Below are 54,890 nucleotides of genomic sequence, written 5' to 3'. Positions count from 1 at the left end.
AGTGAACCCGACATTGCGAAGATCAACGAGACGGCCGGGTTGAAATGGGCGCCGGAAATCGGCCCCAGCACGGTGATCAGCACGACCAGGATTGCGCCGGTCGCGAGTGTATTGCCGAGCAGGGCAAGCCCGACATCCCCGGTGAGCGATGCCGCCATGATGCCCGAACCGACCACGGTTGCGACCAGCATAGCGGTGCCGAGGGTCTCTGCGACCAGTCGGCGCGATAGATCGTAGGAAGCCATCAGCCGGCACCTGCCGGTTTTGCGGTCGTGCCTTCCATCGCGCCGATCTGGCGCAGGTGCTGCTCCAGGGCCAGTTTGTCGATCGAGGATAAAGGCAGGCTTAGGAAGGCCATAATCCTGTTTTTCAGAAAACGGGCGGCCTGTGCGAACGCACGGCCTTTCTCGACCTCGCTGCCCTCGACGGCGGCCGGATCCTCGACGCCCCAGTGGGCGGTCATCGGGTGACCGATCCAGACCGGGCAGGCTTCGCCATGGGCGGTATCGCAGACGGTGAAGATGAAATCCATCTCCGGCGCGTCGGGCTTGGCGAACTCGTCCCAGCTCTTCGAGCGAAAGCCGGTTGCGGGATAACCGAGCGCCTGCAACTCCTTCAGCGCCAAAGGATTGACCTCGCCCTTCGGCTGGCTGCCGGCGGAGTAGGCCTTGAACCGGCCCTTGCCCTCGGTCTCGAGGATCGATTCCGCCAGGATCGAGCGCGAAGAATTGGCGGTGCAGAGAAAGAGAACATTGTAAACGCGGTGCGTGGTCATTGCAGTTCCTCCTTGGTTGCAGGTGCACAGCATGCGGCAACGGCGGCGGCGGGGGCGCAGATCTCGGCATTCCCGCCGCAGCAATCCTCCATCAGGAAACGGATCAGGCCGCCGAGCGCTTCGTAATTAGCCGTGTAGATGATCGAGCGGGATTCTCGCTGCTGAGTGATTAGCCCAGCTCGTTCCAGCTCCTTCAGATGAAAAGAGACGTTAGAAGGGGAAACCTCCGCCTTGTCGGCAATGGAGCCCGCCGCCATTCCGTCAGGACCCGAGACGACAAGCATGCGGATGATGTGAAGGCGCGTTTCCTGCGATAGTGCGCCGAATGCGGCGAGGGCTTGACGTTGATCCATATTTCAATAATCATTGAATCGTTGAAACGAGGATTAGCGCAGATGAATGCGATCGACAACAATAAAATTCAGGCGGAGGAGATCAGCCTCGGCCTGCTGTTTGATGCGCTCTCCGGCGACAAGGACGCGCCGCTGGTTTTCCACTATGACGGCCGGCCGGTGAAGCCGGGCTATCATATCACCGAGGTCAAGGCGGGCCAATTCTCGGCGCTTGATTGCGGGGCCAATCCGGAAGCATGGACGGCGATATTCATCCAGCTCTGGGACATCGAGGAGGGCGAGCGCACGCATATGGCGGCCGGAAAATTCCATGCGATCATCCGCAAGGTGACGGAGCATGTGCAGCTCGACGGTTCGGCCAAACTTACCTTCGAAGTGAGCGACGGCGTGCGGCCGATGCAGCTTTATTGTGCCGCGGCGCCGGTTCTGCGCGCCGGCGCAGTGCATGTCGAGCTGTCGCCACGGCCGGCAAGCTGTAAGCCGCGCGATCGCTGGCTGGCGGAAGAAAGCAAGAAAGCGGCAGCTTGCTGCGGACCGGCGGCGGCAAGGAGCGGTTGCTGCGCGTAGAATGCATGAGGCTACGTGAGTGCGATGTGAAGATCATTGACTGACCGCCGGTCGTGTAGATGGAACATCGCCGAGCTAATGTCGGCGCCGTCCGCTTCACCGTCTGATGCGTGCGGAATTGCTGCACAAGATCGAGGCGCATTTCCGGCGCTCGCTGAGTTTGCCGTCAGTGTCTGATTAATGCCTGCGTATCCCACCATCTGAGCACCCGCATCGCCCGCAGCGTGACGGCAACCAGTTTGGACCACGCTCGTTTAGCGACGCTCGGCGGGCCTAAATCGCCGCCCATCGAATTCAACTAAGACGACGCCACGGAAGGGAAGCCCAGCCACCACCAACTTGGAGGTTAGGCCATTGTCACAAACTGCCAATTTTCGCTGATCATCAAAATCGCAAGACACTTCGGGTTGACCAGGAACTCGGTACCTAAACTTTTCACCCTTGAATGAAATTGTTGCGCCATCATCTGAAAATACCGGCGGCATTCTGGCGCAACCAGAGAGCAGTCCCGCTGCCAAGACTGGCAGCACGCTAAGCAGGCCTCGGGTTCTGACAACAGCATAGGCTATTGATCTGGTTTCCAGCATCGGACGTCTCATGTGGTATTCGTCAACGACGCATAATATGAATGTCTGGAAATTACTCTAGTGCGACAAACGCGGAGAGATCGAATGATCTGGACACCCGCTACCAGGCGTCAACATAGAAGCAGCATGCGCTACGTTCATCCAGGCTGCAATGATCAAGCTCATGACACGAAGGCTGGTCCGCTATCTCGCTTTCTCAATCAGACTCTTAATCATATCTGCAAAGAAATCGCAGGCGCACCATTGCGCCGCGTGTTCATTTCGCAGCGGCAGATGCTGATTAATAATTATTCAAATCAATTGATGTATCGAATTGGCTCGGGGAAAGAATTTACATCAAAGGTTTGCTTATGGCGTTTCTAGGTATTTCGGGGATGCAATATTCCGGGGAAATGTTTGCCGGTGCGCGGATTATTGTCGCGGAAGATTCGAACGTATTCACCTCCATGATCAGCAAACGCCTGAAGGAGCTGTTCGACATCGATGTCGAGATCTGCCGGAGCTTCGAGGATCTGCAGTTTTCCTACGACAAGTCTTCCGATCCGATCACGCTGGCGATCTCGAACATCAACCTGCCCGGCGCCGAAAACGGCGAGGCGCTGGAATATCTGGTCGATCTCTCCATACCGACCATCGTCTTTACCGGCACCTTTCACGAAGGCATGCGCGACAAGCTGATCGCCAAGGACATCGTCGACTATATCCTCAAGGACAATATTTTCGCCGTCGACCTTCTGGCGGAGTCGATCTGCCGGTTCCTGACCAATCATCGCCATCACGTGCTGATCGTCGACGACAGCGCGACGGCGCGCGCGCTGCTGTCGAGCCGGCTGAAGCGCTATAATTTCCGAGTGAGCACCGCCGAAAACGGCGCCAAGGCGCTGGAGACCCTGAAGGTCAATCGCGATATCGGCCTGATGATTACCGATTACAATATGCCCGATATCGACGGATTTGAACTGACGCGGCGCATCCGGGCCCATATCGGCTCGCACGAATTGCGCATCATCGGTGTTTCCTCGTCCTCGAACCGGCTGCTTTCGGCGCGGTTTTTGAAGGCCGGCGGCAACGATTTCATGCTGCGTCCCTTCATCGACGAGGAGTTCTACTGCCGCGTCAACCAGAATCTCGACACGCTGCTGCAGATCCAGTCCATGCGCAAGGAGCGGGCGGTTGCCTGACGGCTCTTCCGGGATCTTGATCGCGAGGAAGCCGGGGGCGATCGGCGCTGCCGGGCGCTGGATTTTTGCAATTACAGGTAATCTGAATATTTGTCCCCTTCACGCGGATGAGCCTCTCGGTTATCGTCCGCCGCGCCGGGGGGAGGGCCGAGTCGAGCCCGTAAGGCGCAGGGGGGGATAGCGGCTGTGGCTTTTCAGGCGGATTTTCAGCGGGATGGGCTCGGGCTGCGTTCCGGCGGGCTCAAGATACTTCTGGTTGAAGATTCCCGAATGTTTTCCGCCGTGCTTTGCCATCGGTTCCAGACGGAACTTGGCCTTGCCGTCAAATCCTGCTCGTCGCTGAAAGCGCTTCGCAGGGAACTTGCCGAAGATGGTCACGGCTACACCATGGCAGTCGTCGATCTCAACCTGCCGGATTCGCCCTATGGCGAGGCGCTCGACTGCACGATCGAGCACGATATTCCAGCAATCGTCTTCACCGCCACGTTCGATCTCAATACGCGCAACAAGATCATGGAGCGCAATGTCATCGATTACGTGCTGAAGGACAATGAGTTCGCGCTCGACAATCTGGTCGCCACCGTCCGCCGTGCGATCTCCAACCGCAAGACGCGGGTGCTCGTCGTCGATGATGTCGTCTCGGTACGCCAGGTTCTCGTCGATCTCCTGAAGGCACAGCAATATCTGGTCGTCGAGGCAAGCTCGGGGCTCGAGGCGCTGGCGGCGCTCGAAGCCTATAGCGATATCGAACTCGTCGTCACCGATCATCACATGCCCGATATGAGCGGCTACGAGCTGACGCGGCGCATCCGCCATCGCTTCGGTTCGGACCGGTTGCGCGTCATCGGCGTCTCCTCCTCCAACGATCGTATGCTGTCCGCGAGTTTCCTCAAAGCCGGCGCCAGCGATTTCGTCTATCGGCCCTTCGTCGCCGAGGAGCTGCAATGCCGCATCGCCAACAATGCGGAAACACTGGCGCAGATGCGCCAGTTGAGGGCCGCTGCAGCCTGCGACTATCTCACCGGCCTCTATAACCGCCGCTATTTCTACGACAATGGCCCGAAGCTGGTGAACGAGTGCTTGCGGTTGAAAGTGCCGAGCTCGGTCGCCATTCTCGATATTGACCACTTCAAGCGGCTGAACGACACATACGGCCACGAGATCGGCGACAAGGTGTTGAAGGCGGTTGCAAACAGGCTGTTCACGATCTTCGAGGGCAGTGACAACCTGCTCTCCCGCCTCGGCGGCGAGGAGTTCGCTATCCTCTTCCCGCAGATGGATTCGGCCGCCGCCACCAAGCTCTGCGACGAGATCCGCTCGGATATTTCGCGGCTGAAGGTAACGGCCGACGACGAGGAACTCGGCGTCACCATCTCGATCGGGATTGCCGAAATCGGCAGTTACGAAACCTTCGAGAATTATCTCAACGCCGCCGACCAGTTCCTCTATATGGCCAAGCACCGCGGCCGTAACCAGGTCTATTCCGACGCCAGGATGACGGAGGAGGTGGCGCAGTAGGGCTGCTTTCAGCCTCTCGCCACCGCCCTCCGGTTTGCGCCAATGGCCGCCCCTCACACCCGCTTAAACGGGGCGAGGGGACATGCCAAATGCAGCGTTGAGGTTGAGGAAGCCGGTGCGGCATATCCCCTTCGCCCCGCAAGCGGGGGTCCGAAGGACGGGTCGAGACCAGTGGCTCGACCCCGGGCGGTGCCGGCAGGCGGATGCAAGGGGGCGGCACCCCCTTAGTATCATTCGGCGACCTTCCGATGCCTCAAGCCGCAACCGCCTGCCTTGCCGTCGCCATGGTCATCTTGCGCTCGGCGCGTTCCTGCTGCGGCGAGCGATGGTAGAGTTCGCGATAACACTTGGAGAAATGCGAGGCCGAGACGAAGCCGCAGGCGACGGCGACCTCGACGACGGGCATCGAGGACTGAACCAGCAGGTGGCGCGCGCGGTCAAGGCGAATTTCCAGATAGTAGCGGGCCGGCGAACGGCCCATCTCCTGGCGGAACAGCCGTTCGATCTGGCGGCGGGAGAGGCCGGCGCCATCGGCGATCTCGATCAGCGACAGCGGCTCGGCGAGATTGCCTTCCATCAGCTCGATGATCGACAGAACCTTGGCGTTCTGCACGCCGAGGCGAGCGCGCAGCGGCAGACGTTGGCGGTCGTGCGGATTGCGCACGCGGTCAGTCAGGTGCTGTTCGCAGATACGGTTGACGAGGCTTTCGCCGAAATCCTCGCCGATCAGGTTCAGCATCATATCGAGTGAGGCGGTGCCGCCAGCGCAGGTATAGAGGTTGCCGTCAACCTCGTAGAGATCGGCATAGACCTCCGCCTGCGGGAAGGCTTCGGAAAAGCCGGGCAGGTTCTCCCAGTGGATGGCGCAGCGCTTGCCGTTCAGAAGACCGGCCTGCGCAAGCACATGCGCGCCCGTACATAGGCTGCCGACGGCGACGCCGCGATTGTAGCATTCACGCAGCCAGGCATTGACGGATTTGTTGTTGAACTCCTCGATATCGATGCCGGAACAGACGAGCACCATGCCGGGACGGTTTTCGCCGCCGAGATGGCGGCGTTCCTCGGCGAGCGAGGAGTTTGCCTCGATGCCGATGCCGCAGGAGGAATAGACCTTCTCTCCGTCGACCGAGGCAAGCCGCCAGGTATAGGCCTGATAGCCGAGCATGCGGTTGGCGATGCGCAAGGTGTCCACCGCTGCCGAAAAGGGCAGCATGGTGAATTGCGGTACCATAAAGAAGACCAGTGAGCGCTTCTTGATCTGCATCCTGTTCATAGCGAAATCCATGCTCGAGGGGCGATGACATATTCGTTGCGCGGAATGCGTCGCGCCGATGTCCTAAAAGCGACAGTGGCATGGAAAAATGCGGCCGAGAAGAGCAAATATGCGACATTGACCGGAATTTGACCGGTCATATCGCCGGTTGGGGCAGAAAACAGGCTTATAGGCGGCTGAAATTCGGGACTGAAGACGGCTGGGAACGGCACGGCGAGCACGAAAAAGGCGGCGTTGCGCGAGGCAGACGCCGCCCTCATCTCAGGAGGAATGTCGCATTCATTACATGGTCCGGTGTTTGCTGTCGTCGGTGCTCGGCCAGCCGATATCCTTGCGGACGTCAAACGGCATGGCTTCAATTTCACGGGCGGTCCGCCAGCGCGTCCAGGCAAGCACGAGCTTTTGGGCGTAGTGGCCCAGATCGAAGCGGCCTTCGCCGGAGGTGAGGGTCTTGCCACCACCCCGATAGGTGAGCGTGGTCATTATCCAGTTCCTTTCCTGGGTCAGGGGCATGGTCGTCGATGGGAGCTCGTCCATGTCCACGCTGTTAATATGGGCGTCGGAAACCCATCATTCAAACGAATAGAGCTGATGGATAGCATCAACAATATTGAACGATCTCAGCGGGTCCCGATAGTGAGCGCTAGTCAAAAGTGGCGAACTGCTGATCGCCCCTGCTGAATGCGAATGCAGCATGGATGTCGCTCTCTACCACGCGTCCGCGTGACAAGTCTGGAAGCTCGTCAGGCGGAAAGAAACCAACGTCAGTTGTTTCCAGGCCCGCCTGCGGAGCCATCTCGTCCTGGCGCTTGCAAAGAAAAAACAGCTTGTCAAAATCCCTTGCATCCGGATCGTACGGTCGCTTCGCCTTGTGTCGGACGCTGTAAAGGCCGGTAGCGGATACCCGGATACCCATGACGGCATCGTAGACCATTGTGCTTGGTATGGCCGACCCACCCTGATCAACCATTCGCCAACACCTGATTGATCTGCAATATTGCAGCGCGATCCGTATCAGTTAGACGCGGCAGCAGAGTTTTCAGGTGAGCAAGGATAAAAGCGCCCATCGGCCTTTTCGGGCCGACGAGGGATGCAAAGTTCGCTGGCCCTGTCGGTGCTTGCCGATGTCGCTGCCAGCCGCTTGTCGGCATACGGCTGATGGCTACCGGGATCATTCCAGTTTTCCAGGTTGCCGTCGTTATCCTGGCGGCAGGGAGATCAAGTCGAATGGGCAAAGGAGAGGATCACAAACTCCTTGCGACTTTCGACGGCGTCCCTCTGGTTCGAAAGTCGGTCCTCAACGCGTTGGCCTGCCAGTGTTCCCACGGTTACGTCGTCACCGGCTACAGGCATGACGACGTGCTTCAGGCGATCGGTGATCTGCCGGTCGAGGTGGTACGCAACGAGGACTACGCATCGGGCATGGCGGCATCCTTGCGGCTCGGAGCGGCGCGGGCGCAAAAGGATAGGCCCGACGGCATCATGATAATGCTTGCCGACATGCCTGCGATAAGCAATCGACATGCTCATCGAAGCTTTTCGTAAGAGCGGCGGCGCTCATGTGGTGCGCGCCGTTGCGAATGGATCGCCGGGCAACCCGGTGATCCTTCCCCGTCTTTTGCTGGATGCCATTCAGGGTCTCGAAGGTGATGTCGGCGCGCGCCGCTTGATTGACGGTCATGACGTACCCCGCGTCGAGGTGGAAATCGGCGAGGCGGCTCTCATCGACGTCGACACCGTCGAGGAGTTGCATGCCGCGGGAGGGGTTCTCCCGATCTGGACCGTCTGCATCTAGAGCGTTTCAGGTTTTCACGGAAGCATATCCGGCATTGGCGAAGTAGTTGCTGCATTCGCTGGGCTCGATGGTTGTGACGAGGTGTCCGATGTGGCGCCAAGTGTCATCGATCGTTCGCTTCTGAGCCAAGCGCATCCAGTGCTTGATTTTGGCGAAGGCCTGTTCGATCGGATTGAGGTCGGGAGAGTATGGCGGTAGGTACCAGAGTCGCGCACCAGCGTTGCGGATCATCTGACGGATGGCGACCGACTTGTGGGAGCCAAGATTATCCATCACGACGATGTCGCCGGGTTCGAGCACCGACAGGAGTTGCTGTTCGACATAGGCTCGGAAGCATTCGCCATTGATGGGTCCATCGAAGACACAAGGTGCGGCAAGCCGATCGTAGCGCAACGCGCCCAGGAAAGTCAGGGTGCGCCAATGGCCATGCGGGGCGAAGCCGCGCAGGCGTTTGCCCTTCGGCCCCCAGCCCCGAAGCGGCGCCATGTTGGTCTTGATCCAGGTTTCGTCGATGAAGACCAGCCGCCTAGGATCGAGACCGGTCTGCCAGGACCGCCAGCGTTGTCGTCGCCGCGCGATGTCGGCACGTCCCTGTTCAAGGGCGAACAGTGTTTTTTTTGAACCGCAGCCCCTCGCGCCGCAGGAATTGCCATACGGTGTCGTGGGATACCTTCACCCCTCGTGCGGCCAATTCTGCCTTCAATCCGTGCAGTGATAGATGCGGCGTCTGGTTAATTCGCTCGGCGATAAACGCCCGGTACGGCTCAAGAACACGCTTGCGGTGACCGCCCATCTTCCCAGGCGCCACAGATCCGCTCGAGCGGTAGCGCTGAGACCACTTCACCGCTGAAGACACCGCAATACCGAACCGCACCGCCACCGACCGGCAGCTCTCGCCCGCTTCGATGGCATCAACAACACGCTTGCGAAGATCATTTGAAAGAGGTCGAGTCATCCGATGCTGGCCTCCATTCCAGCCAGCATCTTGAATCACAAAACAGCCAAAAACGGAATCCCTTCCAATTCAGCTAAAATCGGAAGCGCTCTAATGCGCTGCCGGCGGGTTGATGATGCCGAGGTTGCCGAGCCCAACGACGATCAGTTGGACGGCGACTGCGGTCAGCAGAATACCGAAGACGACCTCTGAGACGATCATGCTGGCCGGCTTCATGTGCTTGGCGAGCTTTTCGGTGTTGGTGAATACCAGATAGTCGAACGCACCGACGATCAGGATCAGAGCGGTGACGAGCATGGCGCTGGCGATCGAGATGACTTCGCCCGAGGCGATGACGATAATCGTGATGCCGACAGGATTGAGCAGGTAAGGGACCGCGAGCGGAAATACGGCGAGTTTGTCCGGGTCGACGGGGGCTGCAACGTCGTCGTGCGGCTTATCCATTGGTCCCGACGCCATCTTGATCGCGATCAGCGCGAGGATGATGCCGCCGGCGACCGCGACGGCTCCGCCCGTAATGTGGAGAAGCCGCATCAGCAAAGCGCCGGTCGCGAACAGGATCAGGGCCGTGACAACGGCGATCAGAACCATCCGGCGGCCGATGCGTACCTTGATCTCGGTGTCGAAGGTGTGGGTCTTTTCCAGGAACGGCACCAGGGCGATCTTCGGCCCCAAACCGATCAGAAGCAGCAGGAGAAGTTTTCCAACAAGTGCGGCGTCGATGACTGTGAAGTCCATGAACCTTCCCTCTAAAATTTATGACGCGAAAGTAGGGTCTCCCCCATGAGGGAGGGCCAGCAGGGAGCAGAAGACTTGCGGGTCCCTTTTTGAGCTCGTTCAGCGGGGACATACGTCCCAGAACCCTGTGGTTTTTGCGGGTGTGGTGTAGTACCAGCATTGTCCGGATTGAGGTGGCGTACCCGCCAATGAAACGGCGGCAGCGCCCGCAACGAAACCGATGGCAGCGCCTGCGGCGACGGCCGCACCAGGACGCCAGTAGCGGCGAGGGGTGATGACCACGACGCCGCGACGCACGGGCGGTCGAACCGCGGGACGATAGGCCGGGCGGGTGCGTCCGACCGCAGCGCATCCGCGCGGACCGCAGGCGGCCGCACCGCAGCCTCTCGGACCGCATGCCGCCACGCCTCGACGAGCTTCGGCAGTCGCCGGAACGAGGAGGGGCGTGCAAACCATCATCAGCACGGCCAGCGTGGAAAGCATGTGTGTCAGGATGACCAGGATCTTCATTTCGTTTCCTCCTATTGGTTCCGTTTGGTTCGCGCCCGTTCAGGCCGGCCCCGCGGCGATCGCCGCATTGTGCGCCGCGATCGTCTGTTGGGCGGCGGCGCCGACGGCGTCGTCGTTTCCACCGGAGACCTGAACGGTCGGCACGGCGAGCTTGATACCGTTCTCGTGGAACGCCTCATGGATCATTCGGAGTGCCCGCCGCTTTAGCGTGAACTGCTGGCCCGGAAGGGTCATGACCTTCATCCGCAGGAGCAGACCGGAGTCACCGAGGCTGTCGATCCCCTGCATTTTCAGCGCCTCGATGGTGGTAGCTTTGAACTCCGGATCCTCGAACAGTTCGAGGCCGATCTTCTTGATGATCTTGCGGGCCTTCTCGATGTCGGAATCGTAGGTGACGGTGATCGTCATCTTCTCGATCACCCAATCGCGGCTCAGGTTCTGAATCGCTCCGAGCTCGCTGAAAGGGACGATGAAGACTGCGCCGCGGTGGTGCCGAAGCTTGACGGATCGCAAGCTGAACGACTCGACAGTGCCCTTGTAGCTGCCGCTCTGGATGTATTCGCCCACCCTGAAGGCATCATCGAGCAGGTAGAACACCCCGCTGATGACGTCCTTGACCACGGTCTGCGCCCCGAATCCGACTGCGACACCGACCACGCCTGCGCCTGCGATCAACGGACCGATTTCAACGCCGAGCGATGACAAGGCCATCATGATCGCGATTGCGACGAAGAGGATCATCAGGAAATTGCGCAGGATCGGCAGAAGGGTCCTGATGCGCATACGCCGCCGTTCCCGATCGCTTCCGGCTTCAAGGACCGCCTCGGTGGCGCCGAGCTTGCGATCGATCAGGACTCTCACGAGGTTCCACGCCAAATCGACGACCATGAGAATGATCCCGGCGCTGAGGAGGCCACGCACGAGTCGCAGAAGCGGGGAATCCTGCATCGTCATCTCAGTCAACCGAACGTCGAGCGCCTGTGCAAGCAGGATGATGGCTGCGACGATCAGTGCGGCCCTGATCCCGCGTTCGACGATCACCGAGACGACGGTGCTTCGCTTGTGACCGTCCTCCTCGGCTGCGGAAGACCGCAGGATATTGTCGACCGAGGCCTTGGTCAGAGCGATGGCGGCAGGCAGGGCGGCACCGACCACGACAATCCAGAACAGCCGCATGGCGCCGACCACCCACAGCAGCCAGACGGCAAAGAAATAGGCTGTCCAGAGCCAGTTGCGCGCCCGCATGCCGATGCGGCTGGTTTGACTGGACGATGATCGGGACGGACGTCTCCACACGGCTTCAATGCCGATCAAGAGAAGTATGAGGCCAAGGCAATAGGCGGCGAGCTGCCGAGCCGGGAGGGAAAAACCCAACGTGCCGAACAGGCGGATGGTGACCCATCCGAAGGCATACCAGCCGACGAGATAACCCAGCCGTTTCGTCCAGTGGCGCGCAGCATCCCCAGCGAGCGGAACGACTCGAAACCCGCCCTCTTCTTCGGCCCGCGGCAGCAGGAAAACATCAAGAAGTGCGTTCCCCAGACGGAAGATGACGATTGCCAGGAGATATCCGACGACGATCTCCCTTATGACGGGCGGCCATTGGAACAGCAGGAAAAAGCCGATGCTGCCCAAGCCGAAGGAAAGAACGTAACATCCCGCCCACAGAAGCCTCGCCGCCAATGCGACAACTCTCCCCGATACCGTCGCATACGATGCGTGCGACATCCATGTGCGCCAGCCGGCGCTGACCCACCAGAACAGCCGTTGTGCGGCCAGCCCGGCGGCAACGAAGGCGGCGATCAGGAAGATCGGCCGCGTCCCGCCGTTTGCTTCGATGTCCGTTTCGACCATGGCCCAGGCCCGGGTCGCCTCCAGGGGGAAGGAATTCACCGCGCCGAGAAGGCCGGAACCGTGGGCGCGGAACCGCATCGCGAATTCGGAGAAAGAGGGGTCGCGGTTCGGCGCTTCCGGCGTCGGTTCCGGCACATGCCTGGCGGCCTGCGACTGCTGCTGCAGGAAGTGCTGGACGTCAGGATCCGAGAACATTCCGATGAAGCGCTGGACGCTTTCAGGCTGCGGGTCCGCAGGCATCGCGCTCTGCGCCATTGCAATCGAGGCGCAGAGTAGCAGAGAAGCCAGAGCGGCCCCTGCGGAAAACGGCACTATCGTGCGGATCCTAGACAGCACAACCATTGTCCATCCCGATTTGGCGAACCGTTTCCAAGCCGTTGGCGGAAGGGATCAGGCTCGCCGCGTCACCTGCCGCCGCCACTTGCCTGTGCCGGTCAGGAGCTTGTTCCCAAAGCCCGTGCAGGTCGCCCCAATGGGCCGCGGCGGTCACCGCGGCCCTTAGGTCAGACTATGCGAAGATGAGATAGCTTTCCCGTATGATCTGGTAGGTTACAGTCCAGGAGACAGTATCAGCGGGGCTGCAGCTCGGAGATGCCGGCGGCGGTCGATGCCAATTTGTCGGGATCGGGGACCGCCAGCCCTGCCTTGCGAAGTCCGCGGATCAGACGGTCCCGGTCTTCAGGCTGGATGTTGCGCATCGCAAGTTCCGTTGCAATGTTCGGCAGGAAGTCAGGCCGCATCCTGACGAAAACCTCTCCCTCCCGCCGCGCTTCCTCCATCATGCCGGCCTCGGCATAGATGATGGCAGCCACGGCATGGAAGAGCGGGAACTTCTGCATGTTCGCCTGTCTGATTTCCAGCACGGCGGTATGGTTGTCGCGGAGCATGTATGCGGCCAGTGCCCGTGTTCCGTGGTAGAAGCCGCCGCCACCGGGATTGAGTGCGATGGCCTCATCGAGCAGGGCTGCTCCGCGCCGCCATTGGCCACCCATTGCCAACCGCGTTCCGAACTCGCCCATCAATTCGGTGTCGTTGGGGTTCGTGGCGAGGGCCCGTTCTCCCACGCGCAATGACTCGGCGAGCTGTCCGTCGAAGAACAGCGTCGTCATCAGCGCCTGAAGGCCTCGCGTATTGCTCGGATCGATCTGTGTCGCGCGCCTGGCAGCATCGAGCGCATGCTCTACGGCTGCCTCCTTGTTTCGCGTCGGATTGAATCTGTACCTGTCCTCGTCGAGGTAGACGATCGACAGCATCGCCCAGGCGGTCGCATAGTTGGGAAATCGAGCTATCGCGCTCTCAAGGCAATTGCGCACGCGCGAATGCGCCTCGGCGCTGAGCTCTGAACGGTAGGCATAGAAGCGCAGCGTGCACTCATACGCACCGATGTCGTCCGGCGGCGGACTGGCGGCGTCGACCTGTGCCATGACCCCATACGGCTGGGCGATGGCGGTCGCGACCTTTCTGGCGACGTCCGTCTGGATCGCAAACAGGTCTCCCGACGCGAGGTCCTTGTCGTAGTTTTCCGACCAGAGGATCTCGCCGTCCGATGTGTCGAGCAACCTGGCCGTTACGCGAAGACGCTGGCCCGAAGTCCGTACACCGCCGGTCAGCAGATAGCGCGCGCCGAATTCCGCCCGGATTTCCGATGCCCGCACATCCGCTGGAAGAGATCGGGAGGTCTCGCGGCCGAAGACTTTGATCTCCTTGAACCGCGGCAGGACGGTCATCAGTTCCTCCGTCAGACCGGCACTGTAGAGCTGCGCCTCGGGCCCTTCGCCGAGATTGGCAAAGGGGGCCACCACCAAGGCTGGACGATCGGGCGACAGGCTTGCAGCCCTTCGGAGCGAATGTGCTGCAGGCAGTGCTGCCAGCCAATAGAGCGAAACAGCAAGCAGGGCGAAGGCAACAGCGCCAGGCAACACAATCCGCCCTGTCCGCCACCAGTGTTCAGGGCGGGCCGGAGGGGGCAGCGCTTCCACAGTCTTTTCGTTGCGCGTGTCAGCCGAGGCTGGGCAGGACCAGGTGAAGGTCGGGATATAGCCTCCTTTGGGAATGTCGATCCGGATCGGATCATCCTGGCCGGCAACCAGATAATAGCGCTCGAGCGATCGTCGCAAGCGTCCTGCCTCGATCCTGACCACCGGATCGTCCTGGGTGAAGCCGGCATCCCGGCCAAATACTTCGACCGCAATGGAATAGGCTTTGATCCGGTTGCCTCGACCGGCGAGGGTCTCGGAGACGACATAGCGGAGAAAAGCTGCGGCGCGGCCAACGCCAGGAAATTCGGGACTGGATATAACGCGTTCCAGTTGTGTCGTGATATCGTGCGCTTGAGGTCCCGACTCCGAAGGAAAGGACGCCGCGGACCCTTCTGGCGGCATAGACGTCAGCATGTCTGTCCCCAATCCCCCGTTGAGTCACATCACTGCCAGACTGTATGTAACAGTAACATACTCCTCGAACCGGTCGCCGTCCATGAAGATCGGGAGCTGGCACACGCTGCAGTGGCGGCGTCAGCTATGCCGTCAGGGAGCAAACCATGGAGGAGGGCGTGACAGCAGTCCGTCGGCATTTTCCGGCCAGAGCCAGGACGATCGATGATCTTGCCGCCCGCAGTGAAGACTTTCGGGAAATCTGCAGGGACTTTGCCGACGCCGGACTGGCGATGGAAAGATGGAGCGTCTCGGCCGATCCGAAGCGTGCCGAACGCGTTGCCGAATACCGGGAACTGATCGCGGAGCTTCTCAAGGAGATAGAGGGCGCGCTCGACAAGGCTTCGGCGCCGCCATCCGCTGACTGATCGATGCGGTCGATACGGGGGCCAGCCACCGCAAGGCGTATGTTACGGTTACTTACTTGCGCTCTACCCTTTCGGCCACGACCATCGCGAGAGACAGCCGGCGCTGAAACTCCGGGCTTCACAACGCTTTCGAGGGTACTGTCGTGGTTTCCGAAAATTTGGACGAACCTGTCATTTCCTCGACACCCCGGAATCCATTGCGCAACATAGCTCTCACGGTCGTCCTGCTGGCGCTGGCTCTGTTCGTCCTCTCCATTTTTATGGAGCGGCGCACGCCGTCGACCTCTCAAGCGCAGGTCCAGGCCTATATTGTCGGCATCGCGCCCGAGGTCACCGGCCGGGTCGTGGAGGTCGGGGTCGCTGACAATTCGCGCGTCGAGGCCGACCAGGTTCTCTTCCGGATCGATCCGGAGCGTTATGAGCTCGCGGTCAATGAGGCCGAAGCCGCGCTTGCAAGCGTCGGCCAGTCGATCGGAGCGTCGACCGCGGCCGTCGATGCGGCACAGGCCAAGCTCGTTCAGATCGAGGCTGACCGGGACAATCTGCGCGATCAGTATGCCCGGGCGACCGAGCTGGTGAAGCGCGGGGTCTTTTCCAGGGCCCGGTTCGACGCGGCCAAGTCCGCCTATGATCAGGCCGAGGCTTCCGTGTCGGGGGCGCGAGCCGACCTCGTCAAGGCCAAGGAGCAATTAGGCCCGTCCGGCAACGACAATCCGCAGCTGCGTGCAGCCCTTGCCGGATTGGAAAAGGCCCGGCTCGATCTGGTGCGGACGACCGTTCTGGCACCGTCAGACGGTGTCGTCACCAATCTTCAACTCACCATCGGCAAGGTCGTTTCGGCCGGCCAGCCGGCGATGACCTTCATCGATGCCGGCACCATCTGGATCAACGCGGCATTCAAGGAAAACAGCCTGGAAAAGGTCGCCGTCGGCAACAGAGCGGACATCCTCTTCGACGCGCTTCCCGGCCGGCTGTTTCCTGCAACGGTCGAGAGCGTCGGGTTCGGCGTATCGCAAGGCAGCACCGACCCGAGTACCGGGTTGCCGACGATCCGCAATGATAGCGGCTGGGTCCAGGAGCCACAGCGGTTTCCTGTCCGGCTGAATATCGAGGAGGGGCAGCGGCCGAAAGGCGGGGTACGCTACGGCTCTCAGGCGACCGTCGTCATCTATACGGGTGACAACCCGGTCACCAATGCCTGGGGATCGCTGTGGATCCGCATCATGTCGGTGCTGACCTATGTCAGCTGACGGGGAGCAGAAACGCAAAGGGTTGCGGGTCGCCTTCGCCGTCTCGATCGGCTTCACCCTGGCAGTCCATGCCGGTGCTGTCCTGCCTTTCCTCGGTCCGCTTGTTGCCGCTCAGTTTCTCCTTGGAAGTTCGCGGCCCATGCCGCCTGGCAAGACCATCGGTGCGGCGATGATCATTGTCTTTGCCGGTATGGCGATGATGGCCTTGACCGACTTGCTCGGCGAACGTCCGGTACCTTTCCTGCTGATCCTTGGGCTCACCTATTTTGCGTGCTTCGCGCTACAGTCGGCGGGACGGGGGCCAGCTGTTTTCCTCGTGCTCGTCGTATCGATCATCGTGCCTCTCCTCGGCATCCTGAACAAGGAACTCGCGAGTTCGATCCTTTCGATCCTGGTTGCGGGGGTTTTGTCGGGCGCGGTTCTGATGTGGCTCGCCTATGCGATCTTTCCCGAACCGGTCTCTCCGGGGAGCGAAGCGGCCGCTGTCGAAGAACGGCCGCCGGCCTTGCTTCGGGCTCTGGCAAATGCCTTCATCCTTCTGACGTCGGTCGTCATCTGTCTGACGAGTGACAATCTGAGCGCTGCGGCAGTCATTCCCATAACCGTGGCGTCGCTGCTCGGGCAGCTCAACGTTGCCGCAAGCGCGCGGGCGGCGATCGGAATGGTGCTCGTCAATTTCCTCGGCGGCGTGCTGGCCTCCGTTGCTTATGCCGCGCTATCGCTGCGCCCAAGCCTTCTCTCGATTTTCCTAATCCTGCTGGTCGTCGCTCTGCTCATCGGAGGGCGCGCTGCCGCTCGCTCGAAGGATGCTCGCGTGTTCGCTGGCATCCTGACGATATTCCTTATTCTGTTCGGTCTCGGGGTATCTCCGCTGCCGGGAAGCGCCGCGGAATCCTTCGCGAGCCGTATTGCCTATGTCGCGGCAGCCTTAATCTATGCGCTGCTCCTGTCGGCGATTCTGTGGCCGCCGGCAGAAGGAAGCCGGCTGCATCAGGCCGCTCTTAAGCCGGATGTCGATGGCCGATAGAGAGCCGTCGTCATGTCCGTGAGCGTGCGGCAAAAAGCTTTGGAACCATGTCCCTCCCACGCCGTTGCCGCTTGGTAACTGCCAATGATGCAAAAGGAGGAAACGATGATTTCCGCAGATCAGATCCGTGAACATATGGAAGTGCGGGCTGCCGACGGCGCTCACGTCGGAACGGTGGATCAGCTTGACGGGCCGACCCGCATCAAGCTGACGAAAACCGACTCGGAGGACGGCAAACATCATCTGATTCCGCTCGATTGGGTCGATCACGTCGACGCCCATGTTCACCTGTCGAAGAGTGCCCGAGATGTCCGCAGCCAGTGGGCCACCATCAATTAAGGAGTGAGAGGCTGCGGCTCAGGCTGCGGCCTCGTCCTGCAAGGGGGCCCCATTCCTCGTCCGGACGAGAGGAGATCGAAATGCCAGCCAAATCCAAAGCCCAGCAGAAGGCGGCAGGTGCCGCACTTTCAGCCAAACGCGGAGAGACGCCCAAGAAGGAACTCAGGGGCGCTTCGAAGCAGATGGAAGAATCCATGAGCGAAAAACAGCTTGAGGAATTCGCGTCGACCAAGACCAAGGGCAAACCCGAGCATGTCTCGAAATGATCGAGCCCACGAGACCTATGTCGAGGTCGAAAGCATGGAAAATCCCGCGACATGATAGGCCTCTGAAAGGGCGTCGAAAATCGCGCGGGCGGAGCCGTCACGGTCTTTAGCCATCCAGCGCAGTTCGAACGTGACACCAGGGCGGCCCTCGCTGGTCTGCCCAAAAGAAACGAACTGGGCAGTGCAACCCAGCGGTCCAAGCACCTCAGACAGTTCCGGCAACTCGGCTTCGGTGCCGTGAATGACGAGTGTTGCCTTCTGTTCGCAACGCAGCCATAGATCCAGCTGCTTCATCGGCGACAAGACGATGAAGGCGACGGCGGTCGCCACCGTCCCCGTCAGGATCTGGCCGCCGCCGAAGCAGAGACCGACGACGGTCATGAACCACATAGTCGCGGCCGTGGTGACGCCGGTCATCGTGTCGCCACGTCTCAGAATCGCGCCGCCGCCGATGAAGCCGACGCCCGTCAGCACGCCGAGGGGAAAGCGCAGCACGTCCATCTGCGTGAAATAACTAAAGGTCTTTCCGTAGGTCGATAGAAGGAGGTTTGCCTGGATCATCGCCAGGCATGCGGCAAGAGCCACCAGGATCGTGGTCCTGAATCCCGCCGGGTGACCGCCGCGCTCGCGGTCGAGGCCGATGAGACCGCCCGCGACCACCGTCAGTACGATCCGTAAGGCGATCTCCCACCAGCTTGGCGTCAGCGGCATCGCATCTGTCAGGAATGAAGGCATGATCTGATCCTGACTGTGTTGCCGCTCTTTCGCTGCCGGCCGGGCATTCGTTCCTCCTGCGCTACAGTGCATCCGGATGAGATAAACGCAATGTCGGCCCGGACGTTCCGGAGCCTCGGGCTGCAGACTTTTGCAACAGGGCAAGATTGGCGGTTTGTCGGCGGTCGGTGTATGTATGGTTTCGGACTGGGACAATCCCCACTGACCATAAGAGCTCGTAGCGTCTAAAACGGAGTCATTGATTGGCCGTTGCCTTCACCAAGGAAGAGAGTTTCGAAACCGCTTCGGAAACCCTGTTGCCGGACCGGCCAATTTCGCCGCATCCCAACCTCGTCACGGAAGCGGGATTGAGGGCTCTCGAACTGCAGTTTCAGCAGGCGCGCGCGGCCTATGATGCGACGAGCACCATCGAAGACGTAAACGAACGGCGGCGCCAGGCTGCCAATCCTTTACGTGATCTCCGATATTTATCGGCCAGACTTCGCACGGCCCAGCTCATGCCTGACCCACCGTCAGCCGACGTGGTTGCCTTTGGTAATACGGTCACTTTCAGCCGCGACGACGGGCGCGTGCAGACTTATCGGCTCGTCGGAGAAGACGAAGCAGATCCCAAGGCGGGATCGATTTCCTACGTCTCTCCGGTGGCGCGGCTGCTGATGGGCAAGGCTGTCGGCGATGTGGTGGAGACAGGCGGCCAGAAGCTGGAGGTTATCGCCATTTCCTAGAGAAGATCGTCAAAATATGCCGAGTTCGGAACGCTGAGATTATTATCATGAAAATGGTACCGGATGGTACTTTATTTATCGGATGTTTACGCCCCTGGGCTAGACGGTGACATTCCGTCATCGAAGGTCATGTTCATGGTCAGCCCAATTTCCAGTTCTGCATCCACCATCTTGAGTTCAGCCGCTTCGACCTCGTCTTCCGGTTCATCTGATCAGCTTGTCTCTCTTGAGGCGCAACTTGCCGAAAAGCAGGCAGCCCTATCGCAGACGCAAGACCAGCAGGAAAAGGCGACGATCGAAAAATCGATCGAGACGCTGGAAGCCAAGATTGCCAAGCTCGAATCTCGCGAGAGCAGCCAAACTCAGTCGTCTGCCGCATCAAAGCCCGTCGGCGAAGCTCCGAAAGAGCTTTCGGGCGAAAGCCAGCGTATCGGCACCAAGAATTTTGACGAGACCAGCGGGTTCGGCAGCCGCACGGCCTATGTGTGATCGCTCCAACCGACTAAATCCGTCTGCCGGGGCGGAGCCTGGAGAAGCGGCATGCCTGACGGCAATTAAAGACGGCGCTTCGCCACGGCGACGACTTCGCGCGTCAACTCCGCTAGGCGCTCGGCGCCGAGGCGGTTTATCTGCCAGTAGAGTGGGACGTCCAGTGGCGTGTCGGCAACAAGTTCGACGAGCCGCCCCGATGCGAGATGAGCGCGGGTAAGCTGGGTCGGGTTCATTCCCCATCCCATGCCGGAAAGAGTGGCTTCGACGAAGCTTTGCGGCGAGGGCAGCCAATGTGTGGGGTAGTCCAGATCTTGGCCAAAGGTTTGCCTTACCCAACTGCTCTGAAGCCTGTCCTTTTGATTGAAGGTCAGGGCCGGAGCGTTGCGGATCGCCTCCGATGTCACGCCGTCCGGGAAGTGGCGGGCGACAAAATCGGGTGTCGCGGTGGCGTTGTAACGGAGAGTTCCAAGGGCGAAGCGCCGGCATCCCCGGATCGGCTTCTCCAGACTGGTGACGGCTGCGATCACCCGTCCGCGCTGCAGCCATTCGGCGGTGTGATCCTGGTCGTCGACGGCGACATTCAACAGATAGGACGAGGTTTTGGAGAAATTCGACATGGCCTCCACGAACCATGTGCCGAGGCTGTCGGCGTTGGTCGCGATCTGTAGCGTGACCCTTTGGCGTGGCTCGTCGGGATTGACGAGAGCCGGAAGCTGCCCGAAAAGCTCGGCCTCCAGCATGCCGACATTCTCGACGTGACGACAGAGCCATTCTCCCTTTTCGGTCGCCGTACAGGGGGTGCCTCTGGTGATCAGGATGACGCCGAGGCGTTCTTCGAGCTGCTTCACCCGTTGCGAGACAGCCGACGGTGTCACGTTCAACACGGTCGCCGCCCTTTCGAAGCTGCCGGTCTGGACGACGGTTGCAACGGCGCGCAGAGCGGGATAATCGAGCATGGATTAGTTTCGCTTAATCAAGATAAGACAGACTAATTAGACTAAGCCAACTTCAGGCGATACCGCAACTGCATCGAAGCTGAGAGCGGTTGCCGAAACGATGAATATTTCGATTTATGTCACGGGCCTGCTGATGGGCCTCAGCCTGATCGTCGCAATCGGCGCGCAGAACGCTTTCATCCTTCGCCAGGGCCTGCGCAATGAACATGTCCTCGCCGTCTGCCTCACCTGCGCCCTGTCTGACGCCGTACTGATTTTGCTCGGCGTGACCAGCCTCCGGCAGATTGCCGGATTGCTGCCTTGGCTCGATCCGGTCATGCGTTACGGGGGAGCCGCGTTTCTGGCCTGGTACGGAGCCAACAGCCTCTATTCCGCCTTACGGTCGTCCGCTGTGCTCACAGCAGCGGAAGCCGAAACGGCAAGCTTTTCCCGGACGCTTGCGACCTGCCTCGCGCTGACTTGGCTTAATCCGCATGTCTATCTCGACACGGTCGTGCTGCTCGGCACGATATCGACGCGCTATCCGGGACAGCAGGCTTCCTTTGCCGCAGGCGCCGTGACAGGCTCCTTCCTGTTCTTCTTTGCGCTCGGATATGGCGCAACATGGCTGCGGCCGATCTTTTCCAGGCCGGCCTCCTGGCGGATGCTCGAGACGCTCGTCGCGGCGACGATGTGGATTATCGCCTTCAAGCTGATAGGCGGGATGTGAGCCGATCGCCGTATGAGGCCATCGGCCCGTGCCGTATCGCCGAGTTCGAGCGGCAATGTCTGCAGAGGGCCCGAGTGTTCTGATCCGAGCCAAAGATCCGCGTTATGCACGCGATTCCACGATCCTCAGACCCCGCTTCGGTCGAGCGGCCGCGTTGAGGAGCGGCAACTCGATTTCACGCTGGCAATCAGCCAGCAGGTGCGACGGAAATCGCTTCAACTCCCGCAGCGCATGTTCGTGGTTCGCATCCCTGCGCCGACGCGATTTGAATGCGGAAAGGGCCTGTAGGATAGTCCAGGTGCTTTTGTGCGCCACGTCGAGTCTCCTTTGCTGTTTCCGATAAGAAGACTATGGGATGCACTTGATGTTCAATCAAATGAAATGAAATGGCATTATAAATCAGAAAAATTGAATGGCGCGGAGAGGAGTGCGGTCAGACATTTTTTATTCCGGCGGATTTCCGATACGGGGACCGGGCATTGTGCAGAGACCGTAGGGCCTTGGGCGGTTTGATTGACATTCAGCCAAATAAAATGATATGCGGTTAAAGATCAGAAAAATTGAAAGATGCGACGATGAGCCTTCCCTTTCGCCGTCCCATTCCTTTGCTTGACAACGATGTGCTGCGCACCTTCGTCGCCATTGCCGAGACGGGCAATTTTTCCACCGCCGCCGAAGCGGTATTCCGCACGCCTTCGGCGGTTTCCATGCAGATCAAGAAGCTCGAGGAGCAGCTCGGCGCAACGCTGTTTTTACGCGATGCCCGCTCGGTGACGCTGACGCGCCATGGCGAAATGCTGCTTTCCTACGCCCGCAACATCCTGGCGCTGTCGAACGAGGCGGTGTCGCGCTTCATCATGCCGGAATTGACCGGTGTCGTCAGGCTCGGCGCACCGGAGGATATCGGCGAGCGGCTGCTGCCGAGAATCCTCAAGAGTTTTGCCGAAAGCTACCCCGGCATCATGGTCGACGTGACGATCGACATGAGCGTCGGGCTGAAGAAGCGCATGGAGGAGCAGCGGCTCGACCTGGCGCTGATCAACTGCGCGACCCGGCCGTTTCCGACCGGTGGCGAAGTGGTGTTCCGCGAGCGGCTGGTCTGGGCCGGCGCAAGGTGCGGCTCGGCGCATCGGCGCGATCCCCTGCCGATTTCGATCTGGGAGGATGGCTGCATCTGGCGGCAGGAGGCACTTGCCCAGCTCGAACGCAACAAACGGCCTTATCGCGTCGCCTATCTCAGCGGCCATACGATGGCGCAACGCGCCGCCGTGCTCTCCGATCTCGCCATCGCGCCGCTGCCGCTCTCCTATGTCAGCGAGGACATGACCATCCTCGGCATGCAGGAAGGACTGCCGGAGCTCGGCTCCTTCGATATCCGCCTGCTGACCGCCTCGCAAATGTCGGGACCGATCGAGACGGTAGCCGACAGCATCCGCAGTGCTTTTGCCGAAAGAGCGAAGGCCGTCGCCGCTTGAGGACGTCTTTCTCCCGCTGAACCTTTTGTTCCCTTGTGCGTTATCGGCGCGGATGGCATGAGTGCCGTTCGGGGTTGATTTCAAACAAGGATATTCGAAATGACGACAACGGCCAAAATTGCCGCAGCCTTCATGGTTCTTCTTGCTCTTTCCTCCTGCGGCAACACAATCCGCGGCATGGGAAAAGACACGGCGAACGCCGTCAACGCCACCCAGGATGCCGGCCGCTCGGTCGACCGGGCTGCGAGGAAGTAATCGGCCGGCCGCTTTGCCGGATTGAACAGGCTATCCGAGGCCGGATCAAGGCACCGCAGGATATGCCTTTTCGAGACCGCCGGATCGGCTCAGACCGGTCCGGAAGGCTTGGTAGGCGGGATGCTGGCTCGATCGGGCGGTTTCCGTCAGCCGTATCTGCAGGCGATGCGGCGCCTGGGTCCCGAGCCACAGTCCGAGATTTTCGAGCTTCAGCGAGTTCAGGAAGCGCGATTCCGCGGCATGATCGAGATGGCGTCGCAGGCCGTCGAGCAGGTTGTCGTCCTGGGCGGCGTTTTCCATGAGCAAGGCCAGATATGACTTGTCCGCTTCCGACAGCGCGGCGAGCTTTTCCGCAACGGTATCGCGGTCGGGGAAGGGAACGTTGCCTGTCATTCGAATCGTCCGGTCATTGGTGTCATCTGCCGTTATAAGCTCGCTTTGACTTTTTCGGCTACATCGGCCGGCACCCATTTCATCCATAGGTTCTCGTAATTGCGCAGAAAATAGATAGCGGCATCCTCGTTGCTTTCGCGATTTTCATCCTGCCAGGCGAGCACCTGGTTGATCGTCTCATTGTCCCATTTTCGGGTCCTGAGATAGGTCGTGACAGGTCCGGCGCGGCTGGCGAAGGACCTGGTCATCAGCGTGAAGGCGCGCGAGACCGGATAGGAATTGAGCTCAGGCCTGATACAGCCGACAACCGCAGTGCAGCGGTCCCATTCGGCCTTGTTGTGACTGACGCCGAAGCTCAGCCGCGTCATGTCGTATTTGCCGAGGATAGCGGTCGGCGCCCAGTAATAACCGAGCCAGCCGATCTTGTTGTCGAAAGCACGGGCGATCGAGGCGTCGAGCCGCTGGGGACTGCCGGTCTCGACGAGTTCGAAGCCTTTTTTGTCGGCGGCGAGGGCCTTGAAGAGGTTGGTGGTCGATACCTGGCAGCTCCAGTCGGCGGGACAGTTGTAAACCGCGCCTTTCGACGGATCATCCTCGGCTGGAAAGAGCTCGGGGTGCTTCAGCGCGTCCTCGACCGAGCGAATATCGGGATTGGCGTCGGCAATGAATTTCGGGATAAACCAACCCTCGACCGCGCCATCGGCGAGTATCTCGGCGCCCTGCACCAGCCGGCCGGTGTTGATGGCCTGATCGAGCAGCGCCCTGACGGAATTGATCCAGTATTCCGAAGCGATATCGGGGGTGCCTTTCTCATTCATCGAGGCGAAGGTCGGAAGGGTGTCACCGTCGACGATGGTGACGGAACAGCCATAGCCCTTTTCTAGGATGATCTTGTCGAAGTTTGCGGCAATGCCGGCCGAGGCCCATTTCATCTCGGCGATCGAAACTTTGCCGCATTCGGCGGCTTCGACCGGCGCGGTCGCGCTAAAAAGAGCCGCGGCAAAGACGGCAGAAATCAAAAGCGTCTTCATCGTCTTCCCCGAATTGTTCTTAGGCAACGTGCTGCCGGGATTCAGCTGGCGGCGATGCCGCAACTGGCTTTTCCCGTTCACGGGCGCCGTCCTACCGGCTCCTGCAACTCGTCGCAGACCAAATTTGGCAATGGCGTATTTTTTTTGAAGCCTACGCGTTCGCTCGCAGAAATCAACCGTCTTCCGCTCGTGGTTGCGGTACTAAATTATTGAATTCGAAGAATATAGTTCGTAGCTGAAATTTCCCCGGATCGAAAATGGACGCTGTTTGCGAACGCCGGCGCAATGGTGGCGGAAATTCCGCCTGGGCAGATCAAAAAAAGTCGAAATTAACATTTGCGTAAGCCTTCAATAACTCTCCGGTAAGAATGTGCCGTTATCTGTTGGGGCGTGGCGGCAACGACCGCTGCTTCTCCGGTTCAGGTAGTGCGTACCGGAGAAAGCGAGCTTCGCCGTGTAGGGGCGAAGACGCCTGAGTTTTCGGCAAACCGCGCAGAGCCAAGGCCATGCGCGGTTTTCGCGCTTTCACAAGAATATCCGAAGTCTTGACCCGGGATCGGCGGCCATTGTAGGCCTCCGGCTAGTGCATCGGCCCGAAAAATCCGAACCGATTTTCGGACGCGCGATGCCTTAGGGAAAGGCGGCCGCCATGGCAAGAGCGATCATGCTGCAGGGAACCGGCTCGGATGTCGGCAAGACGGTGTTGGTGGCTGGTCTCTGCCGGCTGGCGGCCAATGCCGGGCTGACCGTGCGGCCGTTCAAGCCGCAGAATATGTCGAACAACGCGGCGGTCGCCGATGCCGGCGGCGAGATCGGCCGGGCGCAATGGCTGCAGTCGCTCGCCGCCCGAACGCCGTCCTCGGTTCATATGAACCCGGTGCTGCTCAAGCCGCAATCGGAAAGCGGCAGCCAGATCATCGTGCAGGGCAGGGTGTTCGGACAGGCGAAGGGGCGGGATTATCAGCGGCTGAAGCCGCAACTGCTCGGCGCCGTACTCGAAAGCTTCGATAAGGTGTCTGCCGGCGCTGACCTCATCATCGTCGAGGGCGCCGGCTCGCCGGCAGAAATCAATCTCAGGGCCGGCGACATCGCCAATATGGGCTTTGCGACGAAAGCGGGCGTGCCCGTCGTGCTCGTCGGCGATATCGACCGGGGCGGCGTCATCGCCTCGCTGGTCGGCACGAAGGCGATCCTCGACGAGGGCGATCGAGCGATGATCGCGGGCTATCTCATCAACAAATTTCGCGGCGACATCTCGCTGTTCGACGACGGTATCCGCGCCATCGAAGGCTTCACCGGCTGGCCCTGCTTCGGCGTCGTGCCGTGGCTGCAGGCTGCCGCGCGTCTGCCGGCCGAAGATTCGGTCGTGCTCGAGCGGCTGGCGAGGGGCGGTGCCGGGGCGCTGAAGATCGCCGTGCCGGTGCTGCCGCGCATCGCCAATTTCGACGACCTCGATCCGCTGAGGGCGGAGGCGGATGTCGAGCTGGTCTTCGTGCGCTCAGGCGAGCGGCTGCCTGCCGATGCGAGCCTCGTCATTCTTCCAGGGTCGAAATCGACGATAGCGGACCTCGCCGATTTCAGAGTTCAAGGCTGGGACCGCGATCTTGCGGCACATGTCCGGCGCGGCGGGCGGGTGATCGGCATCTGCGGCGGCTATCAAATGCTCGGTCGCATGGTGCATGACCCGCGCGGCATCGAGGGCGGCACGAACGAGACGCCGGGGCTCGGGCTTCTCGACGTCGAAACCGAGATGGCGCCTGAGAAGACCGTGCGCAACAGCCATGCCCGCTCGACCGAATATGACGCGCCGCTTTCCGGCTACCAGATCCATCTCGGCATCACCCGCGGCCCGGATTGTGTCAGGCCTTCCGCGATCGTCGACGGCGCGCCCGATGGAGCGGTTTCGGCGGATGGGCGGATCATGGGCACCTATCTACACGGGCTCTTCGGGAGCGATGCCTATCGCGCCCGGCTGCTGGAAAGCTTCGGGCTTTCCGGCGGACAGGGGAACTACCGTGAGAGCGTGGAGCGGGCGCTTGATGAGGTTGCCGGGGAACTGGAGCGCTGCCTGGATGCGCGGTGGTTGGGTGAATTGCTGGAGGTCGGGAGAATTTACTGAGCGCAAGGGCAGTGAAGAGTGAGCCGTATGGCCCCCTCATCCGACCCTTCGGGCCACCCTTCTCCCCGCCGGGGTCTGCCGGGGCGAAGAGGGGAGCAAGCCGCCGACCATCGTTTTCCTACCGTAATGGTCTCAAATGGGAGCGAGGCGCTGCCCCGAGTCCCTTCTCCCCGGCGGGGAGAAGATGCCGGCAGGCAGATGAGGGGGCCACACGGCGCATACCTATCTGTATTCTCTATCACATAATTCGCGCGGGAGTAGTATCGCAATGCGAAGCAGGCTAATAAGTAGTGTGTGCGGCTAGGCCCTTTCGGCACCTGTCCTGTTGTTCCCGGCACCGGCCTCGATGGTGACGCCCATTCCAGGTTTCCCATCCTCATGCGGAGGTTTCCAAAATTAAAGATCATATCCAGTGGGTTATAGAGCAGGGAATCACCAGCGAGCATATCGGCGATCTCGTCGCCGGCCTGTGTGAACGGCTGATCGCGGACGGGTTTCCGATCTGGCGCGCAAGCATCCGCATGCCGTCCCTACATCCGATGTATCGCGGCATCGCCGCCAATTTCATGCGGGGCGGTGAGACTGTTCTCGAGAATGCGGAGCACGGCAGCGAGACCGAGCGCAACTTTGAGAAGACGCCGATATTCTATCTTCTGAACCGCGGTGAGAAGACGGGGCGGTGGAACCTGGCGAAAGGCGAGGGTCTCCACTATGGCGAGCTCTACGAATTTGCGCTTGCCGGTGGCACGGACCATGTGGTCAATCTTTTCGAGTTCCCGAAGGAAGTCGCGCTGCGCGGGCTCGGTTTCTCTCTAACGAGCGATTCTCCGGGCGGATTTTCAGATGATCAGCTGGCGATCATCGATGAACTGTTCCCAGCGCTGGGGCTTGCCGCTTACCGTGTCGCGGTTTCCAAGACCGCGACCGATATCCTCGCCGTCTATACCGGCGCCAGGACGAGCGCGCGCATCCTTGCCGGTGAAACCCGCAGGGGGATGGGCGGCTCCATCGATGCCGCCATCCTGCTTGCTGACCTCCGCAACTTCACGGCGCTGACCGAGGCCTATCAGCCGGGGGAGATCGTCGGCTTTCTCAACGAGCACTTCGAACTGATCGACCGGCACGTCGAGGAGAATTCCGGCGAGATCCTCAAGTTCATGGGCGATAGCGTGCTGGCAATCTTTCCGACGGACACCGAGGATCCGCAAATGGCTTGCAAAGCCGCATTGGCTTCGGCGCAGAACCTGCTGAGGGCAAACGAGGAGCTCAATCGCGAACGGACGCTGAATGGTGGCCCCGATATCGGGATTGATGTCGTCTTGCATCTCGGCGAGGTTTTTTACGGAAATGTCGGTGCCCAAGGCCGGCTGGACTTCACCGTGATCGGCAGGGCCGTCAACGAGGCTTCGCGGCTTGAAAAGCTGTGCGGAGCGCTTGAGCAGCCGCTGCTGCTGTCGGAGAGCTTCGCAGCGACCTGCGCCGTGCCCTGCGACTATCTCGGGTCTTTCGAGCTGCGTGGCGTTTCCAAGAGAGTCGACGTCTTCAGGCTTGCCGGCGCCGCTTCTTAAGGCTCGCTCAAATCTCGCCCGACACCTCGCGGCGGCGGCGGTCGAGTTCTTCGCTGTAGCGGCGCAGCGTGTGGCTTTCGCTGAGCTGTCCCACCACCTTGCGCTCGATCAGATTGTTGACGACGGCGAGCGCTTCGCTTTCGCTCTTGTCGAAGATCGCCGCCGCCTGCTTGGCATTCATCTGCGGCTGCAGGAAATCATTGCGGTAGCGGACGAAATCGGCAAGCGTCTGGCTCTCGTCCTGGGCGTCGGTCGGGTTGGCGTAGATCTCAGGCACCAGCACGAGACCGGCATATTTGTCGTTCTCCTCAACGAGAATGACGCGTTGGGTTGAGCCGATCGGGAAGGTCTTCTTGAACTCCTCCAACGAGATATCGGCCCTTGCCGTTTTCACGTCGGCGCGCATCAGCTTGTTCACCGTCAGATTGCGGATCCAGCCAACGTCGTGGGCGCTGCGGATGCTTTCGCCGCGCAGGTGGAAGCGCCATGTGGCAAAGGAGTAGCCGAAGGTCGAGCGCACGACGAGCGAGGAGGTGATGACGGCGGCAAGAACCAGTGCCGTGATCGGAAAATCACCGGTGATTTCGAGCGCCAGGAAGGTCATCGTCAGCGGCCCGCCAATGACGGCGACCGACAGGGAACTCATCCCGACCACGGCATAAATGACCGGCGTCAATGTCGCATCGGCGAAATAGGGAGCGCAATAAGCAAAGAGCTTGCCGAGCAGGGCGCCCATGAACAGCGAGGCGAAAAACAGCCCGCCCCTGAAACCGGAGCCGATCGAGATCGCCGAGGCAAGGGATTTCAGGAGGAAGAGACCGATCAGCGCCGGGATCGCCACGTCGCGGGACAGGTTGAGATGCAGCGCGCCGTGGCCGGCCGAAAGAACCTGGGGGGAGATCATGGCGAGAAGCCCGACGATGATGCCGCCGAGCGCCGGGCGAAAGGGCGGGGCGATCGAGCTTTTGCGCGCCACCTCCTCGATGAAGGCTACGCCCTGCATGAGGAGAATGCCAACGCCGGCGCAGAAGACGCCGAGCAGCAGCGCCGGGATATAATCGGCCGGCACGACCGAGCCGAAGCTGCCGATATCGATGGTGAAATCGCCCTCGACAAGCAACCTTGCGATGAGGGTTGAAACGAGGGCGGAGACGACGACCGGGGTCAACGACACGATGGTATAGGTGCCGATGATCAGCTCGAAGGCGTAGAAGGCGCCCGTCAGCGGCGCGTTGAAGGCGGCGGCGATGGCGCCGGCCGCGCCGCAACCGACGAGGATGCGCAGGTCCGAGCGGCGTAGCTGCAGCTTCAGGCCGAATTTGGAGGCGATGCCGGCGGCGAGCTGGGTATAGCCGGCCTCCAGGCCGACGGAGGCGCCGAAGCCGTTGGAGATCAGGTTCTGTACGGCAACGATGATGCTATCGGTCAGGGAGAGGCGGCCGCCATGCAGTGCGTTCGCCTCGATCGGGTCGACCATTGGTTTCTTGCGCCGTTTGGCGAGGACCAGGAGCAGTAGGCCGAGCAGGGCGCCACCGATGACGGGGGCGGTGAGCAGCAGCATCTTGTCCTCGATGGCAGACGCGCTCAGCCTGTCGCTGTCGGCGATGCCGAAAACAAGCTGGTGCAGTTGGTTGGAGACATAGCTCATGCCGGTCACGGCAAGGCCCGAAGCGATGCCGACGATGGCGCCTGTCAGCGACAGGCCAACTTCGCTGCGGCGCGTCAGCGCACGCAGCCGCCCCGGATCGAAGAAAACACGCAGCGTGCGCAGGCGGCGCCGATCCAATTTCATAAGCATGGCTAGACAACTAGGCGAGGAGAGGCCGGGTCAAGGGCGGAGGTGCGGTTGCCTTGCAACGCAATTGCGGCGAAAAGCCGACCGGCGGGTCAAATATTTATGACGTAAGCATCTGATAAAAGACGATATTTCCGGTAGAGTCAGTGGTGTTGGCTGGCCTTTCGCGCAACGTTGCGGGAAGGTGTTTGCGAAGGTCGGTTGACTTCACCCGCCGGCTTGCCTAACCATCCGAGGAATAACGGATGGTTCCGGATCGGCATTTCGCTTTCCGGATGAAAAGGGAATGTGACGGGGCGGACCCACATCGGGCGCCTTCATCACAGCCGACCCCGCGACTGTAGAGCGGTCAGGGTCTTCCATCCGGCATCGAACCCTTTCGGCTGGCGGGCTGCAATCGTGCAGGCGGGTGGGATGGGCGACATGCCGGAAAAGCCACTGGAAATGCATGGTGATCAACCGGGGTCGGACGCCTCTATCTCTACGAATCGTCCACCTTTTCATCGAGGCAGCCGGGAAGGCGAGGCAGATCCGCTGGCACGATCAGGGGCGACCGGGCTTCCGGTTCGCCCCGATCGCCGCCGATAACCGCGAGCCAGGAGACCTGCCTTCCGTGCCGGGCGAAAAGCCCAACCCTGGGCAAGAGACCCGCTGCCAGCACGGAGGTTGTTTTGGCTGAACGAACGAATTCAGTGCCGCCTGCGGTGGTGCGATACAGTGGCGGCGGTGCGGTGATTTCGGCCGCTTATGTCGAGTATGCGGGTGTCACAGCCTCGACGGCTAACGGCCACATCTTCTCTCCGAAGGCCGCTTCAGTATGACCACCACCCTCATCCTCGGCGGCGCGCGCTCCGGCAAATCCCGTTTTGCCGAAAATCTCGTTATGGCAAGCGGCCTCGAGCGCCACTACCTCGCCACCGGCCGTGCCTGGGACGAGGAGATGCGGACGCGTATTGCCCAGCACAAGGCCGATCGCGGCCCCTCCTGGACGACGCATGAGGAGCCCCTCGATCTCGTCGAGAAGCTTACCGCCATCGACGGCGAGAGGCGCATTGTGCTGATCGACTGCCTGACGCTCTGGGTGACCAATCTGATAATGGAGGAGCGAGATATCCCAGCGGAGTTTACGGCGCTCGCCGATTTCCTGCCTAGCGCCAGGGCGCGGATCGTCGTTGTTTCCAACGAGGTTGGCCTTGGCATCGTGCCTGACAATCGAATGGCGCGCGATTTTCGCGACCATGCCGGACGGCTGCACCAAATAATCGCGGCGAAGGCCGACGAAGTCTATTTCATCGCGGCCGGTCTGCCGTTGAAAATGAAGGGTTGAAGTTCCATGAACCAGCAGAAAATCCCCGCAACCGTCATCACCGGCTTCCTCGGCGCCGGCAAGACGACGATGATCCGCAACCTGCTCACCAATGCCGGCGGCAAAAAGATTGCGCTTATCATCAACGAGTTCGGCGATCTCGGTGTCGATGGCGAGGTGCTGAAGGGCTGCGGCGCGGAGAATTGCAGCGAGGACGATATCATCGAACTCACCAATGGCTGCATCTGCTGCACCGTCGCCGACGATTTCATCCCAACGATGACGAAGCTTCTGGAGCGCGAACAGCGGCCCGACCATATCGTCATCGAAACCTCCGGCCTCGCCCTGCCGCAGCCGCTGGTCGCCGCCTTCAACTGGCCTGATATCCGCACCCAGGTGACCGTCGACGGCGTCATTACGGTGGTCGACAGCGCGGCCGTTGCCGCCGGTCGTTTCGCCGACGACCATGATGCGGTCGAGGCGGCGCGTAGCGAAGACGACTCGCTCGATCATGAGAGCCCGATTGAGGAGCTGTTCGAAGACCAGCTCACATGCGCCGATCTCATCGTGCTCAACAAGACCGACCTGATCGATGGCGATGGCCTGGGCCGCGTGAAGAGCGAAGTTGCCTCCCGCGTCGCCCGCAAGCCGGTCATGATCGAGGCCATGAATGGCGAGGTGCCGGCCGGCGTGTTGCTCGGCCTCGGCATCGGCACGGAAGACGATATCGCCAACCGCAAGTCCCATCACGAGCTGGAGCACGAGGAAGGGACGCCGCACGACCACGACGAATTCGACAGCTTCGTTGTCGAACTCGGCGCCGTTTCCGATCCGACAGGCTTTGTCGAGAAGCTGAAGGACATCATCGCTGAGCATGACGTGCTGCGCCTCAAGGGCTTCATCGACGTTTCGAACAAGCCAATGCGCCTGCAGTTGCAGGCCGTCGGCAGCCGCATTGACCAGTATTTCGACCGCGCCTGGGCAGCGGGCGAGGCGCGCCGCACGCGCCTTGTCGTCATCGGCTTGCACGAAATGAACCAGGACGCGGTGCGCAAAGCGATCGAAGCGCTCATTCAGGGATAATCGATGCATCTGCTTCTGGCCCAGCAGGGAACGATCAGCGACGGCGAGGAGGCGATCGACCTCGGCCAGTCGCCGGGCGATATCCTGTTCCTGTCGGCTGCCGACACCGAGCTTGCCGCGATCGCGGCCGCCTATCGCGAGTGTGAGGGGATGTCGCATTCGCTGAGGCTCGCGAACCTGATGAGCCTCAAGCATCCGATGTCGGTCGATACCTATGTCGAGCGAACGGCCCGGCACGCCAAGCTGATCGTTGTGCGGGCGCTGGGTGGGGCGAGCTACTTCCACTATGCGCTGGAGGCGTTGCATGCGGCGGCAACCCGCAACGGTGCGCTGATCGCGGTGTTGCCTGGCGATGCCAAGCCGGATGCCGGGCTGGTTCCTTTCTCCAATGTTGACCTCGACGATCTCAACGCGCTCTGGGCCTATCTGATCGAAGGCGGCGACGCCAATGCGCGGGATTTTCTCACTTATGCATCGGCGATGCTGTCAGGGGCGGAGAAGCCGGCGCCGGCCGCGCCTTTGATGAAGGCTGGCATCTGGTGGCCGGGGCGGGGGCTGGTTGGAACTGAGGAGTGGAAGAGGCTGGTTTCTGGCACTTCTGCGGAAGCACCCCCCTCTGTCCTGCCGGACACCTCCCCCACAGGGGGGGAGATCGGCAAGGAGCGAGACCGTCGCCCTACATCAGTTGTTTGGAGAAGCCCTGTCGGCGACTCGATCTCCCCCCTTGTGGGGGAGATGCCCGGCAGGGCAGAGGGGGGTACCGCACGCGCGGACGAAGATAAGGGCGAACATTCGACGGAAAAGGTGGATACCGAACTTACGATCCGCTCTATCGTCGCCATCGCGTTCTACCGCGCCCTCGTCCAAAGTGGAGAAACCCGACCCATCGAAGCCCTGATCGAGGCGTTGCAAGCGCAGGGCCTGCACCCGCTGCCGGTCTTCGCCTACAGCCTCAAAGACCCCGTCTCCAAAGGAATCCTCGAATCCATCTTCGCCCACCTCAAGCCCCATGTCGTCATCAACACCACAGGCTTTGCCGTCTCCGCCCCTGGTGCCGATCGCGAGCCGACCGTGCTTGAGGTCAATGACGCCATCGTGCTGCAGGCAATCCTGTCGGCCTCGTCGCGGGACGCCTGGGAGGCTTCGTCTCAAGGTCTGTCGGCGCGCGACCTCGGCATGAATGTGGCGCTGCCCGAAGTCGACGGGCGCGTATTGGCGCGGGCGGTGTCCTTCAAGACGGCGGCGCGTTACGACACGGCTGTCGAGGCGAACATCGTCGCCAGCCTGCCCGATGCCGGTCGAGTGCGCTACACGGCGGAGCTCGCCGCCAACTGGGCGCGGCTGCGCGGGACGCCCGCCAATAGGAGGCGCATCGCCCTCGTTATGGCGAATTATCCGAACCGCGACGGCCGGCTCGGCAACGGCGTCGGGCTCGACACGCCGGCCGGCAGCATCGAGGTGCTTCGGTCGATGGCGGGTGCGAATTATCCGGTCGCCGATGTTCCGGCCGACGGCGACGCGCTGATCCGCCATCTGATGGAGGGGCCGACCAATTCCGGGCATGACGACCGGGTCATCCGCGAGGCTCTTTCGCTCAGTCGCTACAAAAACTTCCTGGAATCTCTTCCCAAAAAGATTCAGGATGAGGTGAGGGCGCGCTGGGGTGAGCCGGAGAACGACCCCTATTTTCGCGACGGCGTCTTCGCCCTGCCTTTCGCCCGTTTCGGCGGCGTCTTGGTCGGCATCCAGCCGGCGCGCGGCTACAATATCGATCCGAAGGAGAGCTATCATTCGCCGGATCTCGTGCCGCCGCATGGCTATATTGCCTTTTACGCTTTCCTGCGGCGCGAATTTGGCGCCGACGCCGTTATCCACATGGGCAAGCACGGCAATCTCGAATGGCTGCCGGGCAAGGCGCTGGCGCTGTCGGAGACGTGTTATCCGGAAGCGATCCTCGGGCCGTTGCCGCATCTCTACCCCTTCATCGTCAATGATCCGGGCGAGGGCACGCAGGCCAAGCGCCGCACCGCCGCCGTCATCATCGACCACCTGACGCCACCGTTGACGCGGGCCGAAAGCTACGGGCCGCTCAAGGATCTGGAGGCGCTGGTCGACGAATATTACCAGGCCGCTGGCGGCGACCCTCGCCGTATCCGGCTGCTCAGCCGCCAGATCCTCGATCTCGTCACCGATATCGGGCTGGATCGGGATGCGGGGATTGCGAAAGGCGAGAGCGAAGGTGAGGCGCTGAAGAAGCTTGATGCCTATCTCTGCGATCTGAAGGAGATGCAGATCCGTGATGGGCTGCACGTGTTCGGCGTGTCGCCGGAGGGGCGGCTGCTGACGGACTTGACCGTGGCGCTGGCGCGGGTGCCGCGCGGGCTCGGCGAGGGCGGGGATGCGAGTCTGCAGCGGGCGATTGCTGGGGATGCTGTGAGAAACCCCTCCCCAACCCCTCCCCACAAGGGGGAGGGACTTACCGCTGCGCCCGCGGCAATCTCTGCACTCAAAGATGATGTGGAGGCGGCGCGTCCAGCAAGCCCCTCCCACCTCTGGGGAGGGGTTGGGGAGGGGTCTGTCTTCGACCCACTCGACTGCGACATGGCTGCTCCTTGGGTCGGGCCACGCCCGGCTGTCCTCGCAGATATCCTCGACGCCCCCTGGCGCAGCAACGGTGACACCGTCGAGCGCATTGAACTGCTCGCCGCCAAGCTCGTTTCCGGTGAAATGGGGTGCCCAACTCTCTGGTCTCAAACCAGATCGGTGCTCTCCGAGATTGAAACTCATCTCAAACCCTCCATCCTCGCCTGCGGCCGCGCCGAGATCGATGGGCTGCTCAAAGGCCTCGACGGTCGCTTCGTCGCCCCCGGACCCTCCGGCGCCCCGACTCGCGGCCGGCCCGACGTGCTGCCGACAGGCCGCAATTTCTATTCGGTCGACAGCCGCGCCGTGCCGACGCCGGCCGCCTACGAACTGGGCAAGAAGTCGGCCGAACTACTGGTGCGCCGCTATGTTCAGGATCACGGCGAGTGGCCGGTCTCTTTCGGGCTGACGGCCTGGGGCACGTCGAACATGCGCACCGGCGGTGACGATCTCGCTCAGGCGCTAGCGCTGATCGGCGTCAAGCCGCTCTGGGACATGAGTTCGCGCCGCGTCACCGGCTATGAGATCATATCGCAAGCAGTGCTCGGGCGGCCGCGCGTCGATGTGACGCTCCGGATTTCCGGCTTCTTCCGCGACGCCTTTCCCGAGCAGATCGCCCTGTTCGACAAGGCGATCCGGGCAGTCGGCGCGCTGGAAGAGGATGCGGCTGACAATCCGATTGCCGGGCGTATGCGCGGCGAGACGGCGCGGCTCGCTGCGGCTGGGCTCGATGAGAAGACGGCGGCGAAGCGGGCGGGCTATCGCATCTTCGGCTCGAAGCCTGGCGCCTACGGCGCGGGCCTGCAGGCACTGATCGATGAAAAGGGCTGGGAGCGGCGTGCCGATCTTGCCGAGGCCTATCTCGTCTGGGGAAGTTATGTCTATGGCGCCGGCGAGGAAGGCAGGGCCGAACGCGGCCTGTTCGAGGAGCGGCTGCGCTCGGTGCAGGCCGTCATTCAGAACCAGGACAATCGCGAGCATGACCTGCTCGACAGTGACGACTACTACCAGTTCGAGGGCGGCATGGCGGCGGCGGCCGAGCAGCTCGCCGGTACACGCCCCGCGATCTATCATAACGATCATTCCAGGCCCGAACGACCTTTGATCCGCTCGCTCGAGGAGGAAATCGGCCGCGTCGTGCGCGGGCGCGCGGTCAATCCGAAATGGATATCGGGCGTCATGCGCCATGGCTACAAGGGTGCGGCCGAGATCGCCGCCACCGTCGATTATCTCTTCGCCTTCGCGGCGACGACGGGCGCGGTCGGCGCGCATCATTTCGAGGCGGTCTATCGGGCCTTCGTCGCTGATCCGGGCGTGCGTGGCTTCATGATCGAGAAGAACCCGGCGGCATTCGATGAGATGAGAGAGCGACTGCGCGAGGCGATCGATCGCGGGCTCTGGACGCCGCGCAGCAATTCGGCCCGGTTCGACCTGGCCGCTACGAAACTGAATGAGGTGCACTGATGAGCGACGAGATCCCAGAAAACGAATCGGCCAAGGATGATGCGCGCCACGCAGAGAAGATGGCGAAGAAGAAGGCTGCGCGCGACAAGATCATGGCGACCAAGACGGACGGCAAGGGCCTGATCATCGTCCACACCGGCAAGGGCAAGGGCAAATCGTCGGCTGCCTTCGGCATGATCTTCCGTCACATCGCCCACGGCAAGCCGTCGGCCGTCGTGCAGTTCATCAAGGGCGCGATGTGGACCGGCGAGCGTGATCTGATCGAAAAACATTTTTCCGATCTCTGCCAGTTCCACACCATGGGCGAGGGCTTCACCTGGGAAACGCAGGACCGGGCCCGCGACATCGCCGCCGCCTCGGCGGCCTGGGAAAAGGCCAAGGAGCTGATCCGCGACGAACGCAATTCCATGGTGCTGCTCGACGAGATCAACATTGCGCTCCGCTACGATTATCTCGATGTCAACGACGTCGTCGCCTTCCTGAAGAATGAGAAGCCCGCCATGACGCATGTCGTGCTGACAGGGCGCAACGCCAAGGAAGACCTGATCGAGATCGCCGATCTGGTGACGGAGATGGAACTCGTCAAACATCCCTTCCGCTCCGGCATCAAAGGGCAGCCGGGTGTGGAGTTCTAATTGCGGCTAAACGCCGAGCCAGAGCCGCAGCGGATTTGCGGGATCGGCGAGTAGCTTAACCGCCAAGGCGACGCAGACGATCACGAGCAGCGGCTTGATCAGCTTTGCGCCGATGCGCATGGCAAGCCGTGAGCCCACTTGTGCGCCGAGGAATTGGCAGACGCCCATCAGCAGGCCGATTTTCCAGAGGATCGCGCCAAAGCTTGCAAAGACGATCAGTGCGCCGAAATTCGAGCCGAAATTCAAAAGTTTGGTGTGGGCCGTCGCCTTCAGCACGCCGAAGCCGGCGAGGGTGACGAAGGCGAGCATGAAGAAAGAGCCGGTGCCAGGGCCGAAGACGCCGTCGTAGAAGCCGATGGCCGGCACAAGCGTCAAGCCGAAGGCGAAGGGCGTGATGAGACGGTGTCTGTCGAGGTCGTTGAGATTAGGCTTGACGGCAAAGAAGATCGCGATTGCCAGCAGCAGCACAGGCATGATCGCTTGAAGCACCTGTCCTGGTACGATCGTCGCAAGGGCGGCGCCGAGTGCCCCGCCCATGAGCGCCATCAGCGCCATCGGCAGCTGTTCGGAAAGCTCCACATGGCCCTTGCGGGCGTAGGCGAGCGTCGCGGAAGCGGCACCGAAGATCGATTGCACCTTGTTGGTTCCGAGCGTCTGCAGCGGCGGGATGCCGGCGATCAACATGGCGGGAACGGTGATGAGACCGCCGCCGCCGGCAATGGCATCGACGAAACCGGCAAAGAAGGCAGCCGCGCAGAGCAGCAGAAGCAGATGGAGGGCAATGTCAGGCAAGATGCTATTCCAGAAAGGCTTTCAGCCGGTCTTGTTGCATTTCCCTCTCCAAGCTGCAATGGCTGCAAGGACACAGCAAGGGCACATTCGGCTGCTTCCATGAGCGACATTTCTTTCACTCCGGCACGGCGCCATGTGCTCGGTCTTGGCTGCGAGCGCGGGACGCAGCCTGCGGAGGTGTTGGCGCTCGCCGTCGAGGCGCTCAAGGCCGCCGGTATCGTCGCGGATGAACTCGCCGCCATTGCTTCTATCTATAGCCGCCGGCAGGAGGCGGCAATCCTCGCAGTTGCCAGGCATCTTGCCGTGCCGGCCCTATTTTTCGACGCTCCGCGGCTGGAACGGGAAACGCCGCGGCTTAAAAATCCCTCGGCCGTCGTCTTTGCTCGCGTCGGCTGCCATGGCGTTGCGGAATCGGCAGCACTTGCGGCGATCGGTGACAATGCCGAACTGGTGCTTGGCAAAATCAAATCGGCGCAAGCGACGGCGGCGGTCGCCCGCGGCGGGTTGCAGAAAGCCTGATGGTCGTTATGGTGGCGGCAATTCGCGGCGCCAACCGGCAGCTTCGCGATTCACATTTAGAGGACATATCATGCACAAGGTCATTTACGACACTGACCCGGGCGTTGACGACGCCATGGCGCTTCTCTTCCTGCATCGCCATCCAGAAATCGATCTGATCGGTATCACCACGGTTTTTGGCAATGCATCGGTCGAGACGACGACGCGCAATGCGCTCTTCCTCAAGCGCGAATGGAATATTCCCGCGCCCGTCGCCAAGGGCGCCAGCGTCACCATCGATGCCTCACGAGCGGAGCGGGAATGGCCTTCCATGGTGCATGGCGACAACGGTCTCGGCGATATCGAGGTGCCGGCAGCGATCGACCTGCCGCTCGATCCGCGCCCGGCGCACCGCTTCATCATCGACACCGTGCGTGCCAATCCTGGCGAGGTGCGCTTGGTCGCGGTCGGGCGAATGACCAATCTGGCGCGGGCGTTGAAGGAAGACCCGGAGATCGCGACCCTGGTCAAGGACGTCGTCATCATGGGCGGCAATTTCTATGTGCCCGGCAATGTCTCGCCGGTCGCCGAGGCCAATATTCACGGCGATCCCGAGGCCGCCGACATCGTCATGACCGCGCCCTGGAAAGTCGCAGTCATCGGCCTCGACGTCACCTCGATCACCACGATGAGCCGCAGTTATCTCGGCAGGATGGGGGCCGAGGGGGATGGCGCCGTGAAAATGCTCGATGCACTCTCGCAGTCTTACATCGACTTCTACAAGCATGCGGTCGAGGACGGCATGATGGTGCATGACAGCTGCGCCGCAGTCTACGTCGTGGCGCCGGAACTGTTCTCGTCGATATCGGGCGCGGTGCGTGTCGTCTGCGGCGGCATTGCCGACGGGCAGACGATCGTCAAGCCGGATGGCCGCCGCTTCCCGCCCGGCGATTGGGACGATCGGCCGAGCCAGATCGTCACCACAGGGATCGAGTCGGAAAAGGTCCTGAAACTGATCCGCGATACGCTGCTTCGCGGCTGAGCGCCTTGAAGGCCGATTGCATTGTGTTTCGCCGCAGCAGGCGCCGACTTTGGCAACAATCTGTGCCATGGTCGATCGCTAGGGGTACTATCATAGTGTATTCATGTTGCTGCGGAGCTTTCCTGCGATCTCGAATCCGGCTGTTCGCAAAGTGATTCATCGTCATCTCAGCAACTTCAAGCAAGGTGGTGCGAGCGGCGTTGACCTTGGCTCTTGCTGGGCCTAGATCAACAAAATGTTGAATAGCATAGTCTCCCATTTGCCGGCCTTGGAGCCGGGCACCGTCTGGCTCGTCGGGGCCGGTCCGGGTGATCCGGGCCTGCTGACGCTCTTGGCCGCCAGGGGGCTCGCCGAGGCCGATGTGATCGTCCATGACGCGCTGGTCAATGAGGACTGTCTGAGGCTCGCGCACCCCGGCGCCGAACTCGAATATGCCGGCAAACGCGGCGGCAAACCCTCGGCTAAGCAGCGGGATATTTCGTTGCGCCTGGTGGAACTGGCGCGCGCCGGCAAGCGGGTGCTTCGGCTGAAGGGGGGCGATCCTTTCGTCTTCGGGCGCGGCGGCGAGGAGGCGCTGACGCTGGTCGAGCACAATATCCCGTTCCGCATCGTGCCGGGGATCACCGCCGGTATCGGCGGGCTTGCCTATGCCGGCATTCCCGTGACGCATCGCGAGATCAATCATGCGGTGACGTTTCTCACCGGCCATGATTCCTCCGGCATCGTGCCCGACAGGATCGACTGGGAAGCGATCGGCAAGGGTTCGCCCGTGATCGTCATGTACATGGCGATGAAGCATATCGCCCAGATCAGCGCCAACCTCATTGCGGCTGGCCGCTTGCCATCCGAGCCCGTGGCTTTCGTCTGCAATGCGGCGACCGGCGCGCAGCAGGTGCTGGAGACGACGCTTGGGCAGGCGACCGAGGCTGTCGCCGCCTCCGGGCTCGAGCCGCCGGCGGTGGTCGTCGTCGGCGAGGTGGTGCGGCTCCGAGTCTCGCTCGATTGGCTCGGCGCTCTCGCCGGACGACGCCTGCAGCCCGATCCGTTCCGCCAGTCCGGCCAGGTGCTGGCATGAGCGGCCTCCTGATCGCAGCTCCTTCTTCCGGTGCCGGCAAGACGACGGTGACGCTCGGCCTGCTCAGAGCCTTGCGTCGGCGCGGCATCGCGATCGCGCCCGGCAAGGCCGGCCCCGACTATATCGATCCCGCCTTCCATGCCGCCGCGAGCGGCACGCTGTGCCTGAATTTCGATCCCTGGGCGATGCGGACGGAGCTGATCTCGGCCAATGCGACGCTGCACCGCTCCGGCGACCGCATTCTCGTCGTCGAGGCGATGATGGGGCTGTTCGACGGGGCGGCCGACGGCAAAGGGACGGCAGCGGATCTGGCCGCCCAGCTCGGCCTTTCCGTGGTGCTGGTCGTCGACGCCTCACGCATGTCGCAATCGGTCGCGCCGCTGGTGGCCGGATTTGCCGGTTTCCGCGCCGATGTCCGCGTTGCGGGCGTCATCCTCAACAAGGTCGGCAGCGAACGGCACGAGGCGATGCTGCGTCAGGCGCTCGAGGCGATCCGCATGCCCGTGATCGCCGTGATCGGCAGCGACAAGGCGCTTGCCCTGCCGGATCGCCATCTCGGGCTTGTTCAGGCCGGTGAACATGCGAGCCTTGAAGGTTTCATCGAGCATGCGGCGGATGCCGTCTCCGAGGAATGCAATTTCGAGTTTCTGCTGCGCATCGCCAGGCAGGGCCTCAACCGGCCGTCGGCCGCCAATATCGATCGCCTGCCGCCGCTCGGCAGTCGCATTGCGGTGGCCCGCGATATCGCCTTTGCCTTTTCCTATGAGCACATGCTGCTTGGCTGGCGGCGGCGGGGAGCTGCGATTTCCTTCTTCTCGCCGCTCGCCGACGAGGTGCCGGCTGCCGATGCCGATGCTATCTATCTGCCCGGGGGGTATCCCGAACTGCATGCCGGAAAGCTCTCCCAGGCGCGGAATTTCCGCGCTGCCCTCCTCGATGCGGTGGCGCGCGGCATCCGGATCTATGGCGAGTGCGGCGGCTACATGGTGCTCGGCGAAGGGCTGATCGACGCAGAGGGCAAGCGTCACGAGATGCTCGGTCTGCTGCCCGTCGTCACCAGCTATGCCGCGCGCAAACGCCATCTCGGTTATCGCCACGTCATGCCGCTCGATCATGCGATCTTTCAGCGGGCGATGACGGCGCATGAATTCCACTATTCTACCCTCATTTCCGAAGGCGAGGGCGAGCGGCTGTTTCAGGTGCGGGATGCGCTCGGAACCGATCTCGGCCCGGCGGGGCTCCGGCGCGGGCAGGTGGCGGGTTCCTACATGCATCTGATCGATCTTGCCGGGATCTCCGCATGAGCGCGCTGATCGTTCACGGTGGCGGAGTTACTGCCGCTGCTGCCGCCTTTGGCGGCAGGCCGGAAGACTGGCTCGACCTTTCCACCGGGATCAATCCATGCCCGGCGGCCCTGCCGGAAATCCCGACAAGGGCCTGGCACCGCCTCCCGGACAGCCATCTGGTCGATGAGGCAAGGCGGACGGCGCGCGATTACTACGGGAGCGGCGAGATCCTGCCGCTGCCGGTGCCCGGCACGCAATCGGTGATCCAGCTTCTGCCGCGGTTGCTGACAACGGGTGAGGGCGCCAAGGTCGCCGTCGTGGCGCCGACCTATGGCGAGTATGCGCGCGCTTTTATTTCGGCCGGTTTTGCCGTCGATACCGTCGATCATGTCGCGGCGATCGGAACCGAGCATCGGCTTGCCGTCGTCGTCAATCCGAACAATCCCGATGGGCTGGCATGGCCTGTGGAAACGCTGATTGGCGTGCATGACAGGATGAAGGCGGTCAACGGACTTCTGGTTGTCGACGAAGCCTTCGGCGATGCCGATCCGGCGTTCAGTCTCGCGGGCCACGCGCAGAGGCTTTCCAATCTGGTGATCTTCCGCTCCTTCGGCAAGTTTTTCGGGCTCGCCGGTCTGCGGCTCGGCTTTGCGATTGCGCCTGACGATATTCTCAAGCGTTTCGAGGAGTGGCTCGGACCCTGGGCGGTTTCCGGACCGGCCCTTTCGATAGCGGGCTCGCTGCTGCGTTCGGACGTTTCCCCCATCCGCCGGCGCATCGATGAACGCCGCGCCGGGCTGCATGCGGTGCTGACCGGGCTCGGGCTGCAGATCACAGGGGGAACGGCGTTGTTTACCCTTGTCGACGATGCCAGGGCGAGCGACATTTACACGCATCTCTGCCGCCATCATATTCTCGTCCGCAAGTTCGACTATGCGCCCGCTTGGCTCCGTTTCGGGCTGACGCCCGATCCGGCGGCGGACCGGCGGCTTGGCGAAGTCCTTCAGAGATTTGAGCGATGACGATCGATCTAAACCTTCTCGTGCTGCTTCTGGCGCTGCTGCTCGACCGGATACTCGGCGATCCGCAATGGCTCTGGTCACGCGTGCCGCATCCCGTTGCGATTTTCGGAGCGGTGATCTCCTATGCCGACCAGCAGCTCAATCCTTCAAGCCTCACGGGGCATCAACGGCGGATGAACGGCGTTGCCGCCATCCTGGCGCTGCTGTTGCTGGCTGTGGCGGCAGGCTTCGTGTTCAACCGGTTTTTCGCGCTGTTCGGCCTCGGCGGCATCCTGCTGGAGACCGGGCTGGTGGCGATCTTTCTGGCGCAGAAGAGCCTTGCCGACCACGTCGCTGCCGTTGCCGTCGCCCTGCGTGAGGAGGGGCTTGCCGGTGGGCGGGCCGCCGTCGCCCGCATTGTCGGGCGCGACCCCGAGACGCTGGATGAGCCGGCCGTCTGCCGCGCGGCGATCGAAAGCCTTGCCGAGAACTTCTCCGATGGCGTCGTCGCGCCGGCGATTTGGTACGCTATCTTCGGCCTGCCAGGGCTTTTTGCCTACAAGATGCTGAACACGGCGGATTCGATGATCGGCCATAGATCGGAAAAATACATCGATTTCGGCTGGGCGGCCGCCCGGCTCGACGATGTCGCCAACTGGCCGGCCGCGCGCCTTTCCATCCTGCTGATTGCTGCCGGCGCCTGGATCCGGCGCGGCACCAGCGCCTGCCGCGAGGCGATCCGGGTGGCGATGCGCGACGGCGGTCTGCACCGTTCGCCGAATTCCGGCCGGCCGGAAGCGGCAATGGCTGGCGCGCTGAATGTCCAGCTCGCAGGACCGCGCATCTATGGCGGCGTGCTCGTTACCGAACCGATGATCAACAATCCTGGGCGCGATGTCGCGACATCCGGCGACATCGAAGACGGAGTCTCCGTGTATCAGGCGAGCTGCATGGTGCTTGCCGGCGTGACGTTCGGATTGTTTTTGTGCTTTCTGTGAGGGACTTGCGGCACAGCTCACGCCCCAGTGGACAGTCCTGCCGTAAAGCTTTATGCGAAACGCCTCATATCCATCAGACCGGAAGCAGAACGATGACAGTTCAGGTTGAACTACCGTGCCCGAAGTGCAAAAGCACCAAGATGAAATTCGAGCGTCCGGAGATCCGGGAGACGGACATCATAAGCTGCGCGGCCTGCGGCCATAATCTCGGCACCATGGCCTCCATCCGCGAAAGGATGAACAAGGCCTATCAGCAGCTCAAGCAAAGGCCGGCGGCGCGCAAGCTTCAGTGAGACAGAGCGGCCGTCCTGCGGCGCTTAAACCCGTCATTGCCCTGTTAGAATTGTGATTACCATTCGGGTTAAAGCTATATAATCAAGTATCGTCGTAGTCTCTCTGTCGTGAGGGCGCAATCAAATGCGCGGGTGCGAAGAGGGGTTATCATGAAGACGATTTTTGCCGCCGCGGCGGCAAGCTTATTGCTGCAGTTTTCTCCGGTTGCGGCTGAAGCAGCGACGCTGGTTGCCAATATCAGTATCGGCAAACAGACGATGACCGTCACCGAGGACGGCTTCGTCAAATATCGCTGGAAGGTTTCGACCGCGCGCAATGGTTATGTCACGCCCACCGGCTCCTGGAGCGCCAAATGGCTGTCGCGCGATCACCGTTCGCGCAAATACGACAATGCGCCGATGCCGTATGCTGTATTTTTCAACGGCGGTTACGCCGTTCACGCCACTTTCGATCTGAAGCGACTCGGCACACCGGCCTCGCATGGCTGCGTTCGCCTGCATCCTGACAATGCGGCCGAGTTCTTCTCACTGGCGCGGCAGGCGGGTCTTGCCAATACCCGCGTCGTCATCACGCGCTGATCCCGGATCAGCGCCTGAATCCGAATTCGACGTGTGATCGCGTTAGGCGCTGATCCTTTCCAGCTCATCCAGATCGGGAATGACGATATGTCTGGAGTTCTCGATCAGGATAACACCCCGCTTGCGCAGCCTTGTCATTTGCCGGCTGACGGTTTCGATCGTCAGCCCGAGAAAATCGGCGATCTCGGCGCGCGATAACGGCAAATCGAAGGCCGTGCTGACGGCGGTTTGCGGCTCGGCATGGGTTGCAATGAGGTGGAGCAGGCTTGCAACCTTCTCCTCCGCCGTGCGGCGGCCGAGCGTCAGCATCCAGTCGCGCGCGGCGTCCAGCTCGTTGAGCGCCTGATCGTGCAGCCTGCGCTGCAGCTCCGGCGTCTCCGCGATCATGCGGTCGAGCAGGTTGCGCGGGAAGACACAAATTTCGGCGTCGGTTGCCGCCTCCGCCGATAGTGTGCTTTCGCGGACGAAGGGCCTGCCGACGAAATCGGGAGCGAACTGCAGGCCGACGATCTGCTGGCGTCCGTCCGGCATCATCTTGCAGAGCTTCACCACGCCGCGCATGATGTTCGAATAAAACGAACTTTCCGATCCTTGCGCAACGATCTCCGAGCCGGCCTCGATCTTGCGGCGCAGGGAGTGGCGGTTGAGCTCCTTCAACTGAGCGTTCGACAGGGCGCCGCAGACGACGCCGTGCCGCGCCTGACAGGAACGACATGCGACGGGCGTGCCTGTCTCGAAAATCTCGCTGCTGGCAACGTCCATCGTCGTGATCCTTCAAAAAGCCGGACATGCTGGAACGCGATCGCAATTCCTTCCAGCGCAGCTTGATGATTATCAAATGCCAGCGCGCATAATTTGATCCAGATCAAAGACTGGTGCGGATGGTGGACAGCCGCATCCTGTTTTCGGCGCCTGCATTCGCCGGCGTTCCATTGCTGTTTAGGCAACACCTTATTGTCAATTTGCCGTAACGCCCGGACGAAAGCATTGGCTTTTGAAAAGGATTTGCCTATGAGGGGGTTTAAATCGTCATTTCATGAGGTACAGCGCGTGACCGCTACATTCGATAAAGTTGCCGACATTATTGCAGAAACCAGCGAGATCGATCGCGCCACGATCACGCCGGAGAGCCATACGATCGACGACCTCGGTATCGACAGCCTCGATTTTCTCGACATCGTCTTTGCGATCGACAAGGAATTCGGCATCAAGATTCCGCTCGAAAAGTGGACGCAGGAGGTCAACGAAGGCAAGGTTTCTACGGAAGAATATTTCGTGCTGAAGAACCTCTGCGCCAAGATCGACGAGCTTAAAGCGGCCAAGGCCTGAGCGACACACCAGTCTTTTTTGAACGCCCTGCCGCCCTGACTATGGCGGCTGGGCGGTTTCGTTCCTAACTAGGCGTCACCGGTGGGCGGATCTTGCCCGTCGGGCCGGAGGATCCGAATGCTGCTGGAATATTTCCAGATGATTGACCGCGTCGAAGCGGTGGACCTGAAGAAGGGCACGCTTGCGGCGCGATCCGTCGTGCCGGCCAAAAGCCCCGTCTTCGAGGGCCATTTTCCCGGCATGCCGCTCGTTCCCGGCGTGTTGCTGATAGAGACCATGGCGCAGGCCTCCGGCATGCTGGTGCTTGCCGCAACCGATTTCGCCGCCATGCCCTTCCTGATGTCGGTCGACGGCGCCAAGATGCGCACCTTCGTCGAGCCGGAGGCCGTGCTCGACATCGAGGCGGTGCTGGAGCACGACGGTTCGGGCTTCGCGGTCACTAAGGCCAAGATCACCAGCGGCGGCAAGAAGGTCTGCGACGCGCAGCTGAAACTGCGCACCATGCCCTTCAGCGAGGTTCCGCTCGGCGATATCGTGAAAAAACGCGCCGGCGAGGTCGGGCTTCTCGAGGCGATCGCAGCGCAGGGAGTGATTGGATGAGCAAGGCCGCAAACGACGTCGTCATTTCTGGCGTCGGCATCGTCACCTGTCAGGGCGTCGGCAAGGATGCGCATATCGCGCTGCTTTCGGCCGAAAGGGCACCGAAGGCGATCGTCGAGACCGAAAAATTCAAGCCCTATCCGGTGCATCCGCTGCCGGAGATCGACTGGTCGCAGCAGATCGCCAAGCGTGGCGACCAGCGCCAGATGGAAAACTGGCAGCGCATCGGCGTGTTCGCAGCGGGGCTCGCGCTCGACGATGCCGGCTTCAAGGACAATATCGAGGCCTGCGGCACGATGGATATGATCGTGGCGGCCGGCGGCGGCGAACGCGACATCAACGTCGATACGCTGATCGTCGACGAGGGCCTGAAGCGCAACGACCGCGAGCTGCTGCTGAACGAGAAGCTGACGACGGAACTCCGGCCGACGCTCTTCCTGGCGCAGCTTTCCAACCTGCTCGCCGGCAACATTTCCATCGTTCACAAGGTCACCGGCTCGTCGCGCACCTTCATGGGCGAGGAAGCCTCAGGCGTTTCCGCCGTCGAGACGGCGTTCTGGCGGATTCGCTCCGGCGAATCCACCCATGCGCTTGTCGGCGGCGCCTTTGCTGCCGAGCGCCCCGACATGATCCTGCTGACCGAGGCGATAGGCGCGCATACGCGCGGCGAGTGGGCGCCGCTCTGGTCGCGCTCCGGCCTCGAGGGCGGCGGCATGATCACCGGTTCGGCCGGTGCCTTCCTGGTGCTGGAATCGCGCAAGCATGCGGAAGAGCGCGGCGCGCATATCTATGCGACGATCAGCGCCGTCGAAGGCGATCGCGGCAATCGCAGCGCCGGCAATTTCGAGGTGCGCATGGAGCGGCTGCTAAAGCCTGCCGCCGAGCTGCCGGCGGAGAGCACAGCGATCTTCTCCGGCTCGACCGGCATGCATGAGATCGCAGCCCGCGAAAAGGCGGTGCTGGAGCATCAGCTTCCCGGCGCTGCCATCCGCGGCTTCGGCGGTGTGTCCGGTCACACGATCGAGGCGCAGTTCCCGCTGGGGCTGGCGCTCGCAGCCCTTGCCATCGATGCCAATGCCAAGGTCCCGCCGTTCGATGCCGCCCATGAAGCGCCAATGAAGGCAGGTACGAAGGCTGCTGTCGTCACGACAGTCGGTCACCAGCGCGGCGAGGGCGTCGCCGTTCTTTCTGCTGAGGCGTGAGGAGACAGATATGACGGATTCTGCTTACAAGGATCATCTCGGCCGGCCGATCGTCGCAGTGACCGGCATGGGCATCATCACCTCGCTCGGCCAGGGCCTGAAGGACAATTGGGCAGCCCTTTCCTCCGGCACCTCGGGCATCCACGCAATCAACCGTTTTCCCACAGAAGGCCTGTCCACACGGATCGCCGGCACCGTCGATTTTATCGACATTCCGGTGCCGAACGCCGTCGAGCGCTCCTATGCCTTCGCGCGCGAGACGACCATCGAGGCATTGGCCGACGCCGGTCTCTCAGGCGATTTCAACGGCCCGCTGTTCCTTGCCGCGCCGCCGATCGAGCCCGAATGGAGCGCCCGTTTCGAACTTGCCGACCGTTCGCCGGCGGCCGACCATCCGGGTGACGCCTACGAGCGCTTCTTGACGGCGCTGCGCCAACGGCCGGACCCGGCGTTCCACGAAGCGGCCCTGTTCGGCGCGATTTCCGAGCGCCTCGCAGACCGGTTCGGTACGCGCGGCCTTCCCGTGACCTTGTCGACGGCCTGCGCCTCCGGCGTCACTGCGATCCAGCTCGGCATCGAAGCGATCCGCCAGGGTCGCACCGACCGCGCGCTGACCGTTGCGACGGACGGATCGCTGAGCGCCGAAGCGCTGATCCGCTTCTCGCTGCTGTCTGCCCTTTCGACGCAGAACGATCCGCCGACCAAGGCCTCCAAGCCGTTCAGCAAGGACCGCGACGGCTTCGTCATCGCGGAGGGTGCCGCGACGCTGGTGCTGGAATCGCTGGAATCGGCGGTTGCCCGCGGCGCCAAGGTGCTCGGCATTATGAAGGGCGCCGGCGACAAGGCCGACAGCTTCCACCGCACCCGGTCGTCGCCCGACGGCGGCCCGGCCATCGCGACGATCCGCGCGGCCCTTGCTGATGCTGGCATCGACGAGAGCGGCATCGGCTATATCAACGCGCATGGCACCTCGACTCCTGAAAACGACAAGATGGAATATGGCTCGATGTCCGCCGTCTTCGGTGAGAAGCTTGTCGGCATTCCGGTGTCGTCCAACAAGTCGATGATCGGCCATACGCTGACGGCTGCAGGCGCGGTCGAGGCGGTGTTCTCGCTGCAGACGATGCTGACGGGCACGCTGCCGCCAACGATCAACTACACCAATCCCGATCCGTCGATCGTGCTCGATGTCGTGCCGAACAAGAAGAGGGAGGCCCAGGTTTCGGCCGTGCTTTCCAACTCCTTCGGCTTCGGCGGGCAGAATGCCAGCCTTGTCATGGCGCTCGAACCGGCATAGAGACCCTCCTTGATTTTGGGACGAAGTGGTTTTTGACGTCATCCTCGGGCTTGTCCCGAGGATCTACTTGCGTCACTCAATGACCGCTGGCAGATGCTCGGGACAAGCCCGAGCATGACGACGATCCATGTAGAAGAAAGAACTATATATTATGCGCGCGCTGCAACTGATCGATGACCGCAAGCTTGAGATCACCGACCTGCCGGAACCGGATGCACCGGCAGCCGGCGAGGTGACGCTGCGGGTCAAGGCCGTGGCGCTCAACCATATCGACGTCTGGGGCTGGCGCGGCATGGCGTTTGCCAAGCGCAAGATGCCGCTCGTCATCGGCGCGGAAGCCTCCGGCGTCGTCGAGGCGATCGGGCCCGGTGTCGCCAACGTGCTGCCGGGTCAGTTGGTCTCGATCTATGGCGCGCGCACCTGCGGGCTCTGCCGCCCCTGCCGGGAAGGCCGCGATAATCTCTGCGAACACGTTTCCGGCGTGCACGGCTTTCATCTCGACGGCTTTGCGCAAGAGAAGGTCAACCTTCCCGCGCGCCTGCTCGTTCCGGCTCCTCCCGGAGTCGATGCGATCGGTGCGGCGCTCGCGCCCGTCACCTTCGGCACGGTCGAGCATATGCTGTTCGACAATGCCAAGCTCGAGCCCGGTGAAACGATCCTCGTCCATGCCGGCGGCTCCGGCATCGGCACGGCGGCAATCCAGCTTGCCAAGAAGATCGGCTGCACCGTCATCACCACCGTCGGCTCCGACGACAAGATCGAGAAGGCCAAGGCGCTCGGCGCCGATCACGTCATCAACTACCGCACCGACCGCTTTGAGGGCGTGGTGCGCAAGCTCACCAAGAAGAAGGGCGTCGACGTCGTTTTCGAACATGTCGGGAAGGATACCTGGGCGGGTTCGATGCTCTGCATGAAGCGCGGCGGGCGGCTTGTCACCTGCGGCTCGACCTCCGGTGTTTCGACCGAAATGAACCTGATGATGCTGTTCCAGCAGCAATTGAAACTGCTCGGCTCCTTCGGCTGCCGCATGGAGAATATGGCTGATGCCATGCAGAAGATGGGCCGCGGGCTCGTCCATCCCGTCATCGACACCGAAGTCGGCTTCGACGATATCGACCGGGCGCTGGAGCGGATGGAATCGCGCCAGATCTTCGGCAAGATCATCCTGAAGATGGATTGACCTGACGTGAAGCTGATCATCACCCGGCTCGTCCTGGCGCTCAGGAATTTCCAGCAATGGCTGGTGGCGCAGGCGATGTTCGGCTTCCTGAACCTGCTGAAGCTGTTTCCGGCCGACGGCGCGATCCGCTTTGCCGACAGGGTGATGCGCCGCCTCGGCCGGCGGACCCGCCGCCACAAGCTGATGCTGACCAATCTGCGCAACGCCTTTCCCGAGAAGAGCGAGGCCGAGATCGAGAAGATCGCGCTCGCCAGCTGGGGCAATATGGGAAGGCTCGCGGCCGAATATGTCTTCCTCGACCAGCTGTTCGACTATGATCCCGAAAAATCGGAACCGGGCAGGGTGGAGGTCTCGGGCATTCCGATCTTCCTCGACCTGCGCGACAATCCGCGCCCCTTTATCGTGTTCACCGGCCACACCGCCAATTTTGAGCTGCTGCCGGTGGCGGGTGCTGCCTTCGGACTGACGGTGACCGTGCTCTTCCGGCCGCCGAATAACCCTTACGTCGCCAAGAAGGTGTTCGACTTCCGCAGCGCCCGCATGGGCAAGCTGGTGCCGTCTCATGCCGGTTCCTCCTTCGCGCTGGCGCGTCAGCTGGAAGCCGGCCAGGGCGTGGGCGTGCTCGTCGACCAAAAATTCGGCAAGGGGCTGAAGGGCACCTTCTTCGGGCGTGAGGTGAAGACCAATCCGTTGCTGCCGAAGCTGGTGCGCCAGTTCGGTTGCGAGGTCTATCCGGCGCGCTGCATCCGCCTGCCGGGAAACCGCTACCGCCTGGAAATCGAGCCGCGGCTGGAGATGCCGCGCGACGAAAGAGGCAATCTCGACCTGCCGGCAGCGGCCCAGCTGCTCAACGACAAGGTCGAGAGCTGGGTGCGGGAATATCCGGAACAGTGGCTCTGGTATCACGACCGCTGGCAGATCAAGAAGACGCTCGCTTAGAGCCTTTCCTGGTTAGATTGAAGCATTCTGTTGGCTCAAACGGAGTCGGATGGTCGCCAATCGCCTCTGCCCTGACGAAAACCTGCTCCGGCAGAATGCTTCAATCTAACTAGGAAAGGCTCTAAGAAGGTCCACCCCCCATTTATCAGCGGTGAAAAGCGGCAGGTGCTCTCGGATTGAAACCGAGTACACTTCATGTTACCCGTCACCACCATGGCGCGAGTAAAATCTACCGGAAGGCGCATTTTCGCACGTGCACCATCCCGGTTATTGGACACGCCGCTTGGGACAATGGGAGTGAGAGGCGTCTTGCTGGAGCTATTTCGAGCCTTTTCCTTGCGTTACGCGCAAATAGAGGAAGCCATACGCCTCGGCGACGATCAGCGCGTCATGTCGCTCGATCGGCATGTCGAGCCACTGGTCGAGGCGATCCTGGCATGCAAGGCCGCCAATCTGCTGGAAGTGTATATGCAACTGCAGTTCGTCAGCCATCTCATCGCCCGGGATGCCGACGACAGCGCCAGCGTCCGAGAACACACGACGGTGCTTTCCTACCTGCTTGATCGCTATTTCGGCACGCATGGGCCGGACTGGCGGGTGCCTTCGCCGCAGGATGTGCGAATCGAGCCGCCCGCAGCCTACGTGCCCGACACCGACAACGGCCAGTTTCTCAATGCGGCGATCCTCGAAAGCCTGCCCGATCGGGTGGCGGTGCTGACCAGGGACTATCGCTATCTCTATTCCAATGCGGCCGACAGCGCTCATCTGGACAGAAAGCCGATGGATCTCATCGGCCACCATATTTCCGAATTCATCGGCGAAGAACGCTTTGCCGGATGCGCCAGGCATAAACTGGATGCCTGCTTTGCCGGCGAGCAGATCGACTACACCTATGAGCGGGCGACTGGCGCTGGATCATCGCGGCAGGTGCGCTGTCGCATGTCGCCGCTGCGCGATGCCGGCGGCACGGTGATCGGTGCTCTGATCGTGATGGATCGGTGATCGAACTTATGCAGTCGCCCAGACGGCGAGCTCGTAACCGTCTCGATCGAGGAAATGGAAGCGGCGGCCGCCGGGAAAATCGGTGATCGGCCGGCAGATCGTGCCGCCGGCCCTTTCGACCGACGTCAGCACCTCCTCCAGATCATTGGCGTAGACGACAACAAGCGGCCCTCCTGGCCGCACAGGTCCGAAATCGGTAAAGCCGCCCTTCAAACGGCCATCGTCGAATTCGCAGTAGTTCGGCCCGTAATCGGTGAAACGCCAGCCGAAGGCCGAGCCATAAAAGGCCTTGGCGGCAGCGATGTCGGCGACGTTGAACTCGACATAATCAATGCGGCGGTCGTGGTTTTCTGACTTATCGGCCATCTATCTCTCCATCAGGGCTTTCAGCATGGCGAGGTCCTTCTCGACATGGGCGGCATCGGCGGAAAACTGCGCGTCGGTCATGCCGGGCAGGCGCAGCAGCGTAAACATGATCTCGCAACCATCACCGTTCGGCACGATGCGCAATGCATTATAGACCCGAAGACCGGATTCGATCGTCACCGTATGGTCGATCACGCCGAATTCATTGGCGGGCACGAAGCTGACTTTGATGGTGCCGAAAGGGCCATGGGCGATCCAATCGGCGCCATTGGGCTCGAGACCGGTCGCAAGGCCGGAGGCCCAGAGCGGCATGTTCTCCGGCTTGCCGGCGAAGTCGTAGACGTCGCGCCAGTCACGCTCGATCGATTGGTGGATGATTCTTGCGGGCATAGTCGACATGGCTTGCAGGTCCTTGATCTTGGTCGAGCGAGAATAACAGCCCGATCCGCGGCGTCTTGAACAAAACGGTCAGTCCGGCATTTCCCGTGCGTTGAGTTGATCGAGAATGACGCCAGGCGTCAGGCATGAAAGTTCGCCGACCTCGCGCGTCATGTGGGCTTGATCGGCAAAGCCCGCTTCCAGCGCAAGATGGGCCAGCGGCATCGCGTGCGATCTGCGACAGAGGTCGAGGAAACGCTGGAATCGGCGGATGCGTTCCAGCGTCTTGGCGCCGTAGCCGAAATGCTGGTGGCAGCGGCGGCGCAGCTGTCTTTCGCTGATGTCGAGCCGGTGGCGCAGCCTGGATGCCGGGCAGCCGCTGTCGGCGGCGGCAAAGATCACCGCGGCGTCCGCGGCGGGCTCCTCCTCCTCGCGCGCGGCCTCTTCGAGCAGTCGGGCGAACAACGTCATCGCGTCCGCAGCGGCGGGACAATCTTGCAGCCGCGCCTCAAAATCGGCCGTGTCCGTCCAGCCGATATCGCTAAGCCGCACCGAGCAGCCGACCAGCGCCGAGAGCGGCGTTTTCAGCCAGGGTGCGGCGGCGCCCGGTGCAAACCGCGCACCAATGACGGTCGTGCCCGGCCGGATGAGGGGAAAGGCCGCCGTCCTGTCAGGCCCGGCAACGACCAGCCGACCGCCGATCCAAAGCAGATCGCAGTAGCCGTCCGGGACGATCGCCACCGTTGCCGGCGGTCCATCGTGAAGCGAATGCGACCAGAGCCGGCTGAAATGGCGCCGCAGCGCCGGCGGCGGCGCATATTCGCGATAGCGGCCGGCGCGGGCCGCCAGGAGAATTCCACAGTTTCGTTTTTCCGTTGCCACGCGACATCTCCCGAACGGCCTATGATACCATGAGATAGGACATTACAGATGCGCGAGAGCATGATGCCGAAAAGTGTGAGCGGTTTTCGGGCGACATCATGCTCTAACTCTTTAATTTAGAACAGGATTCAGATTTTAGGCCGACCGGGCCCAAAATCATCCTGTTCTAGGGCAGGTCACACCACATCGCTGCCTGCCGATCAGATGGCAGCTTGTCGGACAAGCCGGCATTGGAAGCTTCATTTCATTGGCTTTTGCGAACCGATTAGACCCTTGGCAGACTTGCCGTTTGAGCAAGACAGTGCCACAACACCGGTCCAAATGACACATCGGAGGTTTGTCGTGGAAAAGGCAGAAATCGGACTGATCGGCCTTGCGGTCATGGGCTCCAACCTGGCGCTCAACATCGCGGAGAAAGGCAATAAAATCGCGGTCTTCAACCGCACGCCTGAGAAAACCGATGAATTCTACGAAAGCGCCGGCGATCTGAAGAAGCAGATCATTCCCTGCAAGACCATCGAAGAGTTCGTCGATGCGATCCGGCCGCCGCGTCCGATCATCATCATGATCAAGGCCGGTGAGGCCGTCGACCAGCAGATGGAGGCGCTGCGCCCGCGTCTCTCCAAGGGCGACATCATGATCGATGCCGGCAACGCCAATTTCCGCGACACCGTCGCCCGCTTCGACCGCCTCAAGAATACCGATCTCACCTTCATCGGCATGGGTGTTTCCGGCGGCGAAGAGGGTGCGCGCCACGGACCGTCGATCATGGTCGGCGGCACCGAAGAATCCTGGAAGCGCGTCGAGAAGGTACTGACCTCGATTGCCGCCCGCTACAATGACGAGCCCTGCGTCGCCTGGCTCGGCAATGACGGCGCCGGCCATTTCGTCAAGACTATCCATAACGGCATCGAATATGCCGACATGCAGATGATCGGCGAAATCTACGGCATCCTGCGCGACGGCCTCGGGAAGAGCG

The 54,890-nt window shown here is 61.6% G+C and carries 59 protein-coding genes, 1 pseudogene and 1 riboswitch (2 of these 61 only partly in view); of the genes and pseudogenes, 37 read left to right on the top strand and 23 right to left on the bottom strand.

The genetic code is table 11. The features are described 5' to 3' along the window. The 3 genes in view from AMK00_RS12905 to AMK00_RS12895 are tightly spaced (each overlapping or abutting the next) and all read right to left on the bottom strand, a layout consistent with a single transcriptional unit that may run on beyond the window. On the bottom strand, positions 1–245 hold the start of the coding sequence (locus tag AMK00_RS12905) for an MIP/aquaporin family protein (protein ID WP_064810604.1). The gene continues 454 nt to the left of window position 1, outside the view; only the first 245 of its 699 coding nucleotides appear in the window; it begins with the start codon at positions 243–245; its stop codon lies beyond the left edge, outside the window. After that, the gene (locus AMK00_RS12900; RefSeq protein ID WP_064810603.1) at positions 245–775 is read right to left on the bottom strand and encodes an arsenate reductase ArsC; all 531 of its coding nucleotides are present in this window, start codon (positions 773–775) and stop codon (positions 245–247) included. Before AMK00_RS12900 ends, AMK00_RS12905 begins: the two co-directional genes overlap by 1 nt. Beyond that, entirely contained in the window at positions 772–1,128 is a 357-nt protein-coding gene (locus AMK00_RS12895) for an ArsR/SmtB family transcription factor (protein WP_064810602.1), read from the bottom strand. The genes AMK00_RS12900 and AMK00_RS12895 overlap by 4 nt, the downstream gene beginning before the upstream one ends. A gap of 42 nt (positions 1,129–1,170) precedes the next feature. Here AMK00_RS12895 and AMK00_RS12890 point away from each other — a divergent pair, with 42 nt between their 5' ends. The 4 genes from AMK00_RS12890 to AMK00_RS12875 all read left to right on the top strand — a co-directional run bounded on the left by AMK00_RS12890 (position 1,171) and on the right by AMK00_RS12875 (position 4,981). Beyond that, positions 1,171–1,695: a DUF6428 family protein gene (locus tag AMK00_RS12890; RefSeq protein ID WP_064810601.1), complete on the top strand. Its 525-nt coding sequence runs from the start codon at positions 1,171–1,173 to the stop codon at positions 1,693–1,695. A gap of 671 nt (positions 1,696–2,366) precedes the next feature. Next, complete coding sequence (locus AMK00_RS31965) at positions 2,367–2,645, top strand: hypothetical protein (RefSeq protein ID WP_123876202.1); 279 nt, start codon at positions 2,367–2,369, stop codon at positions 2,643–2,645. Beyond that, positions 2,633–3,463 (top strand): response regulator, encoded by an 831-nt coding sequence (locus AMK00_RS12880; RefSeq protein WP_064803260.1) that lies wholly within the window; start codon positions 2,633–2,635, stop codon positions 3,461–3,463. The genes AMK00_RS31965 and AMK00_RS12880 overlap by 13 nt, the downstream gene beginning before the upstream one ends. Positions 3,464–3,649: 186 nt before the next feature. Further along, positions 3,650–4,981 carry a GGDEF domain-containing response regulator gene (locus AMK00_RS12875; protein ID WP_064803258.1) on the top strand — a complete coding sequence of 444 codons (1,332 nt, stop codon included), beginning with the start codon at positions 3,650–3,652 and terminating at the stop codon, positions 4,979–4,981. A 253-nt stretch (positions 4,982–5,234) separates the two neighbouring features. On the opposite strand, the gene AMK00_RS12870 is transcribed toward AMK00_RS12875, so the two are convergent. From AMK00_RS12870 to AMK00_RS32560, 4 genes are all read right to left on the bottom strand, one after another. Then, entirely contained in the window at positions 5,235–6,254 is a 1,020-nt protein-coding gene (locus AMK00_RS12870; protein ID WP_041678677.1) for a GlxA family transcriptional regulator, read from the bottom strand. Positions 6,255–6,536: 282 nt separating this feature from the next. Next, a complete protein-coding gene (locus AMK00_RS12860) occupies positions 6,537–6,737 on the bottom strand; it encodes a hypothetical protein (RefSeq protein ID WP_064810598.1) in 201 nt (66 codons plus the stop codon). A 160-nt stretch (positions 6,738–6,897) separates the two neighbouring features. Continuing rightward, complete coding sequence (locus AMK00_RS12855; RefSeq protein WP_190233556.1) at positions 6,898–7,224, bottom strand: hypothetical protein; 327 nt, start codon at positions 7,222–7,224, stop codon at positions 6,898–6,900. Further along, the gene (locus AMK00_RS32560; RefSeq protein ID WP_167377195.1) at positions 7,217–7,429 is read right to left on the bottom strand and encodes a hypothetical protein; all 213 of its coding nucleotides are present in this window, start codon (positions 7,427–7,429) and stop codon (positions 7,217–7,219) included. The genes AMK00_RS12855 and AMK00_RS32560 overlap by 8 nt, the downstream gene beginning before the upstream one ends. On the opposite strand from AMK00_RS32560, the pseudogene AMK00_RS33700 reads away from it, so the two are divergent. Further along, positions 7,413–8,049 (top strand): annotated as a pseudogene (locus tag AMK00_RS33700) (nucleotidyltransferase family protein). The gene AMK00_RS32560 and the pseudogene AMK00_RS33700 sit on opposite strands and share 17 nt — an antisense overlap. A 6-nt stretch (positions 8,050–8,055) precedes the next feature. On the opposite strand, the gene AMK00_RS30760 reads toward AMK00_RS33700, so the two are convergent. The 5 genes from AMK00_RS30760 to AMK00_RS12830 form a co-directional block, all read right to left on the bottom strand. Next, a protein-coding gene (locus tag AMK00_RS30760) for an IS630 family transposase (protein ID WP_085994805.1) occupies positions 8,056–9,004 on the bottom strand; the annotation gives its coding sequence in 2 pieces (ribosomal slippage) (positions 8,056–8,667 and positions 8,669–9,004; 948 coding nt in all). 90 nt (positions 9,005–9,094) lie between these two features. Then, on the bottom strand, positions 9,095–9,742 hold the full coding sequence (locus AMK00_RS12840; protein WP_064810597.1) for a MarC family protein: 648 nt from the start codon (positions 9,740–9,742) through the stop codon (positions 9,095–9,097). 99 nt (positions 9,743–9,841) lie between these two features. Next, positions 9,842–10,252, bottom strand: a complete 411-nt coding sequence (locus AMK00_RS33005; protein ID WP_082240301.1) for a hypothetical protein — start codon at positions 10,250–10,252, stop codon at positions 9,842–9,844. Positions 10,253–10,291: 39 nt separating this feature from the next. Continuing rightward, a complete protein-coding gene (locus AMK00_RS12835; RefSeq protein ID WP_064810596.1) occupies positions 10,292–12,448 on the bottom strand; it encodes a mechanosensitive ion channel family protein in 2,157 nt (718 codons plus the stop codon). 227 nt (positions 12,449–12,675) lie between these two features. Continuing rightward, entirely contained in the window at positions 12,676–14,499 is a 1,824-nt protein-coding gene (locus AMK00_RS12830) for a hypothetical protein (protein ID WP_064810595.1), read from the bottom strand. A gap of 146 nt (positions 14,500–14,645) precedes the next feature. Between AMK00_RS12830 and AMK00_RS12825 the strand changes: the two genes are divergently transcribed. From AMK00_RS12825 to AMK00_RS12805, 5 genes are all read left to right on the top strand, one after another. Beyond that, the gene (locus AMK00_RS12825; RefSeq protein ID WP_064810594.1) at positions 14,646–14,906 is read left to right on the top strand and encodes a hypothetical protein; all 261 of its coding nucleotides are present in this window, start codon (positions 14,646–14,648) and stop codon (positions 14,904–14,906) included. A 143-nt stretch (positions 14,907–15,049) separates the two neighbouring features. Then, the gene (locus AMK00_RS12820) at positions 15,050–16,156 is read left to right on the top strand and encodes an HlyD family secretion protein (RefSeq protein WP_064810593.1); all 1,107 of its coding nucleotides are present in this window, start codon (positions 15,050–15,052) and stop codon (positions 16,154–16,156) included. Then, positions 16,146–17,183 (top strand): DUF2955 domain-containing protein, encoded by a 1,038-nt coding sequence (locus AMK00_RS12815; protein ID WP_064810592.1) that lies wholly within the window; start codon positions 16,146–16,148, stop codon positions 17,181–17,183. Before AMK00_RS12820 ends, AMK00_RS12815 begins: the two co-directional genes overlap by 11 nt. A 105-nt stretch (positions 17,184–17,288) precedes the next feature. After that, on the top strand, positions 17,289–17,522 hold the full coding sequence (locus AMK00_RS12810; protein ID WP_064803238.1) for a DUF2171 domain-containing protein: 234 nt from the start codon (positions 17,289–17,291) through the stop codon (positions 17,520–17,522). 80 nt (positions 17,523–17,602) lie between these two features. Beyond that, entirely contained in the window at positions 17,603–17,788 is a 186-nt protein-coding gene (locus tag AMK00_RS12805; RefSeq protein WP_020921551.1) for a DUF3008 family protein, read from the top strand. Positions 17,789–17,803: 15 nt separating this feature from the next. Here AMK00_RS12805 and AMK00_RS12800 read toward each other — a convergent pair whose 3' ends face one another. Then, on the bottom strand, positions 17,804–18,523 hold the full coding sequence (locus tag AMK00_RS12800) for an MgtC/SapB family protein (protein WP_064810591.1): 720 nt from the start codon (positions 18,521–18,523) through the stop codon (positions 17,804–17,806). A 242-nt stretch (positions 18,524–18,765) separates the two neighbouring features. Between AMK00_RS12800 and greA the strand changes: the two genes are divergently transcribed. After that, positions 18,766–19,248: a transcription elongation factor GreA gene (gene greA, locus AMK00_RS12795; protein WP_064810590.1), complete on the top strand. Its 483-nt coding sequence runs from the start codon at positions 18,766–18,768 to the stop codon at positions 19,246–19,248. A 129-nt stretch (positions 19,249–19,377) separates the two neighbouring features. Then, positions 19,378–19,737 carry a hypothetical protein gene (locus AMK00_RS12790; protein WP_064803232.1) on the top strand — a complete coding sequence of 120 codons (360 nt, stop codon included), beginning with the start codon at positions 19,378–19,380 and terminating at the stop codon, positions 19,735–19,737. A 65-nt stretch (positions 19,738–19,802) separates the two neighbouring features. Here the strand turns inward: AMK00_RS12790 and AMK00_RS12785 are convergent, their stop codons facing one another. Then, positions 19,803–20,696 carry a LysR family transcriptional regulator ArgP gene (locus AMK00_RS12785; RefSeq protein ID WP_064803230.1) on the bottom strand — a complete coding sequence of 298 codons (894 nt, stop codon included), beginning with the start codon at positions 20,694–20,696 and terminating at the stop codon, positions 19,803–19,805. A gap of 100 nt (positions 20,697–20,796) precedes the next feature. Here AMK00_RS12785 and AMK00_RS12780 point away from each other — a divergent pair, with 100 nt between their 5' ends. Continuing rightward, a complete protein-coding gene (locus AMK00_RS12780) occupies positions 20,797–21,405 on the top strand; it encodes a LysE/ArgO family amino acid transporter (protein WP_064803228.1) in 609 nt (202 codons plus the stop codon). Between the two features lie 102 nt (positions 21,406–21,507). On the opposite strand, the gene AMK00_RS33000 is transcribed toward AMK00_RS12780, so the two are convergent. After that, positions 21,508–21,720, bottom strand: a complete 213-nt coding sequence (locus AMK00_RS33000) for a hypothetical protein (protein WP_064814742.1) — start codon at positions 21,718–21,720, stop codon at positions 21,508–21,510. Positions 21,721–21,980: 260 nt separating this feature from the next. Between AMK00_RS33000 and AMK00_RS12775 the strand changes: the two genes are divergently transcribed. Both AMK00_RS12775 and AMK00_RS12770 read left to right on the top strand, forming a co-directional pair. Further along, a complete protein-coding gene (locus AMK00_RS12775) occupies positions 21,981–22,880 on the top strand; it encodes a LysR family transcriptional regulator (RefSeq protein ID WP_064810589.1) in 900 nt (299 codons plus the stop codon). A gap of 99 nt (positions 22,881–22,979) precedes the next feature. Further along, positions 22,980–23,135 carry an entericidin A/B family lipoprotein gene (locus AMK00_RS12770; protein WP_011425752.1) on the top strand — a complete coding sequence of 52 codons (156 nt, stop codon included), beginning with the start codon at positions 22,980–22,982 and terminating at the stop codon, positions 23,133–23,135. 45 nt (positions 23,136–23,180) lie between these two features. On the opposite strand, the gene AMK00_RS12765 is transcribed toward AMK00_RS12770, so the two are convergent. Both AMK00_RS12765 and AMK00_RS12760 read right to left on the bottom strand, forming a co-directional pair. Continuing rightward, a complete protein-coding gene (locus AMK00_RS12765; protein ID WP_064803224.1) occupies positions 23,181–23,528 on the bottom strand; it encodes a hypothetical protein in 348 nt (115 codons plus the stop codon). A gap of 32 nt (positions 23,529–23,560) precedes the next feature. Continuing rightward, entirely contained in the window at positions 23,561–24,559 is a 999-nt protein-coding gene (locus tag AMK00_RS12760; protein WP_064811709.1) for a glycine betaine ABC transporter substrate-binding protein, read from the bottom strand. 649 nt (positions 24,560–25,208) lie between these two features. On the opposite strand from AMK00_RS12760, the gene AMK00_RS12755 reads away from it, so the two are divergent. Then, positions 25,209–26,678 (top strand): cobyric acid synthase, encoded by a 1,470-nt coding sequence (locus AMK00_RS12755; protein ID WP_064810588.1) that lies wholly within the window; start codon positions 25,209–25,211, stop codon positions 26,676–26,678. A 395-nt stretch (positions 26,679–27,073) separates the two neighbouring features. Next, on the top strand, positions 27,074–28,246 hold the full coding sequence (locus AMK00_RS12750) for an adenylate/guanylate cyclase domain-containing protein (RefSeq protein ID WP_335720568.1): 1,173 nt from the start codon (positions 27,074–27,076) through the stop codon (positions 28,244–28,246). A 7-nt stretch (positions 28,247–28,253) separates the two neighbouring features. Here the strand turns inward: AMK00_RS12750 and AMK00_RS12745 are convergent, their stop codons facing one another. Continuing rightward, positions 28,254–30,044 (bottom strand): chloride channel protein, encoded by a 1,791-nt coding sequence (locus tag AMK00_RS12745; protein WP_064810586.1) that lies wholly within the window; start codon positions 30,042–30,044, stop codon positions 28,254–28,256. 226 nt (positions 30,045–30,270) lie between these two features. Continuing rightward, a riboswitch (cobalamin riboswitch) is annotated at positions 30,271–30,419 on the top strand. A gap of 439 nt (positions 30,420–30,858) precedes the next feature. Here AMK00_RS12745 and cobU point away from each other — a divergent pair. Genes cobU through cobO form a run of 4 tightly spaced genes read left to right on the top strand, consistent with a single transcriptional unit; the run spans position 30,859 to position 37,172 of the window. After that, a complete protein-coding gene (cobU, locus tag AMK00_RS12740) occupies positions 30,859–31,368 on the top strand; it encodes a bifunctional adenosylcobinamide kinase/adenosylcobinamide-phosphate guanylyltransferase (RefSeq protein WP_064810585.1) in 510 nt (169 codons plus the stop codon). A 6-nt stretch (positions 31,369–31,374) separates the two neighbouring features. Further along, positions 31,375–32,430, top strand: coding sequence for a cobalamin biosynthesis protein CobW (cobW, locus tag AMK00_RS12735; protein WP_064810584.1), 1,056 nt, complete (start codon positions 31,375–31,377; stop codon positions 32,428–32,430). A 3-nt stretch (positions 32,431–32,433) separates the two neighbouring features. Then, positions 32,434–36,537, top strand: a complete 4,104-nt coding sequence (gene cobN, locus AMK00_RS12730; RefSeq protein ID WP_064810583.1) for a cobaltochelatase subunit CobN — start codon at positions 32,434–32,436, stop codon at positions 36,535–36,537. Continuing rightward, a complete protein-coding gene (gene cobO / locus AMK00_RS12725; RefSeq protein ID WP_064810582.1) occupies positions 36,537–37,172 on the top strand; it encodes a cob(I)yrinic acid a,c-diamide adenosyltransferase in 636 nt (211 codons plus the stop codon). Before cobN ends, cobO begins: the two co-directional genes overlap by 1 nt. Positions 37,173–37,178: 6 nt before the next feature. Here the strand turns inward: cobO and AMK00_RS12720 are convergent, their stop codons facing one another. Next, complete coding sequence (locus AMK00_RS12720) at positions 37,179–37,964, bottom strand: TSUP family transporter (RefSeq protein ID WP_064803212.1); 786 nt, start codon at positions 37,962–37,964, stop codon at positions 37,179–37,181. A gap of 99 nt (positions 37,965–38,063) precedes the next feature. Here AMK00_RS12720 and AMK00_RS12715 point away from each other — a divergent pair, with 99 nt between their 5' ends. The 8 genes from AMK00_RS12715 to AMK00_RS12680 all read left to right on the top strand — a co-directional run bounded on the left by AMK00_RS12715 (position 38,064) and on the right by AMK00_RS12680 (position 44,736). Continuing rightward, on the top strand, positions 38,064–38,483 hold the full coding sequence (locus AMK00_RS12715; protein ID WP_064810581.1) for a cobalamin biosynthesis protein: 420 nt from the start codon (positions 38,064–38,066) through the stop codon (positions 38,481–38,483). Between the two features lie 70 nt (positions 38,484–38,553). Next, positions 38,554–39,504 carry a nucleoside hydrolase gene (locus AMK00_RS12710; protein ID WP_064810580.1) on the top strand — a complete coding sequence of 317 codons (951 nt, stop codon included), beginning with the start codon at positions 38,554–38,556 and terminating at the stop codon, positions 39,502–39,504. A 235-nt stretch (positions 39,505–39,739) separates the two neighbouring features. Next, a complete protein-coding gene (cobA, locus tag AMK00_RS12705) occupies positions 39,740–40,579 on the top strand; it encodes a uroporphyrinogen-III C-methyltransferase (RefSeq protein WP_064810579.1) in 840 nt (279 codons plus the stop codon). After that, positions 40,576–41,883: a cobyrinate a,c-diamide synthase gene (locus AMK00_RS12700; RefSeq protein WP_064810578.1), complete on the top strand. Its 1,308-nt coding sequence runs from the start codon at positions 40,576–40,578 to the stop codon at positions 41,881–41,883. Before cobA ends, AMK00_RS12700 begins: the two co-directional genes overlap by 4 nt. Beyond that, on the top strand, positions 41,880–42,887 hold the full coding sequence (gene cobD, locus AMK00_RS12695) for a threonine-phosphate decarboxylase CobD (protein WP_064810577.1): 1,008 nt from the start codon (positions 41,880–41,882) through the stop codon (positions 42,885–42,887). Before AMK00_RS12700 ends, cobD begins: the two co-directional genes overlap by 4 nt. Beyond that, positions 42,884–43,864, top strand: a complete 981-nt coding sequence (gene cbiB / locus AMK00_RS12690; RefSeq protein ID WP_064803201.1) for an adenosylcobinamide-phosphate synthase CbiB — start codon at positions 42,884–42,886, stop codon at positions 43,862–43,864. Before cobD ends, cbiB begins: the two co-directional genes overlap by 4 nt. Before the next feature lie 92 nt (positions 43,865–43,956). Continuing rightward, positions 43,957–44,157, top strand: a complete 201-nt coding sequence (locus AMK00_RS12685; RefSeq protein ID WP_064803200.1) for an ECs_2282 family putative zinc-binding protein — start codon at positions 43,957–43,959, stop codon at positions 44,155–44,157. Between the two features lie 150 nt (positions 44,158–44,307). Beyond that, on the top strand, positions 44,308–44,736 hold the full coding sequence (locus AMK00_RS12680; RefSeq protein ID WP_064803198.1) for a L,D-transpeptidase: 429 nt from the start codon (positions 44,308–44,310) through the stop codon (positions 44,734–44,736). Between the two features lie 42 nt (positions 44,737–44,778). On the opposite strand, the gene AMK00_RS12675 is transcribed toward AMK00_RS12680, so the two are convergent. Beyond that, positions 44,779–45,498, bottom strand: a complete 720-nt coding sequence (locus AMK00_RS12675; RefSeq protein WP_064810576.1) for a Crp/Fnr family transcriptional regulator — start codon at positions 45,496–45,498, stop codon at positions 44,779–44,781. 288 nt (positions 45,499–45,786) lie between these two features. Between AMK00_RS12675 and AMK00_RS12670 the strand changes: the two genes are divergently transcribed. From AMK00_RS12670 to AMK00_RS12640, 7 genes are all read left to right on the top strand, one after another. Further along, positions 45,787–46,065, top strand: coding sequence for an acyl carrier protein (locus AMK00_RS12670; RefSeq protein WP_003540486.1), 279 nt, complete (start codon positions 45,787–45,789; stop codon positions 46,063–46,065). A 117-nt stretch (positions 46,066–46,182) separates the two neighbouring features. Further along, positions 46,183–46,665: a 3-hydroxyacyl-ACP dehydratase FabZ family protein gene (locus AMK00_RS12665; protein ID WP_064803194.1), complete on the top strand. Its 483-nt coding sequence runs from the start codon at positions 46,183–46,185 to the stop codon at positions 46,663–46,665. After that, positions 46,662–47,867 (top strand): beta-ketoacyl-ACP synthase, encoded by a 1,206-nt coding sequence (locus AMK00_RS12660; RefSeq protein WP_064810575.1) that lies wholly within the window; start codon positions 46,662–46,664, stop codon positions 47,865–47,867. Before AMK00_RS12665 ends, AMK00_RS12660 begins: the two co-directional genes overlap by 4 nt. A gap of 10 nt (positions 47,868–47,877) precedes the next feature. Continuing rightward, entirely contained in the window at positions 47,878–49,164 is a 1,287-nt protein-coding gene (locus AMK00_RS12655) for a beta-ketoacyl-ACP synthase (protein WP_064810574.1), read from the top strand. Positions 49,165–49,315: 151 nt separating this feature from the next. Then, the gene (locus AMK00_RS12650; protein ID WP_004669770.1) at positions 49,316–50,344 is read left to right on the top strand and encodes a zinc-binding dehydrogenase; all 1,029 of its coding nucleotides are present in this window, start codon (positions 49,316–49,318) and stop codon (positions 50,342–50,344) included. Positions 50,345–50,350: 6 nt separating this feature from the next. Next, the gene (locus AMK00_RS12645) at positions 50,351–51,283 is read left to right on the top strand and encodes a lipid A biosynthesis lauroyl acyltransferase (protein WP_064810573.1); all 933 of its coding nucleotides are present in this window, start codon (positions 50,351–50,353) and stop codon (positions 51,281–51,283) included. Between the two features lie 309 nt (positions 51,284–51,592). Further along, positions 51,593–52,285 carry a PAS domain-containing protein gene (locus AMK00_RS12640; protein ID WP_189637637.1) on the top strand — a complete coding sequence of 231 codons (693 nt, stop codon included), beginning with the start codon at positions 51,593–51,595 and terminating at the stop codon, positions 52,283–52,285. Positions 52,286–52,291: 6 nt separating this feature from the next. On the opposite strand, the gene AMK00_RS12635 is transcribed toward AMK00_RS12640, so the two are convergent. From AMK00_RS12635 to AMK00_RS12625, 3 genes are all read right to left on the bottom strand, one after another. After that, entirely contained in the window at positions 52,292–52,651 is a 360-nt protein-coding gene (locus AMK00_RS12635) for a VOC family protein (protein WP_004669769.1), read from the bottom strand. After that, positions 52,652–53,050: a hypothetical protein gene (locus AMK00_RS12630; RefSeq protein ID WP_064810572.1), complete on the bottom strand. Its 399-nt coding sequence runs from the start codon at positions 53,048–53,050 to the stop codon at positions 52,652–52,654. It abuts the gene before it with no gap. 69 nt (positions 53,051–53,119) lie between these two features. Beyond that, the gene (locus AMK00_RS12625) at positions 53,120–53,911 is read right to left on the bottom strand and encodes a helix-turn-helix domain-containing protein (protein ID WP_064810571.1); all 792 of its coding nucleotides are present in this window, start codon (positions 53,909–53,911) and stop codon (positions 53,120–53,122) included. Positions 53,912–54,232: 321 nt separating this feature from the next. Here AMK00_RS12625 and gndA point away from each other — a divergent pair, with 321 nt between their 5' ends. Further along, a protein-coding gene (gene gndA, locus AMK00_RS12620; protein ID WP_189637602.1) for an NADP-dependent phosphogluconate dehydrogenase crosses the window boundary here: on the top strand, positions 54,233–54,890 show its beginning. Its footprint extends 794 nt past the window's final position; only the first 658 of its 1,452 coding nucleotides appear in the window; it begins with the start codon at positions 54,233–54,235; its stop codon lies beyond the right edge, outside the window.

The sequence above is a fragment of the Rhizobium sp. N621 genome (assembly GCF_001664325.1).
Lineage (GTDB): Bacteria > Pseudomonadota > Alphaproteobacteria > Rhizobiales > Rhizobiaceae > Rhizobium > Rhizobium esperanzae.
This window is presented reverse-complemented; position numbering and strand designations above follow the sequence as displayed.

Coding starts and splice junctions, on each gene's coding strand:
- AMK00_RS12900 (WP_064810603.1), bottom strand. CDS start 775: ATGACCACGCACCGCGTTTACAATGTTCTCTTTCTCTGCACCGCCAAT.
- AMK00_RS12895 (WP_064810602.1), bottom strand. CDS start 1,128: ATGGATCAACGTCAAGCCCTCGCCGCATTCGGCGCACTATCGCAGGAA.
- AMK00_RS12890 (WP_064810601.1), top strand. CDS start 1,171: ATGAATGCGATCGACAACAATAAAATTCAGGCGGAGGAGATCAGCCTC.
- AMK00_RS31965 (WP_123876202.1), top strand. CDS start 2,367: ATGATCTGGACACCCGCTACCAGGCGTCAACATAGAAGCAGCATGCGC.
- AMK00_RS12880 (WP_064803260.1), top strand. CDS start 2,633: ATGGCGTTTCTAGGTATTTCGGGGATGCAATATTCCGGGGAAATGTTT.
- AMK00_RS12870 (WP_041678677.1), bottom strand. CDS start 6,254: ATGAACAGGATGCAGATCAAGAAGCGCTCACTGGTCTTCTTTATGGTA.
- AMK00_RS12860 (WP_064810598.1), bottom strand. CDS start 6,737: ATGACCACGCTCACCTATCGGGGTGGTGGCAAGACCCTCACCTCCGGC.
- AMK00_RS12855 (WP_190233556.1), bottom strand. CDS start 7,224: ATGGTTGATCAGGGTGGGTCGGCCATACCAAGCACAATGGTCTACGAT.
- AMK00_RS32560 (WP_167377195.1), bottom strand. CDS start 7,429: ATGATCCCGGTAGCCATCAGCCGTATGCCGACAAGCGGCTGGCAGCGA.
- AMK00_RS12840 (WP_064810597.1), bottom strand. CDS start 9,742: ATGGACTTCACAGTCATCGACGCCGCACTTGTTGGAAAACTTCTCCTG.
- AMK00_RS33005 (WP_082240301.1), bottom strand. CDS start 10,252: ATGAAGATCCTGGTCATCCTGACACACATGCTTTCCACGCTGGCCGTG.
- AMK00_RS12835 (WP_064810596.1), bottom strand. CDS start 12,448: ATGGTTGTGCTGTCTAGGATCCGCACGATAGTGCCGTTTTCCGCAGGG.
- AMK00_RS12830 (WP_064810595.1), bottom strand. CDS start 14,499: ATGCTGACGTCTATGCCGCCAGAAGGGTCCGCGGCGTCCTTTCCTTCG.
- AMK00_RS12825 (WP_064810594.1), top strand. CDS start 14,646: ATGGAGGAGGGCGTGACAGCAGTCCGTCGGCATTTTCCGGCCAGAGCC.
- AMK00_RS12815 (WP_064810592.1), top strand. CDS start 16,146: ATGTCAGCTGACGGGGAGCAGAAACGCAAAGGGTTGCGGGTCGCCTTC.
- AMK00_RS12810 (WP_064803238.1), top strand. CDS start 17,289: ATGATTTCCGCAGATCAGATCCGTGAACATATGGAAGTGCGGGCTGCC.
- AMK00_RS12805 (WP_020921551.1), top strand. CDS start 17,603: ATGCCAGCCAAATCCAAAGCCCAGCAGAAGGCGGCAGGTGCCGCACTT.
- AMK00_RS12800 (WP_064810591.1), bottom strand. CDS start 18,523: ATGCCTTCATTCCTGACAGATGCGATGCCGCTGACGCCAAGCTGGTGG.
- AMK00_RS12790 (WP_064803232.1), top strand. CDS start 19,378: ATGTTCATGGTCAGCCCAATTTCCAGTTCTGCATCCACCATCTTGAGT.
- AMK00_RS12785 (WP_064803230.1), bottom strand. CDS start 20,696: ATGCTCGATTATCCCGCTCTGCGCGCCGTTGCAACCGTCGTCCAGACC.
- AMK00_RS12780 (WP_064803228.1), top strand. CDS start 20,797: ATGAATATTTCGATTTATGTCACGGGCCTGCTGATGGGCCTCAGCCTG.
- AMK00_RS12775 (WP_064810589.1), top strand. CDS start 21,981: ATGAGCCTTCCCTTTCGCCGTCCCATTCCTTTGCTTGACAACGATGTG.
- AMK00_RS12770 (WP_011425752.1), top strand. CDS start 22,980: ATGACGACAACGGCCAAAATTGCCGCAGCCTTCATGGTTCTTCTTGCT.
- AMK00_RS12765 (WP_064803224.1), bottom strand. CDS start 23,528: ATGACAGGCAACGTTCCCTTCCCCGACCGCGATACCGTTGCGGAAAAG.
- AMK00_RS12760 (WP_064811709.1), bottom strand. CDS start 24,559: ATGAAGACGCTTTTGATTTCTGCCGTCTTTGCCGCGGCTCTTTTTAGC.
- AMK00_RS12755 (WP_064810588.1), top strand. CDS start 25,209: ATGGCAAGAGCGATCATGCTGCAGGGAACCGGCTCGGATGTCGGCAAG.
- AMK00_RS12745 (WP_064810586.1), bottom strand. CDS start 30,044: ATGCTTATGAAATTGGATCGGCGCCGCCTGCGCACGCTGCGTGTTTTC.
- cobU (WP_064810585.1), top strand. CDS start 30,859: ATGACCACCACCCTCATCCTCGGCGGCGCGCGCTCCGGCAAATCCCGT.
- cobW (WP_064810584.1), top strand. CDS start 31,375: ATGAACCAGCAGAAAATCCCCGCAACCGTCATCACCGGCTTCCTCGGC.
- cobN (WP_064810583.1), top strand. CDS start 32,434: ATGCATCTGCTTCTGGCCCAGCAGGGAACGATCAGCGACGGCGAGGAG.
- cobO (WP_064810582.1), top strand. CDS start 36,537: ATGAGCGACGAGATCCCAGAAAACGAATCGGCCAAGGATGATGCGCGC.
- AMK00_RS12715 (WP_064810581.1), top strand. CDS start 38,064: ATGAGCGACATTTCTTTCACTCCGGCACGGCGCCATGTGCTCGGTCTT.
- AMK00_RS12710 (WP_064810580.1), top strand. CDS start 38,554: ATGCACAAGGTCATTTACGACACTGACCCGGGCGTTGACGACGCCATG.
- cobA (WP_064810579.1), top strand. CDS start 39,740: ATGTTGAATAGCATAGTCTCCCATTTGCCGGCCTTGGAGCCGGGCACC.
- AMK00_RS12700 (WP_064810578.1), top strand. CDS start 40,576: ATGAGCGGCCTCCTGATCGCAGCTCCTTCTTCCGGTGCCGGCAAGACG.
- cobD (WP_064810577.1), top strand. CDS start 41,880: ATGAGCGCGCTGATCGTTCACGGTGGCGGAGTTACTGCCGCTGCTGCC.
- cbiB (WP_064803201.1), top strand. CDS start 42,884: ATGACGATCGATCTAAACCTTCTCGTGCTGCTTCTGGCGCTGCTGCTC.
- AMK00_RS12685 (WP_064803200.1), top strand. CDS start 43,957: ATGACAGTTCAGGTTGAACTACCGTGCCCGAAGTGCAAAAGCACCAAG.
- AMK00_RS12680 (WP_064803198.1), top strand. CDS start 44,308: ATGAAGACGATTTTTGCCGCCGCGGCGGCAAGCTTATTGCTGCAGTTT.
- AMK00_RS12675 (WP_064810576.1), bottom strand. CDS start 45,498: ATGGACGTTGCCAGCAGCGAGATTTTCGAGACAGGCACGCCCGTCGCA.
- AMK00_RS12665 (WP_064803194.1), top strand. CDS start 46,183: ATGCTGCTGGAATATTTCCAGATGATTGACCGCGTCGAAGCGGTGGAC.
- AMK00_RS12660 (WP_064810575.1), top strand. CDS start 46,662: ATGAGCAAGGCCGCAAACGACGTCGTCATTTCTGGCGTCGGCATCGTC.
- AMK00_RS12655 (WP_064810574.1), top strand. CDS start 47,878: ATGACGGATTCTGCTTACAAGGATCATCTCGGCCGGCCGATCGTCGCA.
- AMK00_RS12650 (WP_004669770.1), top strand. CDS start 49,316: ATGCGCGCGCTGCAACTGATCGATGACCGCAAGCTTGAGATCACCGAC.
- AMK00_RS12635 (WP_004669769.1), bottom strand. CDS start 52,651: ATGGCCGATAAGTCAGAAAACCACGACCGCCGCATTGATTATGTCGAG.
- AMK00_RS12630 (WP_064810572.1), bottom strand. CDS start 53,050: ATGTCGACTATGCCCGCAAGAATCATCCACCAATCGATCGAGCGTGAC.